The 57671-nt window shown below is 55.6% G+C and carries 43 protein-coding genes (1 of these 43 running past the window's edge); 25 read left to right on the forward strand and 18 right to left on the reverse strand.

The annotated features are described in order from the left end of the window. Positions 1-269: 269 nt before the first annotated feature. Positions 270-446, forward strand: coding sequence for a helix-turn-helix transcriptional regulator (locus B2590_RS01905; protein WP_286810739.1), 177 nt, complete (start codon positions 270-272; stop codon positions 444-446). Positions 447-706: 260 nt separating this feature from the next. Here B2590_RS01905 and B2590_RS01910 read toward each other — a convergent pair. The 7 genes from B2590_RS01910 to B2590_RS01940 form a co-directional block, all read right to left on the reverse strand. Next, positions 707-1857 (reverse strand): IS3 family transposase gene (locus tag B2590_RS01910; RefSeq protein WP_414673551.1). Its coding sequence is split into 2 segments (ribosomal slippage): positions 707-1620 and positions 1620-1857, totalling 1152 coding nucleotides; the frame shifts between segments, so codons are not numbered across the junction. A 71-nt stretch (positions 1858-1928) separates the two neighbouring features. Continuing rightward, positions 1929-5030, reverse strand: coding sequence for a type III restriction-modification system endonuclease (locus tag B2590_RS01915; protein WP_286810711.1), 3102 nt, complete (start codon positions 5028-5030; stop codon positions 1929-1931). Positions 5031-5130: 100 nt separating this feature from the next. After that, a complete protein-coding gene (locus B2590_RS01920) occupies positions 5131-6795 on the reverse strand; it encodes an RNA-binding domain-containing protein (RefSeq protein WP_286810712.1) in 1665 nt (554 codons plus the stop codon). Positions 6796-6806: 11 nt separating this feature from the next. Beyond that, positions 6807-8711: a site-specific DNA-methyltransferase gene (locus B2590_RS01925; protein WP_286810713.1), complete on the reverse strand. Its 1905-nt coding sequence runs from the start codon at positions 8709-8711 to the stop codon at positions 6807-6809. Positions 8712-8721: 10 nt separating this feature from the next. Then, entirely contained in the window at positions 8722-9504 is a 783-nt protein-coding gene (locus B2590_RS01930) for a DUF4391 domain-containing protein (RefSeq protein ID WP_286810714.1), read from the reverse strand. After that, positions 9501-12773 carry a helicase-related protein gene (locus B2590_RS01935; protein ID WP_286810715.1) on the reverse strand — a complete coding sequence of 1091 codons (3273 nt, stop codon included), beginning with the start codon at positions 12771-12773 and terminating at the stop codon, positions 9501-9503. The genes B2590_RS01930 and B2590_RS01935 overlap by 4 nt, the downstream gene beginning before the upstream one ends. 84 nt (positions 12774-12857) lie before the next feature. After that, entirely contained in the window at positions 12858-13040 is a 183-nt protein-coding gene (locus B2590_RS01940) for a FitA-like ribbon-helix-helix domain-containing protein (protein WP_286810716.1), read from the reverse strand. A gap of 934 nt (positions 13041-13974) precedes the next feature. On the opposite strand from B2590_RS01940, the gene B2590_RS01945 reads away from it, so the two are divergent. The 3 genes from B2590_RS01945 to B2590_RS01955 are packed head-to-tail and all read left to right on the forward strand — an operon-like array spanning position 13975 to position 15668. Beyond that, a complete protein-coding gene (locus B2590_RS01945; protein ID WP_286810717.1) occupies positions 13975-15003 on the forward strand; it encodes an integrase in 1029 nt (342 codons plus the stop codon). Continuing rightward, entirely contained in the window at positions 14993-15343 is a 351-nt protein-coding gene (locus tag B2590_RS01950; protein ID WP_286810718.1) for a hypothetical protein, read from the forward strand. Before B2590_RS01945 ends, B2590_RS01950 begins: the two co-directional genes overlap by 11 nt. Positions 15344-15395: 52 nt before the next feature. Next, a complete protein-coding gene (locus B2590_RS01955; protein ID WP_286810719.1) occupies positions 15396-15668 on the forward strand; it encodes an MbcA/ParS/Xre antitoxin family protein in 273 nt (90 codons plus the stop codon). Between the two features lie 70 nt (positions 15669-15738). On the opposite strand, the gene B2590_RS01960 is transcribed toward B2590_RS01955, so the two are convergent. Both B2590_RS01960 and B2590_RS01965 read right to left on the reverse strand, forming a co-directional pair. After that, positions 15739-15954: a hypothetical protein gene (locus tag B2590_RS01960; protein WP_286810720.1), complete on the reverse strand. Its 216-nt coding sequence runs from the start codon at positions 15952-15954 to the stop codon at positions 15739-15741. Between the two features lie 13 nt (positions 15955-15967). Then, complete coding sequence (locus B2590_RS01965) at positions 15968-16222, reverse strand: hypothetical protein (protein WP_286810721.1); 255 nt, start codon at positions 16220-16222, stop codon at positions 15968-15970. Between the two features lie 112 nt (positions 16223-16334). Between B2590_RS01965 and B2590_RS01970 the strand changes: the two genes are divergently transcribed. Beyond that, positions 16335-16589, forward strand: a complete 255-nt coding sequence (locus B2590_RS01970) for an MbcA/ParS/Xre antitoxin family protein (RefSeq protein WP_286810722.1) — start codon at positions 16335-16337, stop codon at positions 16587-16589. 87 nt (positions 16590-16676) lie between these two features. Here the strand turns inward: B2590_RS01970 and B2590_RS01975 are convergent, their stop codons facing one another. After that, complete coding sequence (locus B2590_RS01975) at positions 16677-18038, reverse strand: tyrosine-type recombinase/integrase (protein WP_286810723.1); 1362 nt, start codon at positions 18036-18038, stop codon at positions 16677-16679. A 396-nt stretch (positions 18039-18434) separates the two neighbouring features. On the opposite strand from B2590_RS01975, the gene B2590_RS01980 reads away from it, so the two are divergent. Then, entirely contained in the window at positions 18435-20015 is a 1581-nt protein-coding gene (locus B2590_RS01980; protein WP_036211782.1) for a hypothetical protein, read from the forward strand. Between the two features lie 99 nt (positions 20016-20114). Continuing rightward, positions 20115-21674, forward strand: a complete 1560-nt coding sequence (locus B2590_RS01985; RefSeq protein ID WP_286810724.1) for a BCCT family transporter — start codon at positions 20115-20117, stop codon at positions 21672-21674. Here B2590_RS01985 and B2590_RS01990 read toward each other — a convergent pair. Further along, positions 21659-23467, reverse strand: a complete 1809-nt coding sequence (locus B2590_RS01990; protein WP_286810725.1) for an ABCB family ABC transporter ATP-binding protein/permease — start codon at positions 23465-23467, stop codon at positions 21659-21661. The two genes, B2590_RS01985 and B2590_RS01990, sit on opposite strands and share 16 nt — an antisense overlap. 257 nt (positions 23468-23724) lie before the next feature. Between B2590_RS01990 and B2590_RS01995 the strand changes: the two genes are divergently transcribed. Next, a complete protein-coding gene (locus B2590_RS01995; RefSeq protein WP_286810740.1) occupies positions 23725-25470 on the forward strand; it encodes an ABC transporter transmembrane domain-containing protein in 1746 nt (581 codons plus the stop codon). 81 nt (positions 25471-25551) lie between these two features. Continuing rightward, entirely contained in the window at positions 25552-26826 is a 1275-nt protein-coding gene (gene gabT / locus B2590_RS02000) for a 4-aminobutyrate--2-oxoglutarate transaminase (RefSeq protein WP_007152976.1), read from the forward strand. 95 nt (positions 26827-26921) lie between these two features. On the opposite strand, the gene B2590_RS02005 is transcribed toward gabT, so the two are convergent. Further along, positions 26922-27662, reverse strand: coding sequence for a ParA family protein (locus B2590_RS02005; RefSeq protein ID WP_036211769.1), 741 nt, complete (start codon positions 27660-27662; stop codon positions 26922-26924). Positions 27663-27926: 264 nt separating this feature from the next. Between B2590_RS02005 and B2590_RS02010 the strand changes: the two genes are divergently transcribed. Continuing rightward, positions 27927-29642, forward strand: coding sequence for a carbohydrate-binding module family 20 domain-containing protein (locus B2590_RS02010; RefSeq protein WP_286810726.1), 1716 nt, complete (start codon positions 27927-27929; stop codon positions 29640-29642). A 163-nt stretch (positions 29643-29805) separates the two neighbouring features. Continuing rightward, positions 29806-30570 carry a VC0807 family protein gene (locus B2590_RS02015; RefSeq protein ID WP_228210630.1) on the forward strand — a complete coding sequence of 255 codons (765 nt, stop codon included), beginning with the start codon at positions 29806-29808 and terminating at the stop codon, positions 30568-30570. 118 nt (positions 30571-30688) lie between these two features. Here the strand turns inward: B2590_RS02015 and gyrB are convergent, their stop codons facing one another. From gyrB to dnaA, 5 genes are all read right to left on the reverse strand, one after another. Then, complete coding sequence (gene gyrB / locus B2590_RS02020) at positions 30689-33103, reverse strand: DNA topoisomerase (ATP-hydrolyzing) subunit B (RefSeq protein WP_036211765.1); 2415 nt, start codon at positions 33101-33103, stop codon at positions 30689-30691. A gap of 72 nt (positions 33104-33175) precedes the next feature. Beyond that, the gene (gene recF, locus B2590_RS02025) at positions 33176-34312 is read right to left on the reverse strand and encodes a DNA replication/repair protein RecF (protein WP_286810727.1); all 1137 of its coding nucleotides are present in this window, start codon (positions 34310-34312) and stop codon (positions 33176-33178) included. Between the two features lie 103 nt (positions 34313-34415). Next, entirely contained in the window at positions 34416-35687 is a 1272-nt protein-coding gene (locus B2590_RS02030) for an ABC1 kinase family protein (RefSeq protein ID WP_036211759.1), read from the reverse strand. Between the two features lie 57 nt (positions 35688-35744). Next, entirely contained in the window at positions 35745-36848 is a 1104-nt protein-coding gene (gene dnaN / locus B2590_RS02035) for a DNA polymerase III subunit beta (protein ID WP_036211756.1), read from the reverse strand. A gap of 56 nt (positions 36849-36904) precedes the next feature. Beyond that, entirely contained in the window at positions 36905-38356 is a 1452-nt protein-coding gene (gene dnaA / locus B2590_RS02040; protein WP_036211752.1) for a chromosomal replication initiator protein DnaA, read from the reverse strand. 643 nt (positions 38357-38999) lie between these two features. Here dnaA and rpmH point away from each other — a divergent pair. The 8 genes from rpmH to B2590_RS02080 all read left to right on the forward strand — a co-directional run bounded on the left by rpmH (position 39000) and on the right by B2590_RS02080 (position 47240). Next, complete coding sequence (gene rpmH, locus B2590_RS02045) at positions 39000-39134, forward strand: 50S ribosomal protein L34 (RefSeq protein ID WP_008172542.1); 135 nt, start codon at positions 39000-39002, stop codon at positions 39132-39134. 15 nt (positions 39135-39149) lie between these two features. Continuing rightward, entirely contained in the window at positions 39150-39557 is a 408-nt protein-coding gene (gene rnpA / locus B2590_RS02050) for a ribonuclease P protein component (RefSeq protein WP_036211748.1), read from the forward strand. Continuing rightward, positions 39557-39850, forward strand: coding sequence for a membrane protein insertion efficiency factor YidD (gene yidD, locus B2590_RS02055; RefSeq protein ID WP_036211745.1), 294 nt, complete (start codon positions 39557-39559; stop codon positions 39848-39850). The genes rnpA and yidD overlap by 1 nt, the downstream gene beginning before the upstream one ends. A 4-nt stretch (positions 39851-39854) precedes the next feature. Continuing rightward, entirely contained in the window at positions 39855-41567 is a 1713-nt protein-coding gene (gene yidC / locus B2590_RS02060; protein ID WP_036211742.1) for a membrane protein insertase YidC, read from the forward strand. 97 nt (positions 41568-41664) lie between these two features. Continuing rightward, the gene (gene mnmE / locus B2590_RS02065; RefSeq protein ID WP_273064120.1) at positions 41665-43035 is read left to right on the forward strand and encodes a tRNA uridine-5-carboxymethylaminomethyl(34) synthesis GTPase MnmE; all 1371 of its coding nucleotides are present in this window, start codon (positions 41665-41667) and stop codon (positions 43033-43035) included. Positions 43036-43192: 157 nt separating this feature from the next. Beyond that, positions 43193-43966 carry a tetratricopeptide repeat protein gene (locus B2590_RS02070; protein ID WP_273064119.1) on the forward strand — a complete coding sequence of 258 codons (774 nt, stop codon included), beginning with the start codon at positions 43193-43195 and terminating at the stop codon, positions 43964-43966. Between the two features lie 23 nt (positions 43967-43989). Further along, positions 43990-46359 (forward strand): bifunctional diguanylate cyclase/phosphodiesterase, encoded by a 2370-nt coding sequence (locus B2590_RS02075; protein ID WP_286810730.1) that lies wholly within the window; start codon positions 43990-43992, stop codon positions 46357-46359. 131 nt (positions 46360-46490) lie between these two features. Then, a complete protein-coding gene (locus tag B2590_RS02080) occupies positions 46491-47240 on the forward strand; it encodes a substrate-binding periplasmic protein (protein ID WP_286810731.1) in 750 nt (249 codons plus the stop codon). A 63-nt stretch (positions 47241-47303) separates the two neighbouring features. Here B2590_RS02080 and B2590_RS02085 read toward each other — a convergent pair whose 3' ends face one another. Beyond that, positions 47304-49124 carry an acyl-CoA dehydrogenase C-terminal domain-containing protein gene (locus tag B2590_RS02085; RefSeq protein WP_286847825.1) on the reverse strand — a complete coding sequence of 607 codons (1821 nt, stop codon included), beginning with the start codon at positions 49122-49124 and terminating at the stop codon, positions 47304-47306. Between the two features lie 219 nt (positions 49125-49343). Between B2590_RS02085 and B2590_RS02090 the strand changes: the two genes are divergently transcribed. The 6 genes from B2590_RS02090 to B2590_RS02115 all read left to right on the forward strand — a co-directional run. Continuing rightward, positions 49344-49904, forward strand: a complete 561-nt coding sequence (locus tag B2590_RS02090; protein WP_286810733.1) for a DUF3833 domain-containing protein — start codon at positions 49344-49346, stop codon at positions 49902-49904. A gap of 59 nt (positions 49905-49963) precedes the next feature. Then, a complete protein-coding gene (locus tag B2590_RS02095) occupies positions 49964-51058 on the forward strand; it encodes an efflux RND transporter periplasmic adaptor subunit (RefSeq protein ID WP_091643221.1) in 1095 nt (364 codons plus the stop codon). 3 nt (positions 51059-51061) lie between these two features. Further along, on the forward strand, positions 51062-54211 hold the full coding sequence (locus tag B2590_RS02100) for an efflux RND transporter permease subunit (protein ID WP_036211728.1): 3150 nt from the start codon (positions 51062-51064) through the stop codon (positions 54209-54211). Positions 54212-54618: 407 nt separating this feature from the next. Beyond that, the gene (gene mnmG / locus B2590_RS02105; RefSeq protein WP_041332705.1) at positions 54619-56505 is read left to right on the forward strand and encodes a tRNA uridine-5-carboxymethylaminomethyl(34) synthesis enzyme MnmG; all 1887 of its coding nucleotides are present in this window, start codon (positions 54619-54621) and stop codon (positions 56503-56505) included. An 8-nt stretch (positions 56506-56513) separates the two neighbouring features. Beyond that, positions 56514-57191: a 16S rRNA (guanine(527)-N(7))-methyltransferase RsmG gene (gene rsmG / locus B2590_RS02110; protein WP_036211723.1), complete on the forward strand. Its 678-nt coding sequence runs from the start codon at positions 56514-56516 to the stop codon at positions 57189-57191. Then, positions 57179-57671 carry the 5' portion of a ParA family protein gene (locus tag B2590_RS02115; RefSeq protein ID WP_036211720.1) on the forward strand. Its footprint extends 302 nt past the window's final position, so 493 of the gene's 795 nt are visible here — the first part of the coding sequence; the start codon lies at positions 57179-57181; its stop codon lies beyond the right edge, outside the window. Before rsmG ends, B2590_RS02115 begins: the two co-directional genes overlap by 13 nt.

A 57671-nucleotide genomic window follows, 5' to 3' on the forward strand; every position in this document is an offset into this window, starting at 1 on the left:
ACTCCCCCTCCTACTCGATTCTGGCTGGGTACAGGTTGGGTACATAAACCTGCCATCACCTTCTGCCGGATTCACATCAATCCATCGAAACTCGCTTCACCGTGCCACTTCTGCGCACGCTACCGTTTCCGTTGCGCATCATTTTACCACGCAATTCCCGCCTTATTGCAGTAATTGCTCAATTACAGCAGCCAACCCCCTCTTGCGTCCCCGTAGCATTGAATAGTGTTCAAAACTAAACGGAGATGAAAATGAAAGACACGCAGAAAATGTACTTCTCAGATACGGAGGTGGGAAACTACTACTCACTGTCCCGGTACACCATCCGGCGCTGGGTTCGCGAAGGCAAGTTTCCTCCCGGAAAGAAACTGGGTTCTAGAACCAGGCGCTGGCCAAGGAGCGACCTTCAAAAATTCGATCAGGAGGTGCGTCGCCGAAATCAGTAAGGACATTAGATAAAGCAAGAGTGGAGCGTACAGGCGCCCGGATCGTCACCATCCGAGATAGAAGTTTTAATATCCGGACGGGTCGATCCGTCGCCTGTCCTCAGCATTGCCGGGAATCTACTAAACGAGCGCGCCTACGAGCGCCACGCTTCTAGCCTTAGCGCAGACCGCTGAAGTTGGAAATGTCCAGTCACGAAACCAACCATGACAGACTGCCAACCACTAGGTACCGACGCTGCCTCTGGCAAGCCCCCGTTATCCTAGACATCTGACAGCTGCTTAAAATACTGCTTTTCGAAGTCCACGGGAGACAACCCACCATTGTTACCGTGTCGGCGAACAGGGTTATAGAACATCTCAATGTAATCGAAAATATCTCGTCGAGCTGTTTCCCGATCCTTGTAGATTTTCCGTTTCACCCGTTCGCTCTTGAGCAACGAGAAGAAGCTCTCGGCAACAGCATTGTCATGACAATTACCGCGCCGGCTCATACTGGGTTTCAGCCGATGATCTTTCAGGAAGTCTCTCCATTCCCGGCTGGTGTATTGCGATCCCTGATCGGAGTGGATCAGAACCTCCTGTTTTGGCCGCCGCTTCCAGGAAGCCATCAGCAGCGCGTCCATAACCAGGTCTGTCGACATTCTCGGCTTCATGGACCAACCAACAATTTGTCGCGAGAACAAATCCAGAACGGCGGCGAGATACAGAAAGCCCTCATGGGTGCGGATATAGGTAATATCAGTCACCCATCGCTCGTTCGGCTCCTGGGCCTCGAAATCGCGATTCAGATGATTGGGTGCAACGTGGGCAGGCTCTCCGCCGTAATAGCCCTTGTGGCGTTTATAGCCACGCTGGGCGCGGATACCTTCCGCCCTCATCAATCGGTACACCCGATTTTTGCTGCACCTCTCTCCGAGGTCTTTGAGATCCAAGGTGATGTTGCGGTAGCCGTATACACCACCGCTTTCGAGCCAGGCCTGCTTTATTAGCCCGACGAGGCGGCGATTGACCTTGGCTCGGGGGCTTTCAGGATTATGCAGCCACGCATAGAAACCACTGAAATGGACGTTCAACACGCGGCACATGACCCGGACTCGGAATTCCTTCTGGTGAGCCCTGATGAAGCGATACTTTACTCGGACTCCTTGGCAAAGAACGCTGCGGCCTTTTTTAGTATGTCGCGCTCCTCAGTCACTCGGCGCAGTTCAGCTCGGAGTTGTCGAAGCTCATCTTGCTGTTCCGAGATGTGCTGATGCTGGCTAGTGGGATCGCCATACAGTTTGATCCATTTGTAGAGACTGCCGGAGGTAACTCCCAGTCTACGGCACACGTCAGAAACCCTATAACCACGTTCCGTGACCTGCTTGACTGCCTCGATTTTGAATTCTTCGGAGTATCGCTTTCCGCTCATCATCAACACCTGTAGATTCAGCGTTTATTGTAACGCTATCAGGCGTCTACTGTATCGGGGGCTTGCCATATCTAACCCCCAGTCCCCACCACGTCCATCAGCTTCGCGTAGTCAGTCACCACGTCATACTTCACCTTATCCTGAGCGACCTTCAGATTGATCTCGTCGAAAAACTTTCTCGCACATTCAATCTTGGTCTGTTCGATTTCCCGCAGTTTCATGGACGACATCGACCCTTTGGTCTCAGCGACAAAGTAGATGTGCTTGATGTTGTCAGCCTGGAAGGAAATTGCCCAGTCCGGATTGTAATCGCCCACGGGGGTAGGAATCAGAAAGCCTCTCGGCAGCTTGGCGTAAACCACCACTTCACTGCTCGTATCCAACTCATTCACGAAGCGGCGCTCGACATCCGAATCCGTAATCGCGTAGTCGTATACGTGGTTCTTCAGCTTCTCCGTGGCGCGGGAGAAATCCTGGCCCGTCTGGTTGGCGGTGAAGATATCCACATCGTAGCGCTCATCAACTTCATTGTAGGCCAGGCGCTCAATCACCATTGCCGCTTTTTGTTCCGTGATAAGTCGTGAGGCTTCGGCAATGAAGTGTTCCGGGTTCTGGCGGAACTGGTTGAACACGGCGGCCTGAATGCCCTGCAGAATGCTGGCGGCGGTCCCGCGGGTCAGGTGGGCATTTTCTGACACCTTACCCAACAGGTCATACCGGACCCTTGAGTGGATCGAGTCGCCGTACTCGGTCGCCGTTTCTTCAACCTTGAAGCCATCGCCCTTGCGCAATTGCTCGTCAGTCAGCGCATCTTGCTGAATACCCTTCTGTACGGTGTACTGCAGGGGCGTTACGCGCAGCTCCTTGTCCAGCGTTGCAATACACTTGCGCACCAGTTCCACGGAGTCAAAGTCGACGCGATACACGGCCTTGCGGTTGATTCGCTGCCAAAGCGCCTGAAATTCTTTCCTGTCGAAGTTGGCATTGAGCGGGTTGGTCTTCGGTTTGCGGCCATCCTCGATTTTGGGTAGCTGGCCTTCACTGAACACGGTGTCGATCAGAGCGAATACCTGGTCAGAATAGGGCTTCAGATCTTCTGGGAGCTCCGCTATTGTCCCTGCCGCTTTAGCTTCATGGTACTTGTCGAGAATATTTTTTTGGCGGTCTACATATCCGTTTTGCACCAGATAAAACTCGATGCCTGCGCCCATATCTGCACTAACCTCTACCTGACCTTGCTCAGTGTTCAGCACCTTGCCAGTAAAGAAAGCAGCTGTCGCCTGTCTTGGCCGGGCACTCAGATTTTCACTGATTTCCTGTTGTAGCCCGGTAACGAAATCCTTGTAGCTCTCACTGGCGATCACCGTCAGTACGTTGATGTCATGAACGACGGCAGGGTTATCCATGCGGTCGCCGTGCCTGTCGACCGACAATCGCAGGCCGCGCCCCACCTCTTGGCGCCGGGATATCATGTTGTCGCTGTGCTTAAGCATGCACATAATAAACACGTTGGGGTTGTCCCAGCCTTCACGCAACGCCGAGTGGGAGAAGATGAACCTCGTAGGTTCCTGGAAGGAGAGCAGGCGCTCTTTGTCTTTCAGGATCAAGTCGTAGGCGTCCACATCGTCGGAGTCGACGGCCTTTTTTCCCAGAGCAGGATTCTTCAAACGATTGGTCTTCTTATCAATGGCGAAGTAGCCATTGTGAGTGCTGGCTGGGTCAATGCCCTCCAGGTACTGGCGGTAGGCCTGATTGTCTATGGCCAGTTCAGACAGGTATTCATTCTTCAGTAGCTGATACTCTTCCTCAAAGATGCGGGCGTACTCGCCATTGTCATCTTCCTGATCGTAGTCACGATACTTGGCCACCTCGTCGATAAAGAACAATGACAGTACCTTGATGCCCTGCCCGAACAGCTGTTTCTCCCGATCCAGATGCGCCCTGATGGTCTCGCGGATCTGGATACGACGGATGTCGCCTTCGGAAACGTCGCCACTGGCCTCTCCAGCCGTGAGCACCAGCCCATTAGTGAACTCCACGGTGTCGTTGGTAGCGTCAATCTGGCTGATGGTGAAGCCGTCCCGGTATTGATCCAGTTCACCCGATTCCGCAAACAGATCATCTTTGAACCGAAGTCGCCTGAGCTGACGCTTGATCTCACCGGATTTGAGTTTTACTTCCAGCTCTATGCGCGCAACCGGTGCATCCTTGGAGATGTCGATACCTTCAAGATAGAGGTAGGCGTTGGTGCCGGCCAGGCCACGTGTCTGGATGCCACGTACAGCGATCTTTTTGACCAGTTTCTGGTTGTAGGCGTCCAGGGCATCCAGGCGGTGAATGCGGTTGTGCTGGGTACGGTGAGTGGCCGAGTAGCGGAGAATCGCTAGCGGCTTAAATTGGGGTAGGGCCTCCATGGTGGCTCTACCTTCCATCTTCTGCGGCTCGTCCAGAATCAGGATGGGCCGGTTTGCAGCAATGACATCGATGGGTTTCCGTGACTGAAAGTCATCGAGCTCATCATAAATGCGCCTGTTATCGGCACCCCGGGCATTGAAGGCCTGGATGTTCATAATCATCACATTGATGCCGGCGTCGGAAGAAAAACTTTCTAGCTCATGCAGTCGCTTGGAGTTGTAGATGAAGAACCGCGCCTTTTTACCGTAACTTTCGGTGAAATGGTCAGCGGTAATCTCTAGGGACTTATAGACACCCTCGCGGATGGCGATCGAGGGCACCATGATGATGAACTTGCTCCAGCCATAGCGCTTATTCATCTCGAAGATGGTCTTGATGTAGCAATAGGTCTTGCCGGTGCCGGTCTCCATCTCCACGTCCAAGTGGATGCGTGTGGCGGCCAGAGCATCTTTTTTGTAGGCGGCCTTAGCCGGTACACGGTTGTTCTTGGAGTCGTAGGCGGTGAAGTCCGTCAATGACGATGACGTCGGGAGGTTCTGCCGACGCTGAACGGCCTGAATGTTCTCTAGCACCTGGGATTCACTTAGTGCCAGGTCAGCATTCTTGAAGCCCTCCGCGTCGAAGGCACCAGTCTGAGCCTGCTGGCCGGGGTCGATGCGGTAGGCCAGGCTGTCACGCATAGGTTGACCAGCAAAGCAGTCCACTACGGATTCGACGGCATTCGTTTGGTAAGCCTGGGTTTTGAATTTGAGCTTCATAATAAAATTTTCTCTTTGCAGGCTCTTTGCAAAATGGCGGCTCCAAAGAGCCATAAATAATTGAATAGAAACGGATATATGCGTCTCTCTTTGCAGTTCTTCATGTTCTCTTTGTCAGCCTCCAACAAGGTGCCGTGTCGGAACCGGTGTTCTCAATCACTTTCCGGCGGCGCAGCTTTGTCAAAAGCGTGCTGACCTTGGTGCTTTTTTGCTTATCGCTCAGAGCGTCACTCAGCTTATCCAGCAACAGCTGGTTGATCTCCGCTCGGCTGGCCTGCCCAAATTTCTCCAGGTAATCCGTCAACAACTTGGCATAGAACTCATCGTCTTGAGGACGGGTACGGATATAGTCGGCCTTGTCTGCCGTTACCTTGGCAACCGTCGCAGAAACGTGCAGATGGGGTTTACGACCCTCAATCAGGCCTGCGCGCCGTAGGCGGCTTATGGCCTCATCAGGAATCGGCAGCTTCTTTTGCACCCGGTCCAGGGCCAGCACATCCGCCAGTGGCAGATCAGTTTTTTGAATCAATAGACGGCTGTAAGCGGGGTCAACCACGCCACCGTATATGGTCAACCGCACACTACTCGGTTCGGCAAGGTCGTAGTCTGGCATGGGAAAGTAACGCCGGGCCTGACGGGCATACATGTCGTGAATGCCGTAGCCCATGGTATCGATCATGTTCAGCTCAGACATGGCCTGGGCAAGAAAGGGATTGCGGTAGCGATGGGGTGTGCGATTACCTTCCAGGTAATCATTCGGCGTCCCTTCATAGAAATTCCCCTCATTCTCAAAAACCAGCCTGTCGGACTGTTCGATCACCACCACCCGGCCATGGAGGGTGTAGTCCTGATGAGCAATGCAGTTATGCAAGGCTTCGAGAACCATCTTTTGGTCGTATTTGGACACCTCAATCGGCAACAATTCATCTTCTGGTAGCAGGCGCAGCTGGATATTACGGATGCATTGATAAAGCTGGGTGGTGGTCAGCAGAAACGGTGGGGCAAAGTGCTGATAGGCCCGCTCTGCGCCCTCCAGCTTCCAGGTCATCTGTGCAGGATGTGGCGACAGGTGCCAGGCTGCCTCGGGCTTGCCCAGCAACAGGAGCGCAGTTCGGGTGATCTGACCGTTTTGGGTGACCCGTGCCCGATCAAGAAAGGTTGGCAATGGCCAGGCCATGACTTCCTCGGCATTAAAGCGGTTGGCATACTTTTTTGCGAACGCCTCCCGTGCTCTTGCAAGAGCCGCCTCGTCCAGATCGGTCAGGCTGGCGGCCGGCACCAATTGCGCACTCCAGTCTTGAGCGAGAGTTTGCTGACGAATTTCGTCCAGCTTGTCCAGGCTGAGGGAGACCAGACTTTCGCCAGCCCGGGCGTGGTAGTGACCCTTCCAGGAGATTGGGATGCCCCTTGGAGCCGCGGGAATTTCAAATAACAACACCCGCCCATCTGCGTGTTGTAGTTCATGGATATCACGAAAGGTAATGCTGGGCTCGGTACTTTGTGCCACCTGCAGCTTCAGGCTATGCAGCCGCTCGGATTCGCTGCGGTAGTTTGTTCCCACCACCTCCCGGGTTTTATTGCTCACGCCAAACACCAGCCAGGCACGCTCCAGCCCCCGCAGGTTGGCTTCGTTGCTGAGGGCAGAGAAATACGCACCAATCTTGTTGGTGTCGTAGTCATTGCCCGCTTCCTTGAACTCCGCCACCTCGTTTTCCCAGCTGCGGATCAAGCCTTCAAGCAGCGCATTCAGGGCCAGTTGGTCCATGCCGTGATTCCTTAGAGGCTTCTGACTTCGGTGCTGGGTGAAAGCTGGCGGAAAATCTGCTCGACGTTGATTTTCACCGCATCAGAGACGAACCCATTGTCGCGGAAAACCACGCGCAAAGGCTCATGCTTGGCCAGCTCTTTGACCAGATCCTCCGTAACACCGCTGTCGAAACAAGCGACCAGCGCATTGTCATCGACGAAAAATACGGTCTTGTCTTGCAGGGTTTCGCGACGAATCGGCAGAGTCAGATCTACGCCCCAGTCCACCAGCACCTGGAACAAAAGATCCTCTGGAGTGCGGTCGGGCTTAACGTTATCCACCGCTTCTAGCAGGTCGCCTTGAGATAGCTCATCGGGACGGTAGTAGATGTCCTTCATGTTCGAGGTATCAACCTTGAGTACACGGAAGCCGACATCCCGGTTCCAGTTGGGATTGCAGTCGCCTTCAAGGACTTTTTGACCCGCTCGGCGGACCCTTTCCTTGGCAATTTCGGCAATTGTAGTGAAACCTAGCTTTCTGGCCTCTGTCTTCTCTGCCAATTCTTCCGCAATTTGGATAGAGATACAGCGCCGTGCTCCTCCGTCACGAGCATTCTGTACCATCACTGCATGCGCCGTAGATGCAGACCCAGCGAAAAAGTCGATTACTAGATCTTCCGTATCGGAGCTTGTAGAGAGCTGGAGTATTCTGGTGATTAAGCCGGTTGGTTTCGGATGGTCAAATACTTTGACCTTGCCAAATAGCGCACTAACTTCCTTAGTACCCATTTTGTTGCCTGGTACTCCACTCCACAAATCGGATGTTTCTCTTCCCTGGGATGAAACGTAATGTTTTTGATAAACCTGCCACCGCAGTTCTCCACCTTTCTTGACTTGGCGCCATTCAATCATTCCGTCAGCGAGCAACTTGTAATAAGTTTCTTTGCCACAGACCCATCGGCTCTCATAACCTTCTGGTGCAATGGGGAATATTTCGGTTCCATCTGGCGCTTCTACCCCGTAAAACATACTGGGACGATCCTCTCGTCGATTTTCGCCCCCTGTCCTCCTTAACGACCGTGTAAGATACCGTCCACGTTCATCAGTTTGGTCATATATCGCCATCTCGGATTCGGTCATTGGCAAACCGAAGAGTGATGCTTCATTGCGTCTTGAAAAAATAACTATGTAATCGAGTTCTCTAGCGACACCTCTGCTCCCGGAGCCCATCCTCGTACCTGTCGGTCGAGAGATTACCCCAATGAGAGAATCTTCTCCGAAGACCTCTTTGCCCATCGAAATCAAGTTCGCCAGCTCGATGATATCGATTGATATAAAGATAAAGCCGTCTTCTCTTAGCAAAAGGCGAGCAAGCCTCAAACGAGAAAACAACATGCTGAGCCAGTCCGAGTGGAAGCGACCGTTTGAAATGGGGTTAGATACCATTCGATTTCTTGAGTCATCAACCTGCTGCGACCGAATAAGGAAATCGTCAGAAAGCTCCACAAAATCATCGTCGTAAATAAAGTCTGCGCCAGTATTGTATGGGGGATCTATGTATATAGCTTTCGCACTCCCGAGATAAACGTCCTTCAATAGCTTAAGCGCCTCAAGGTTATCTCCCTCGATAAAAAGGTTACGCGAGCTATCGAAATCTAAACTTTCATTTCGTGCGGGGCGCAACGTTTTTGCGACAGGCGTATTTGAGGCTATTAAAGCTTCCCTCTTTCCTGGCCAATCCAGCCGATACCGCTCCTGCGGACCTTCTACAATAGAGTCACTCAGCTCCTGCCGTAGCTGATCAAAATCCACAGCCAATTGTGGCTTTCCCGTTACCTCATCACGAACTTCCATCACACAACCGGGAAACAGCTCCTGAATCTTTGCAATGTTCTCCTGACTCAGATCGGGGCTGTGCATTTTCAATTTTTCCATTCCATCTCTCTCAATAACTTTTGGAAGCGCCTTGCCGTTGCGTCAGCCGCTCCAGTTTCTGTTTGGCATCGCGCAGCTCGGCGTTGATGGCCACGCGCTTGTTGAATTGTTTCTCACGGGCCAGCCTTGCTTTGATCCGCTGAATCTCTTTCTGCTGTGCAGCTACGGCTTCGGCCAGTTCGATGCGCTGCTCCAGCGTCACCCTGTCCGCTTGTTCGCTTGTGGCGGTCACTGAATAAAGAGCCGCCGGTGGCTCTCTGGCTTCAGGTACTGAGCTCTGCTCTTTAACGCGTGTAATCCCACCCTGCACGAGCGGCCCCAGCAGTTGCTCATAGAGGCTGCTCATATCCAATGCTACCGGCAAGGGTTGGCGTGTTGTGTGTTCTGGCTGCCAATCGGTTTCGAAATAGTTGCCTATCCGCCAGCGGCTGCTATCGCCTTCGCTTTTCTGAGAACGCGAGCTTTGCTTGTAGGCTGCTGCGACCTTAATACGCGTGCCTTGTATCAACTCGAAAATCAGTGGGAAGGGGATTGCGCGGTCAATGGCCTTGAGCACACCCCGATCCAGCTCGGCGCCCTTGAGCCTGACACGAAACACCTGAATCTCAGTGACTGTCTTAGTGGCGGGTAGATTGACCGTCTCCGGGGCCAGTTTGTAGGCCCAGGTAATCTGCTCCACCTGCTGGACAAAACGCTCTTTCAGGGCGCTCCCAACGGCGCCGTATTCGTATATTTTGCGCTTGGGCACCACTCGGTCAAATGCAGCTGTCTTAGGCCAGGCAATTAGCGTCATGCACCTTGCCTTTCGATGACCAGGAAGGCAATGAGTTCGAAGTCATCCAGCCCTTTAATGGTATTGGTCAGAGCAGTGGTGCGGCCACCACCGAACAGGCTGTCGATGTCTTTTTCGTCTTTAACGTCGATCATGCTTCGGATGGCCTGGCTGAGCAGATCTGAGTAGCGCTTCATGTTGCGCCCGTCATCCGTGTGTGCGTTGAACTTGTGGCACAGGTCGGGAATCGGTTCTACTTTGCCTTTGCAGCTGCTACGGACCAGGTCGAGCAAGCGTTTGACTTCGGTGTGGTCTGCGACCACGTCACCGTCGTCGCCAATATACACCAGGTAATAGGGGTGCAAGCGATTCTGCTGGTTGACGTTCACACTGTCGTGGATGTTTTTCAGTGCGAAGATCACGCCCGGCTCTATGCCCAGTTCTAGTTGGGCTGGCACGAGAGCGTGCATACCAAAGGGCACATTTTCCAGCTCGCCGTGCTCTTTCACGTAATTAAGCAGGTCCATGCGGAAGTCATTGAGGCCCAGGTCGGTAATCGACACACCGGCTTTGACGTCTTCCAGTTCGATCACCTCATCCTGCATGCGCTTTAGCTGCTCTTTCCGATACGCGATTTCACTAGATTTGGCCGTGAGCACGTTGTCGTCGCCGGTAGCGGTCACGTCTGCGATCACCATACGGTTTTCCACCCGCTCCTTCAGGTTGATGTACTCGTCCAGGCTGATGTCCGGCCAATAATTGACCAGCTGTATCTGTTGGTTGGGCGAGCCGATACGGTCGATCCGGCCGAAGCGCTGGATAATGCGCACGGGGTTCCAGTGAATGTCGTAGTTGATCAGGTAATCGCAGTCCTGAAGGTTCTGGCCTTCGGAAATGCAATCGGTACCAATCAGAATATCCAGTTCAGCCGGCTCGTTCGGGAGTGCGATGGCCTTCTCCTTGGAGCGGGGCGAGAACAGGGTGAGCAGGCTCTGAAAATCGTAAGCCTTGTGCAGCGTTGACTTGGGCGCGGCCGATCCGGTTACTTTACCGACGTGAAGCCCCAATTTCCGGGCCATGGGGGCCAGGTTGTCATAGAGGTAGTCGGCGGTATCGGCAAAGGCGGTGAAGATCAGAACTTTGCGGTTGCCGGGGTTGAGTGGATTTTCGAGCTTACCATTGATCAGTTTTAGCAGGTGTTGAAGCTTGGCATCATCGGCCGGCGTCACTTTGCGCATGGCTTCCAGCAGCCCGTCGATCAGGAGCAGATCGGCATCCAGGTCATGACGCCATGAGGGCAGATCCATGTCGGCGAGGCTGATCTGTACTTTTTTTCCGACAGTGAATTCGTCCAGCCCGCTCAGATCTTCGTCATCACTATCAAAGCCGCCCGGGTTATCCAGGTAGTCACCAATTTGAATTGCCTGGCCACTGGACTCAAACCCCTCTATGGCATCCAGAGTGCGGGTGATATTGGCTCTGAGGGCTGCCAGCGTTAGACGGAAGGCTGCGACAGAGCTTTCCAACCGCTTGAGCAGGTTGGTTGTCATCAATGCCTGCAGGCTGTGTTCGCGATCAGCCTGGCGCAGCTTGCCTTTACCACCCTCGACATGGGTGTCGTACAGTTCTTCGTATTTGCGGATGCGGCTTGGCAGGATGTAGCTGATGGGCGCATACACGGCCAGTTTGAGCAGGGATAGCTCGGTGAAAATATGATTGAGGTCGGCGACATCCGTGCGCTCAGTAATCGGACAATGGAACGATAATGGCTTGCGCCGTTCTGGAAATGGCCCGATATCCGTGGTGTCGTAGAAAGTCTGGATGTGCTTGCGTGACCGGGCAATGGTTACGCTATCCAGGAGCTCGAAAAAGTCGAAATCCAGCGCGCGGAGGATTGAGGCTGCTGTGCGCTCTTCCGGCGGCAGTGCGGACCATTCGTTAAATGCCTTTTGAGCCCGACGGAAGATCTCTTCGACGCTGGTTTCGGTTTTTAGGTGTTTGCCAAGTGTTTCTGACTGTCCCTCGTAGGCCAAAGCCAGTTGATTACGCAGATCGTTGAAGCGATTGTTGACCGGGGTGGCTGACAGCATCAGCACTTTGGTTTTCACACCGGCGCGGATGACTTTGTTCATCAGCTTCTGGTATCGCGTTTCCCGGTCTTTATAAACGTCGTTATTCCGGAAGTTGTGGGACTCGTCGATGACGACCAGGTCGTAGTTGCCCCAGTTGACTCGGTTCAGGGGAATGCCAAATGATTCGCCGCCAGTACGCGACAGGTCGGTGTGGCAAAGCACATCGTAGTTGAAGCGGTCTTTGGCGAAGATGTTCGTTGTGAGATTGCTGTTGAAGTTGCGCCAGTTGTCCGCGAGCTTCTTTGGGCACAGTACCAATACCGATTTGTTGCGGAGCTCGTAGTATTTGACCACCGCCAGCGCAGTAAACGTCTTACCCAAGCCGACGCTGTCCGCCAAGATACAACCGCTATAAGTTTCCAGCTTGTTGATAATTCCGGTTGCCGCATCTTTCTGGTAGTTGAATAGTTTGTTCCAGACAAGACTTTCACGGTATCCCGTGAGGTCGTTGGGCAATACGTCTTCATCTACATCTTCCAGGAAGTCATGGAAGATATTGTAGAGCATGATGAAGTAGATACGCTCGGGGCCGTTTTCCTGGTAGACGGACTCGATGTGGTCGCAAATGGCATTAGTGACGTCTTCAACCTTATCGGGGTCGCTCCAGATTTGGTCGAACAGTTGCAGGTACATTTGAGCGTGGGCCGGCTCGTCCATGCGGGTAACGAAGTTGGAGACGGCGTTGCCTTGTTGATAACCCAAGTCTACGGCAGTAAAGCCGTTGACCGGCATGTAAGCAACACGGCTATCACCCCCGGCCACATGGACAAAGGACTGCATGGGAGCCTTCGTTTTATTAGAGCGGAACCTGGCTTTTTGGCGTATCCACTGAGCGCACTCCCGCGCCACCGCCCGCTGAGTGAGCTTATTGCGCAGCTGGATTTCAAACTCCGTGCCGTAAAGTCCGCTTTCACGCTGGGATTTTGGGATAAAGAATTCCCGACGCTCCTTTTTCAGACGGTCGGTTACCTCAGTGGGTACAAATGTAGGAGCAGTGAACACGAACTGCAGGCTTTCCACATCAGACAGCTCGGCTTTGAGCGCTTCGAAGGCATATATAGAGAAGCAAGAAGCCGCGATTTTTAGGCGGGCACCTGGTGTGATCGTTTCTTTCAGATCATCACCCAGCAGGCGGTTGATGTTGTCGATCATTTCCAAAGTCTGCCCTCCTATGGGCATGCCGGCTCGATTTACTGTTTTTCTATTTAGGTGGCCCGTCTCTTTGGACCGCCAAGGACAATGCTACTGAGCTTTGACCATTTCACTGGTGACCGCCTTCTCAGGTTGGTTCGGGTCACCGGCCAGCACAGCACTCTTCAGAATCGCTCGGGCTTCTGCCTCCATACTGCGGCCGTTGATGGCTGCTTTCACACGCAGAGCCTTATGGACTTCTTCCGGTAGATTGCGAACGGTCAGCATCGCCATTAAGTTGGCCTCCTATGCATACAATGCATGCAGTGTAGGTTGCTGTTTTTGCGCGGGCAAGTTCGCCAAGTGGCTTTCTATTGGGAAGGCTGGAACGCTGGGTGCGATTGAAAGAGTTGTTTGCTGTTGGATACATTTTCACAGCAATCCGGAGTTAACGCGGAAAATTCGTGTTTTCTCAGCTTGATACAGTCCGCCGCTGGGGTCACACTTAGGCTTAAGTCCCCTGAGTCAGAATTCTGGGTCGGGGCAGTGTAGCTGGCACTTTGAAACAGCAGAAAATCCCGGGTCTACTGGAAAATAAGTAATGATCCTCGCGATCCCCCACAAACATGATCCTCGTGATCCCCTCAAAAATCGGTGGCTACGCCTCCGAGCACTTTCTTATTGCCAGTGATTCTGCTGGCTCCTCCAAAAAACATCTCGTTTGTCCACTCTGGTGTAACGCCGTTTACATAATGAGATGAATGTCAGGAAAAGCTCTGAAAGTCAATTGATGTCAATGGCTTGCAGTTCTAATTAATGGCCAGAAAACTGCGGGAAACCCCTACGTTAACTACCCGCAGACGAGCAGCACGGAACGCTACCAGCGCTGATTATCGCTGGCTGCTCACCCAACCTGGCCATCCTACCGCCTCACGGCACACCCACCCTGTGGATATCGCGCTGATCACGCGATGCCGCTCCCCGAACGCGCCGGTCGATTATCGACGAGCAGCGTTTTACGGTCCCGCAACGGTGACGAATCGGTGCTGGTACAGCAGCACGATGGATGCTCCCACCGGCAAACCCTTCCTGGTTTGCTCTCACACTTAATGTGACCTCTGGGGCGGAGCATCAGCGCGGGAGCCGGCTTCGCCCTTGAGGTCACAAGGAGCTTCATATGGCTTGCCGCGCACATCTGTACGTCTATTTGTTTATTGCGGAGATTTTTATGAGTAACAAGCAGGTTTCGCGAGGACGGCGATCGTCCCGTAAGAAACGGCCGAGCACCAAACACAATTTTGGGAAAGGGCGGCAGCTCGGATATGCCGTAAAACAGGCGCTGGATGACCACTACAGCCGCGTGTCCCACTACAGCACCAGAGCGACGCACAAACAGCGGGCGGTTACATTCGTTCAGTTTTGCCGGCGACACTGTGTTAAAGATGCCCGGGAAATTGATCGGGAGTTCGTTCTGAGTTTCGGCCAGTACGTCCGCCAGCGGATTGAGGGAGAGTACTTGTGGCCTGATGGTGGTGTTGATGCCCAGATCAGTGTGGCCTACGGGCATAACCTGGTCAGTACCGTGAACGTGATCATGAGGGCGTTCCGTGGTGACAACGTTCTGAAAGTCTCAGGAAAGGATGTTCTTGGCGTTTGCCGAAAATCAGTGCGGACACGGGAGATCCAGGCCGATGTTGTCGATACTAAGGACGCTGCAGACAGGGCGATTGTCGCCGGATTTGAACGGGGATCCGCAGTTATTTTGCTTGCCCGAGCTTGGGGAATGAGGGTCCGAGAGGCGATTTTGGCCGACCTTGACCGAATGATGAGAGAAATCAAAAGGACAGGAGAGGCTGCGATCCTTGAGGGATGCAAAGGAGGCCGGCAGAGTCGCGACCGTCGAATCCGGGCCAACGAGTTCCGCATGGAAGCTCTCCGGTTCGCGATCGAAGTTCGACCAAAGGGCTCCACGAACCTGCTGTCTGAAACCGACACTGTGAAGAGGTTCTTGCTGCGCGAGCTCAACCCGTGCCGGTCGATCCTGAAACAGGCAGGGGTCCCGACGTTCCAGGAGCTTCGTGCCGGATTTGCCCAGGATGTGTACGAGGAAATCTTGGCTGGGCCATCACCGCTCAAGCAACCAATTCGGGATAAAGTCATGGACCGAATTGCCCGCGAGGAGGTTTCCAAGCAGCTGGGGCATAACCGCATCAGTGTTGCGAGCTCGTACATCGGAGGGACACAACATGCAGCTTGATCGTGTGCTGGACAATCTCGATTTCAAGAGGCTCCGACCGAATGAGCGGAAGCGGTATATCAACCGCATAAATACAATCGCGGTCGTTATCGAACAGCGGTTTCCGCATGTCGTGAACTCGCAACAGATCAAGTTGCATCATGCGCAATACTTTCGGAACGTGTGGTTGGCCAATCATTCTTCCTCCAAGCGCACTCGGCAAGAGTTCATGCGAGCGTTGGGATTGCTAGTCAAAGCTATGGGACATGATGAGAAATGGCTGGGGGCACTCGGTATCACTCAGCCTAAAGCAAAAGGTGGTCGTCCTACCATGGTCGGTGTAAAAAGCCAAAAACCGTAATATCCTCAGGGTAGTTGTTGCAAGTTTTGTTTGGGTTCAAGGGGAGAATTCTATGCCAGACGAGAGTGAGCCGAATGGAGTCGAGGTTCCTGCGTACAACAGCGGGAGTATTTCTCGCCAACTATGCCTGTCCGAGCTCAGAAGTGTGGTTTGGCATGAAGTTATTGATCTGTTCGAAGGCGATGAAGCAGAAGCCCGCGACTGGATGACCCGAAACAGGCCATTCCTCGGCAACGTGGCGCCGGAGGAAATGCTGGATTCACGTGAAAGTATTGACCGACTGCGATGTTTTATTCAGCAGATTCAGAGGGGCGTTTTCCCATAGCTTTCTCAGCGTATACAAAGATGCCCCGATCATAAGGGAGTGATCGGGGCGTGTCGCGGAGGCTTCGGTGTTAGTGCAGGGTTCTCGCGCTATCCACCAGGAGGTGCGAGCCGGTATCGAAATCGAGAGTCGCAAGGAGACGCTCAGGTTCATCCGAGTTCTGGTACATATCGATGTTGATCCAGCTCTCACCACGTTGCATCTGGACGTTAATGTGCAGATCACCACCGCCAAATTCGGATGCGAGTGCGGCAGCCAACCTCTTTGCTTCGGTTATTGATTTCATAGTCACTTTTCCTTCAGAACCAAGTGTTAGTTTTAATGTCGCCCAACTGATCCACCAATGATTTTTGGCGTGGCGTATGTGTGATAGACGATCCAGAGTTGTCGGTGTCATCTCCGGGGTTATCGATGGTTTCCGTCACCGCTGCGATGCTGCCGTCGGAACAGGACAGCTCCAGTGACACCGAAGCGCTCTTGAAGTGCTCAAAAGTCTCGGCAACTGCAAGTGCCTCTTTCAGCAACAAGCTGATCTGGCTAAGTGTGTATTTCATAGATAAAACTCCTGTGGAATTAGATTTTTGACCGGTCGAAATCCACAATACACGAAGTCGCGGTTTGACCAAGCAATTGGTCCGGCGAGCGTCTTGGGAAGGGATTTAGGGTGTGAGTCAAGCTAAACGATGGGTGACGGGAGTGACTGATGTGAATGAAGAGGAAGTCGTAGCTGAACTGAGGGAGCAGGTTTATCGCGAGGTTGTTGCGCTTTGGGAGGGCGATAAAGCTAATGCTGATCGATGGCTATCATCACCGATTCGCGCTCTTGGCGATCGCACACCGATTTCGATGATGGAAACTAAACCAGAGCTGCAAAAAATACGAAGCCTGATAGACAAATGGCAACGAGGCGCGGTTTCATAATAGATTGGCGTGGACCAGGCCAGATCTGAGTCCAGTCGGGTCCACGTTTTTGAAAGTCAAAAGCAGCAACCGGCAAGAAGGAAGCTATCAGCCTATCTGATGCAGATTCTCTTGCTTGGCCGCTAGAGATTGCCCCAGCAAATCCCACGCAACTCGCATCTGATCCATGCTATGACCATGTTGATATCGACGACGGACACCCAGGGGACGGTGATTCTGGCAAGCATCAATGATATCCGGTGTCACTTCGAGCATTTGCATTTGAGTTGCCGCCGTGCGCCTCAGGTCATGCACTGTCCAATGGCCATCAGGAAGGATCAAAGTTGAGTGATTTCTTGTCCGGCCTTTTTTTTGTGGTGCCTCTGGGGCACGTTGCCGCTCACATATTGCCTTACTCAATACTTTTGGGATCATATGAGGCCGTTTTTTCGATTTTCCGGGCATCATCCAGTTCGTGTGACCGGTAAGCTTGTAAAGCTCGGAGAACCATTTCTTTGAATACTCAGATAAATAGATGATGATCGGATCTTCATTTTTTGAATTTTCACCGGGAATAAGCCACATGTTGTTGTCAAAATTCAGGTGATCCCACCTTCCTTTGAATAGTTCGATACCCCGACAACCCGTTCCAAGAAGGATGTGAACAGCGCATTGCAGATTCAGTGATAGACCGGAATCTGGCAATATTCTGTATAGATCTTCCAACTCATCCGCTTTTGTCCTGGTCGCACAGAGGACTCTGCTTCTTATCTTGTCTTTCCCGCCCACGTCTGTTTTATCGAGGCAGTCTAGAACTGAATACTCAATGAACTCCCTTTTGACGGCCAACCGAAACATCGCCTTCGTGTATGACAGTACCGTGTTGGCCATTGAGTTGTGCCCAGCCGCTAAAATCGGATCAATCGCAGAAAAGAAATCTTGGCGCGTAAATTCCTGGATGGGTATCGTCCCGAAACGATCGAGCAGATGATTGTGCAAGATCGTCATAGCATGCGTCCCACCATCCTTATGACCTTTCTTTTTGTTAGCAAGCTTGGCGGCATAAACAACGGCCACATCGTTTAAAGTCCGCAATGCCTGCTTCCGTTCTATTTCCAGCAGATGCTCAGCCTTTCGCTGTTCCGCTTGCTTCTTTTTTTCCTCTTGGGGGTCTTCTCCCTGTCGAATACGGACCCGCCATGTCTCGGCTTGCTCCCGGGCAGCACGCGTTCTCAGTCCATCGCAAAAAGCACCAATGGAATGCTTTCGCCCAACCCACTGCCCCGAACCAACCTGAACCGTATACCTAAGATGCCAGATCTTTTTTCCGCGGGGAGTTACACGCAACACCAGGCCGGTAGCAGTTGAATCCTGAATGTAGGTATCCTTCTGACCGGGTGTCAGTTTCCGGATCAATTTATCCGCTGAATCGGCGCTCCTCGGAAGGAGCTCCCTGTTTTTTACTGCCATTTTCTGACTCCGTTAAAACTAATTTTAAAGAATTTTGGGTACTGGCTGGGGACAGATTCTGGCTTGGGTACATGCTGGGTACCGGTAAAACGTCTTGCCACAACCTGAACCAACTCAACACACAAAAATTCTATAAAAAACTATATAAATCATATAGTTGTTACGAATTAACGGAAACGAAATGAACCTGAATGAACCGAAATGAAACACTAGACTACTGCCTTCGGGACGAAGGGGTCGCAGGTTCGAATCCTGCCACGCCGACCATTTTCCCGCATCTCAGTCCCTTCTTTACGACGAAATACTCCCCTTTAAGCGACTCTTTTCTTTCAATTGACATAAAGCTTTCACATTGGACATGTACAACGGTGCTCTCATCCCAACGGAGCAGCAGTAATGTCCGACCAATCCTCCCTTTTGGTAGAGAAGCTCTGGCGACTCAAACGTCGCATCGACAAGGGCCAGTGCCCGAGCGTCGACTTTGTCCATCTCAACGTCTTGCTGAGAGAGCCCAACTACCGCAATGACGTTCTGATGCGTGTGGAAGCCAATGGCACGCCAGAGCTTCAGGCGCTGGCACGCGAGATCATGGCCAACGATGATGGCCGTCCGCTGATGGCCAAGTCCTCGAACCAGAAACTTCAGGCCAGTCCCGTCACGCCGCAAAAAAGACGCGGTTGGTTTGCCCGTCACGCGCTGGTACTGGTTCCCGTCATTGGCACGGTTGTCGCCACGGTCGCCGGTTTTACCGCATTTGAGAATCGCAACGTGCGTATCAGCGCCGACATTACCGCAGACACCGTCTGGGAAAGCGGTCATCGATACACCCTTGAAAACACCGTGTTTGTGGAAGGCGCGAACCTGACCATTGAACCCGGCGTAACCATAGAGGGCGAACCCGGTTCCGCCCTGGTTGTCACGTCCAGTGCCAAACTGTTTGCCCGCGGCAGCCGTAACCAACCGGTGGTCTTTACCAGTAGCAAGGAACCCGGAGCACGGGCTCGCGGTGACTGGGGTGGCGTTGTGCTTCTTGGAAAGGCACCGGTGAACGAGCCGAACGCCCGCATTGAAGGCGTACCTGAAAACGACACCCGTGGGCAATTCGGTGGCAGCGACACGCAGCATAGTTGCGGCGTGGTGCAGTACACCCGCATTGAATTTGCCGGTTTCGAGGTCTATCAGAACAACGAGCTGAACGGCTTAACCCTGGGTGGCTGTGGCTCCAACACCATCATCCAGAACGTGCAGGTTCACCGTGCTCTGGACGACGGTATCGAAATGTTCGGTGGCACCGTCGACCTGAAAAACATCCTGGTGACCGGTGCTGCCGATGACAGCATCGACTGGGACTGGGGCTGGCGAGGCAGGGTACAGTTTGCCATTATTCAGCAGTACCGGGATGTCGGCGATAACGCCTTTGAGGGCGACAACAACGGTTCCAGCCACTCGGCCGTGCCACGGTCCGAACCCACATTCTACAACGTCACCCTTTATGGCAGCGGCCGTTCCGCCAAAGAACACCGCGCTATTATGCTAAGAGAGGGATCCGGCGGCCACTTCCACAATATGATCATCGACAGTTACGCCATTGAGGCCCTGGATACCAGGGATGAGGTCACCGCGCTGGTGGGCATGAATGCCCTGACGTTCAGCCACAACCTGCTTGCCAACAACGGTAGGTTAGGCAACCTCACCATTGTTAACGAAACCGATGATGACGATTTCGGCTTCAACGAAGAGCTGTGGATACGCAGCCCCGAACTGCAGAACACCGTTCAGGTTGAAACCGGCTTGCAACCCTCTGTCACCAGCGAGTCGTCGCCGCATTTCCGCCCCAGAAGCTCAGTGCGCGCCATGACGGCCAAGCGGCCTCCGAAAGCCGAATTCTTTGATGAGTCGGCGATGTACCAGGGCGCTGTTAACCCCAGGGCCACATCGACCTGGCTGGATGACTGGACGGCATTTCCGGAATCCTGACGAGCTTACCAATGCCTGGGAGGGTGGCTACCTCCACAAAGGAATGCAGAGGTCTGAACTTTTCTGTACCCTGCGCGGCTCTTCGCGAAAGGAACAACCATGACCTCCCAGACAAACTCCCTGGCTACCGAGGAACGGCCGGGCGCTTTCTCCGATAGCGACCCGATCGTTCTGACGCTTACGATTGGCTTCATCCTGCTGTTCGTTGGCGCTTCCATTATTGACAGCAGCGCCGTCGCTACAGCGATTGGCGCCGGATTCACCTGGACGGCAAAGTACCTGGGGTCGTTCTTCCAACTACTCCTGCTGGCAACCTTTTTCATCGCACTCGGAACAGCGGTCAGCAAGGCCGGCAATGCACGGATTGGTGGCCTGGACCGGCCGGAAATCAGCCGTTTTCGCTGGCTTTCAATGATCATGTGTACATTGCTGGCCGGTGGAGGGGTGTTTTTCGCCGCTGGGGAACCGGTCTATCACTTTGTGGTAACACCACCGGCGTTTGATACCGAAGCCGGAACGGCTGCGGCCACCGCTCCCGCCATGGCGCAGGCCTTCACTCACTGGGGCTTCCTTGCCTGGGCGGTGCTCGGCTCGCTGACCGCACTGGTTCTCAGCAGGGCTCACTATGATCAGGGCAAACCGCTGCAGCCGCGAACCCTGTTGTATCCGGTGTTTGGTGAGAACGCTGTTCAAGGCAAGCTGGGTGGGGTGATTGACGCCCTTTGCGTCATTGCCGTGGTGGCGGGAACCGTCGGCCCTATCGGTTTCCTGGCAACCCAGGTGAGTTTCGGGCTGCACGAGCTGTTTGGCATCACCGATGGCTATGGCACCCAGCTCGCGGTACTGATCATTCTGGCCGGGGTGTACATGACATCCGCCATGACCGGACTGCACAAGGGTATTCAGTTGCTCAGCCGGTTCAACGTGCTCCTCGCCCTGGCCATCGCCGCAGTGATTTTCCTGTTCGGTCCCACACTGTTTCTGGCCAACACCTTTACTCAGTCATTCGGCGAGTACCTGACGTCTTTCATGGCGATGTCGACGATGACCGCTGAAACGGCGCCGGACTGGTGGATGAAATGGTGGACGGTGTTTTTCTTCGCCTGGTTTATTGGTTACACGCCTTTGATGGCGGTGTTTGTGTCGCGAATTTCCCGCGGACGCACGGTTCGTGAAATGATCCTCGCGGTTGCCGTATTGGCACCTATTGCCACCACAATCTGGTTTACGCTGCTGGGTGGCTCGGGGATCTATCACCAGCTGGCCGGCACCTTTGACCTGACCGAAGCGTTGAACAATTTCCGTTTTGACGTCGCCACACTGACCGTGGCCCAGGCGCTGCCAGGAGGCACCTGGATGGCCGCCGCGATACTGCTGCTCACCACCATTTTTGTCGCCACCACCGGCGACTCCATGAGCTATTCCATTGCCATGGTGGGTGCGGGCCATGATGAGCCAAATCCTTGGATCCGTGTATTCTGGGGCGGTGCTATGGCGCTGATGGCCGCCATTCTGCTGTATATGGGTTCAGGGCAGATTGGCGTGCTTCAGCAGTTCATTGTGATAACCGCCATACCGGTCTCCTTTGTCATACTGCCATCGCTATGGACAGGGCCGAAAGCGGCTATGGCCATGGCCCGTGATCAGGGGCTTGCCTGACCATCATCACCAGTTCGATGCTGCTGTTCCCAGAGCCTGGCGTAATGCCCCTTCTGGCCCAGCAGCTCGACGTGGTTGCCACTCTCGACAATACAGCCGCCGTCCATCACCAGAATGGTATCCGCATCGCGCGTCGTCGACAGCCGATGAGCGATAACCAGGGAGGTGCGCTGGCGGCTGACTTCCTTCAAGGCCCCCAGAATCGCCTGTTCAGACAGCGAATCCAGAGAAGATGTGGCTTCGTCCAGAATCAATAACGGTGGGTTCTTGAGAAGTACCCGGGCAATGGCGACCCGCTGTTTCTCGCCGCCGGAAAGTTTAAGCCCCCGCTCACCAACCTGTGTGTTATAGCCATCGGGCAGGCTGTGGATAAACTGTTCCAGGTGCGCCATTCGGGCTGCCCGGTACACCTCTTCCTCGCTGGCATCAGGCCGACCGTAAGCCAGGTTCCGAAAAAGCGTGTCGTTGAACAGCACCGTATCCTGGGGCACCACGCCAATGGCGGAACGCAGGCTGTCCTGGGTGACCTCACGGATATCCTGACCATCGATGGTGATACTGCCCCGGTTCACATCGTAAAACCGGAAAAGCAGGCGGGCGAGGGTCGATTTCCCCGCACCGCTGGCGCCCACGACGGCTACGGTGTGCCCAGCGGGAATTGAGAAACTTACGTTCCGGAGGATCTGACGGTTGGGGCGATAACCAAAGTGAACCTGGTCGAAACGAACCTCGCCTTTGTCCACCACCAACGCTTTGGCGTTCGGCGCGTCCTCAATGACCGGTTCGTCGCCGAGCAACCCGAACAACCGTTCCACATTCACCAGCGCCTGGCGGATCTCCCGATACACGAACCCCAGTGCATTGAGCGGTATAAACAGCTGTAACAGGTAGGCATTAATCATGGTGAAATCCCCCAGGGTGATCTCACCACTGGCGACTTCCTGCACTGCCATGGCCATGATGACGATCATCGCCACACCGATGATCAGGGCCTGGCCCGAGTTCAGGGCGGCCAGCGACAGCCGGTTTTTGAGCCGTGCCTGTTCCCAGTCATCCAGGTCCTTGTCGTAGAGCTCTGCCTCGAAGCGTTCGTTATTGAAATACTTTACGGTCTCGTAGTTGAGCAGGCTGTCGACTGCGCGGGAATTGGACTGGTTGTCCCGGGCATTGGCTTCGCGCACGTATTTCGTGCGCCACTCGGTCACCTTGATGGAAAACACCACATACACCACCACCGCCACCAGGATCGCCAGCACATAGCCCACGTTGAACACCACGAAGAGAATACCGGCCACCATCAGGATTTCGAGGAGGGTGGGGACAATGTTGAAGAGAGTGAAACGCAGCAGGAAGCTGATGCCGTTGGTCCCCCGTTCAATGTCCCGGGCCAGTCCGCCGGTTTTCCGGTCCAGGTGAAAGGACAGCTCCCGGTTGTGCAGATGTTCGAAAACCCTCAGTGACACTCGTCGCATGGCCCGTTCCGCGACTCGGGCGAACACCGCGTCCCGCAATTCGCTGAACAGGGTGCTGCCAAATCGGAGCAGGCCGTAGGCGACGACCAGTATGACCGGTATCCACAGCAGCACCTCGCCGCCCTGATTTTCGTCCAGGTAGTCGACGATGTATTTCAAGGCGACCGGTGTGGCGACCGTGGCCAGTTTGGAGAAGATCAGGAACCCCAGTGCCAGCATGACTCGACCACGGAATTCCGCCAGATAGGGCCATAGGCCGGCGATGACTTTCCAGTCGGGTTTGTGGTTGGCGGGGTACTCGTTGTCAGCGTAGGCGCGCACTCGGGTTTCCCTTCAATAACGGAGTAGTCGAGCGCACGAGATGGGACTTGTCTGCCAGTACACGCTGTAAATACGTCCCTGTACGCTCGACAAAAGCCATCCATGGCTTTTGACGGTCCTGGCAGACAAGTCCCACCCCGCACGCTCTTACGTAGCTGTATGATAGGTTCTAATACGAGTAAAAACCGTATTGTTATCGGAGTTTACAGTACCCCTTATCCTGGAGGCACACCATCAACACCCGTCATCGGAAGGCTCTGAAACTGGTTGTCGATTTTATCAGCCCTTACAAAAGGGCTGTTACCGGCGCTCTCGTGGCTCTGGTTATTACCGCCGGCATCACACTTGCCCTAGGTCAGGGCTTACGGATTCTGGTGGACCAGGGCCTTGCCACCCAGTCTCCCGCGATGTTGTCCAAAGCAGTCGGTCTGTTTTTTGTGCTGGTGATCGGACTGGCTATCGGCTCCTTTGCCCGCTTTTATCTTGTGTCCTGGATTGGCGAAAGGGTGGTGGCGGATATTCGAAAGCAGGTGTTTAACCATCTGATCGACCTTCACCCAGGTTTCTACGAGAAAAACCGAAGCCTGGAAATACAGTCGCGGTTTACCGCTGATACAACAGTGCTGCAATCCGTCATCGGCTCCACGGTCTCCATCGCGCTGCGCAACACCCTGATGCTGGTGGGCGGGCTGATCCTGCTCTTCATAACCAATGCCAAACTTGCCGGTATCATCATCCTCGGCTTCCCACTGGTGATCATTCCCATCCTGATCTATGGTCGCCGTGTGCGGCAGCTGTCCAGGCTGAGCCAGGACCGGGTCGCGGAAGTGGGCAGCTACGTGGGGGAGAACCTCACCCAGATCAAGACGGTGCAGGCGTTCAACCATCAGCCTCATGACCGCCGGTTTTTCTCACAGGTGGCGGAAAATGCCTTCGAGATTGCCCGTGTGAGGATTCGCCAGCGGGCCTGGCTGACCACCATCGCCATTACCCTGGTTATGGGTGCCATTGGCGTGGTGATCTGGATTGGCGGGCTGGATGTGATCTCAGGTCGTACCAGCCCGGGCGAGCTGGCGGCATTTGTATTCTACAGCCTGTTGGTGGGACTGGCTGCCGGCGCCATCAGTGAAGTGATTGGTGAGTTGCAGCGCGCAGCCGGGGCAGCGGCGCGGATTTTCGAGCTGCTGCAGACACCCAGTGAAATCCACAGTGAGACAAACGCCACCCAGGCTCTGCCCGACCCCCTTCGCGGCGATATCGAGATCAGCAATCTGACCTTTTCCTATCCGGCCCGTCGCGATATCGAGGTTCTGCAAAGCCTTTCACTTCACATCCAGGCAGGCGAAACCGTGGCACTGGTTGGTCCCTCTGGTGCTGGAAAGTCTACCTTGTTCGATCTGCTCTTGAGGTTCTATGACCCCGACACGGGGCGGATTCTTATCGACGGCGTTGACAGTCGTGAGTTAGCGCTTACAGACCTGCGCCAATGCTTTGCGCTGGTGCCACAGAACCCCGCGCTGTTTCACGGCACCATTGCCGATAACATCCGCTACGCCCGACCGGAGGCCAGCGACACTGCCATGGTGGAGGCCGCCAGGATTGCCCATGCCGATGAGTTTATCCGCAAACTGCCAAAAGGCTATGAAACGCCACTGGGCGATACGGGTCTCGGGCTATCGGGGGGGCAGAAGCAGCGGCTGGCGATTGCCCGCGCACTGCTTGCGGATGCACCTATACTGTTATTGGATGAGGCGACCAGCGCACTGGATGCAGAAAGCGAACACCTGATCCAGCAAGCCATGCCGGGACTGATGTCCAACCGCACGACATTGGTCATCGCACACCGGCTGGCCACCGTCAGGCACGCCGATCGTATCATTGTGATGGACGCCGGAATTATTCAGGATATCGGCAACCACGATGAACTTGTCGAACGGAATCCGCTGTACCGGAGACTTGCGGAACTTCAGTTCCGGGAGGACATTGGCGGCCGCAGTACGTAGAAACAACAGGGCCGGGTTTTCAAACCGGGCCATCATTTCGTGTATGCTGACAGTACCAAACCGAATTCGAGGAGAGGCAAAGTGACGAACAAAGAATTGCAGGCACTCAAAGAACGTTATGTCGCGGCCGGTGCTGCCAGCCCCAACGAGCAGTTTGCCGACCATGCGACCAATGCCGAGCTCTGGGATGCCGATGGCAAGCGTATGATCGACTTCGCCGGCGGCATTGGTGTACTGAATATCGGCCATCGTCACCCCAAAGTGGTTGAAGCGGTGAAGGCGCAGTTGGACAAGCTGATGCACACCTGCCAGACCGTCATGCCCTATGAGGGCTATGTGAAGCTGGCGCAGAAGCTCAGTGAAGTGGTTCCGGTAAAGGGCCACGCCAAGGTCATGCTGGCCAACTCCGGCGCAGAAGCCCTGGAAAACGCCATGAAGATCGCCCGCGCGGCAACCGGCAAAACCAATGTGATCTGCTTTGACGGCGGTTATCACGGCCGTACCTTCTACACCATGGCCATGAACGGCAAAGCCGCCCCGTACCAGACCGATTTCGGCCCGATGCCGGGCACCGTCTTCCGCGCCCCCTATCCGGTTCCCTATCACGGTGTCAGTGAGGATGAAGCGCTCCGTGGCCTGAAGATGGCCATGAAGGCCGATTCACCCGCCAGTGACACCGCCGCCATCGTGATTGAGCCGGTGTTGGGTGAAGGCGGTTTCTACGCCGCACCAGCCAGCTTCCTCAAAGAGATCCGCAAGATCTGCGATGAAAACGGCATCCTGATGATCGCGGATGAGGTTCAGAGCGGCTTTGGCCGGACTGGCAAGATGTTCGCCATCGAACACAGCGGTGTTGAGCCCGACATGATGACCATGGCCAAGAGTATGGCCGATGGCATGCCGATCTCAGCCATTGTCGGTACCGACAAGGTTATGGACTCGTCCGGCCCGAACTCCCTCGGCGGCACCTACACCGGCAGCCCGACGGCCTGTGCGGCAGCCCTGGCAGTATTTGACGTGTTCAAGGAAGAAGACATTCTGGGCAAGAGTCAGCGCCTGGGTGACACACTGCGCAAACGCTTTGATCAGTGGCAGGAACAGTTCCCCCACGTGGACAACGTGCGCAACCTCGGGCCCATGGCTGCCATTGAACTGGTCACCGACAAGACCAGCAAGGAACCGCGGGCAGACCTGGCGGCGGCCGTTACCAAGAAAGCCAAGGAAAATGGCCTGATCCTGCTGAGCTGCGGTATGTACGGCAATACCTTGCGTTTCCTGATGCCGGTCACTATCGAGGACAATATTCTTGAGGAAGGCCTGGCGATCGTTGAGCAGGCACTGAAAGAGGTGGGCTAACACCTTCTGGCAGGGTCATTAACACACCTGCCGCTGTATACCGGAACGCTGGTCAGTGTGAAGCTGACCAGCGTTTTTTATGGGCTCTATCCGTTCTAGATCAACTTCCTGATTTCCTTCCACAAGCGCCGATAGGCATCGGCGGCTGCGGATGACCGATCCATCAGTTCCACCGGCTGGCCACTCTCACCCATCTTCTCCACCACACTGGCATTGGGAATCAGCGCGTTCAGCCCATTCTCGAGGCGCTGTTTGCGATGGATCACCATCTCGCGATGCAGATTCTTGCGGCGGTCCACGATGGAGAAAAACGGGTGCAGACGACCGGGTTTGAGCTTCTTGTCCTTGGCGAAGGCCTGGAGCTGTTGCCAGCTATTCAGAGCGAGCCAGGTCGGAACCACCGGCACGAACACGCCATCGGCGGTTTTCAACACCTGCTCAGACAACCGCGACATCGAGGGCGGGCAATCCAGTACGACCAGGCTGGTTTCCTCCGATAGCGGGGCCAGCCAGTTTTTGAGGGTATTGGCGCTGTCGTCCTTATCCAGCCGGACATCAAGGTTGCGAAAACTGTTATGGGCCGGGATAAAATCGAGGTCAGGGTAGGCGCTGGCCCGAATGAATTTGCCGATGGGGGTCTTTCCATCCATCAGTGCAGCCAGTTTCCGACCCTTGATCTCGTCGGTTCCCGCCAGGTACCAGCTGGCCGCGCCCTGAGGGTCGAGATCCCATAGCAGGGTGGGAATGCCAGCCTGGCTGGCCAGGTAGGCAATGTTTACAGCCGCAGCGGTTTTACCGACACCGCCTTTAAGGCTGTAAAACGCAATGATCTTCATGCTTCCTCCTAAAGCCCCGTCAAAACACCGGCTGCAAGCTTAACCGATCCCACTGGCAGGCGTGTTTCAGTTTAGTGACACGTATTCAGAAGCTACGTAAATATTGCAACTCCTCCCCCTGACTACTCCCCGCAAACTGCCTGAAAGGATGTTTTGGCTAACGATTGAACACTTCATGTTGACGATGGACATCCACAACTGCCGTCAACAGCCAGCAGTGGCCATTGGATCGTCTCCACAACAAATACAAGACAGGAGCACACAATGATCTCCATACAACGCCTGGTAACCGGTGTCAGTCTCGGCCTGACACTTGCGTTGCCCATTAATACCGCCCACGCCGGTACCTTTGTCCATCTGTTCGAATGGAAGTGGAGCGATGTCGCCACTGAATGTGAACAGTTTCTTGGGCCCAAGGGTTACAGCGCCGTTCAGGTGTCACCGCCGCAGGAACACATTCAGGGCAGCGCCTGGTGGACGCGCTATCAACCGGTCAGCTACCAGCTCCAGAGCCGCAGTGGTAACGCCAACCAGTTCGCTAACATGGTTTCGCGCTGCAACGCGGCCGGAGTGGATGTTTACGTGGATGCAGTGATCAACCATACCGCCAATGGTACGGGAACCGGCACCGCCGGGTCCTATTACAGCAGCGATTCCCTGACCTATCCTATCTACAGTGGCAATGATTTCCACTCCGAATGCAGTATCAACGGCTCGGATTACAGTTCGGATGCCTGGCGCGTTCGCAATTGCCGACTCGTCGGCTTACCGGACCTGGATACCGGAAGCGGCTACGTGCGCGACACTCTGGCCGGCTATCTCAATCAGCTCACTTCGCTGGGTGTGAAGGGTATACGGGTGGATGCCGCCAAACATATGTCGCCCGGTGATATCGGCGCCGTCATCAATCAGGCCGGCGGCCCGCTGTACGTATTCCAGGAGGTGATCGACCTGGGTGGCGAAGCCGTCAGTGCCACTGAGTACACGGGTACGTCAGACGTCACCGAGTTCCGCTACAGCGCGTCCATCGGCAACGTCTTCAAGAACCAGCAACTGGCCAACCTCAACGCCTTTGGTGAGAGCTGGGGCTTCCTGTCCGGCGGTGATGCCGTTGTATTCACCGACAACCATGACAACCAACGTGGCCACGGTGCCGGTGGCAGCAATGTGTTGACCTACAAGGATGGTGATCTCTACAACCTGGCCAACGTGTTCATGCTGGGCTGGCCTTATGGCTACCCCAAGGTAATGTCGAGCTACGCATTTTCCAACGGTGACCAGGGCCCTCCAGCCCAAAACGTCTACCAGAACGGCACTGCTCAGTGCGGGTCCGCCTGGGTATGCGAACATCGCTGGGACTCCATTGCCAACATGGTTGCCTTCCGGGCTGAGACCGACGGCCAGGGCGTGAACAGCTGGTGGGACAATGGCAATAACCAGATTGCCTTTAGTCGGGGCAATAAGGGGTTCGTCGCCATCAACCGTGAAGGCAGCACACTGTCACGGACTTTCAGCACCGGGCTGGCCGATGGAAACTATCGCAATGTGGCTGGCAACGGTGCCTGCGTAACGGTGCAGAATGGCCAGGTGGCACTGACGGTACCGGCGATGGAGGCAGCGGCACTTCATAGCGGTGCCCCCTGTGACGGAAGCGATCCCAATCCGCCAACAGCAGAGACGGCATCCGTCACCTTCCAGTGCCAGAACGGCACTACCACCATGGGGCAAAGTGTGTACGTTACCGGCAACAACAATGCTTTGGGTAACTGGTCACCTACCGATGCGGTAAAACTGGATCCAACAGCCTACCCAACCTGGAGTGGGTCGATCAATCTACCAGCGGAGACCTCCATCGAGTGGAAATGCCTGAAGCGCAGCGAAACCGATCCCAGCGCCCAGCAGCAGTGGCAGTCAGGGGATAATAACCTGGTACAGACCGCAGGTGAGGGCACCAGCAGTTCCACTTCCGGTTCTTTCTGAAGCGCATCTGCCACTACCACACCAACTGAAACGGCCCGCATTAGCGGGCCGGTACCGCCGACCTCGGTTACTCACACTCACGGTTTCATCGTATACTGCCTGACGACTTTTTCGGTATGCTGGATTCCACCGGCATCACTTCCCCGAACGATCAGGCTGATTTATGACCGACCCGGAAATCCCATCTCCACCGACCCACAAGCCAAGGCCCTGGGTTGATCTACTCGTGAGTATCATCATTCCCTCCGTCATTCTGATGAAGTTGAGCGGGGATGAATATTTGGGCAGTGTCATGGCCCTGGTCATCGGGCTTGCGTTCCCCCTTGGATGGGGACTGTTCGAGTTGGTGCGCTATCGCAAGTACAACTTTATTGCGGTGCTCGGCATTGTCAGCGTCGGTTTGACCGGCGGTATCGGCCTGATGGAGCTGGATGCCGGCTGGCTGGCGATCAAGGAAGCGGCTGTTCCCGCCGTCATCGGTATTGCCGTGCTTGTTTCAACCCGTACACGCTATCCGCTGGTTAGAACGCTGCTGTACAACCCGTCCGTGCTGAACGTGGACAAGATTCAGGCGGTGCTGAAAGAAAACGGAAGTGAGGAAGAGTTCGAGGCCCGCCTGCTCAAGGCCAGCTATTTCTTCAGCCTGACCTTTCTGTTCTCCTCCATCATGAATTTCGTGCTGGCCAAGTGGATTGTCACCAGCCCGTCCGGAACCCAGGCGTTCAATGAAGAACTGGGCAGGATGACCCTGGTGAGTTATCCCATGATCGCTATTCCCTCGATGATCATGATGATCGCCATTTTCTACTACCTCTGGCGTTCCATTCGCCGGCTCACCGGCTACACCCTTGAGGATGTTATGGCGCCGCACCTTGCGGCCCAGCACGACAACAAGTCGTCTGACACATCCACAGGTAACGGTAGCTGACGCCAGTCAGAAATACTGAATTCCTCTAAATAACTGAATTATAAATAAAAAAGGCGACCATTAGGTCGCCTTTTTCGTATCCCCGGATAACCCGGGTCCGATCAAAAACCCGCCGTGATCACACGTCCAGGTTGGTCACTTCAAGCGCGTTACTCTGGATGAACAGGCGCCGTGGCTCGACGTCATCGCCCATCAGGGTGGTGAAGATCTGGTCCGCCGCAATGGCGTCCTCGATGGTGACCTTCATCATGCGACGAGTCTCCGGATCCATGGTGGTTTCCCACAACTGCTCCGGGTTCATCTCACCCAGCCCCTTATAGCGCTGGATGTTCAGGCCGCGTTGGGCTTCCTTCATCAGCCATTCCAGAGCGCCCTCGAATGACAGCACCGCCTGCTTGCGCTCGCCACGCTGGATATAAGCGCCGTCTTCGATCAAGCCGTCCAGTGTCTCACCCATCCTCGCGATGGCCGCGTAAGAGGACGACTCGAAGAACTCATGGCTGAACACGTGGTTATGGGGAATCCCGTGCACATAAATCACCACCTTCGGCAGGTAGAGATTGCGCTCGGTGTCCTTTTCCACCGAGAAGGTGTACTTGGTGCCGGTGCGAGTATCCAGCTGAAGGCCGTCACCCAGGCGAGCCACCCAACGAGCCACTTCTGCCTCTTCTTTGAGGTGTTCCGGCTTCAGTGTCACGTTATCCAGCATTTGTTGGAGTACCTTGGCCGGGTAGGCGCGGGACAGACGATCAATCATCGCCATCACCGCCTGGTAGTCCTTCACCATGGTTTCCAGAGCGGAATCCTTGATAGCCGGCGCTTCCGGATTGACATAGAGCTGGGCACCTTCCAGGGCGGTCTGGGTCAGGTACGCTTCCTTGGCTTTCTCGTCTTTCAGGTACTGCTCCTGCTTGCCACGCTTGACCTTGTACAGCGGCGGCATGGCAATGAACACATGGCCACGCTCAATGATTTCACGCATCTGACGGAACAGGAAGGTGAGTAGCAGCGTACGGATGTGGGAACCGTCCACGTCCGCATCGGTCATGATAATCAGGGAGTGGTAGCGGAGTTTTTCCGGATTGAATTCCTCTCGCCCGATGCCGCAGCCCAGCGCAGTAATGAGCGTACCCACTTCCGCCGAGGACAACATCTTGTCGAAGCGGGCCTTCTCCACGTTCAGAATCTTACCCTTGAGTGGCAGGATGGCCTGTGTCTTCCGATCGCGCCCCTGTTTGGCACTACCACCGGCGGAATCACCCTCCACTATGAACAGTTCGGAAAGAGCGGGGTCTTTTTCCTGACAGTCCGCCAACTTGCCCGGCAGACCGGCAATGTCCAGCGCCCCCTTGCGGCGCGTCATGTCACGGGCCTTGCGGGCCGCTTCACGGGCGCGGGCCGCTTCAATCATCTTGTTGACGATCAGCTTGGCCTCGTTGGGCTGCTCCTGCAGGAAGTCCGCAAAGGATTGATACAACTCCTGCTCAACCGCGGTTTTGACCTCGGAAGAAACCAGCTTGTCCTTGGTCTGGGACGAGAACTTGGGGTCAGGAACCTTCACGCTGATAATAGCCGTCAGACCTTCCCGAGCGTCATCACCGGACGTGCTGACCTTGGCCTTTTTGCCCAGGCCTTCGTGCTCAATATAGTTGTTGAGCGAACGGGTCAGGGCCGCACGGAACCCAGCGAGGTGGGTACCACCGTCGCGCTGCGGGATGTTGTTGGTAAACGTGTAGATATTTTCCTGGAAGGCATCGTTCCACTGCATGGCCACTTCCACCGCAATACCGTCTTCACGTTCCTTGATGAAATGAAACACGCGGTTGATCGGTGTCTTGTTGGAGTTCAGGTGCTCAACAAAGGCACGCAGGCCACCCTCGTATTCGAATACCTCTTCCTTGCCACTACGCTCATCCTGCAGGCGGATACGCACACCGCTGTTCAGGAACGCCAGCTCCCGCAGGCGTTTGGCCAAAATATCCCAGTGGAATTCAATGCTGGTAAACGTATCCGGGGATGGAATGAAGTGAACCTTCGTACCACTGGCGTCGGTGTCGCCAACCACATCGAGCGGCGCTTTTGGTACGCCGTTGTTGTAGGTTTGCTCGTAAACCTTGCCATCACGTCGAATAGTCAACGTAAGGGAGGAGGAGAGGGCGTTTACCACCGACACCCCAACACCGTGAAGCCCGCCTGAGACCTTGTAGCTGTTGTCATCAAACTTACCACCGGCATGGAGAACCGTCATGATAACTTCCGCAGCGGAGACACCTTCTTCCTTGTGAAGGTCGACCGGAATACCACGGCCGTTATCCCTGACCGTGACTGATTCGTCCGGATGGATGATCACCCCGATTTCAGAACAGTGCCCAGCCAACGCCTCGTCAATGGAGTTGTCCACCAACTCAAAGACCATGTGATGCAGGCCCGTGCCATCATCAGTGTCACCGATATACATGCCGGGCCGCTTCCGAACGGCATCCAGTCCTTTCAATACCTTGATGCTTGAGGAGTTGTAGTTCGATTCACTCATTAGGGTACTCCTGAAGGGTGATTTCCCGGCGTGAAGCCATTGCCGCTGTTATTTTAGAGCGATGAAAGTGGATCATCCGGGTTCCTGTTCTTCCGTCAATTTGCCATGTTCCACGTGGAACAATCTGTATTCCGGCATGGTGTGCCGCCATAATTCATCCGGCCTGGGCGCCTCTATCGATGTCACAAACACCTGACATCGTAATTCGTAGAGCTTTTGGGCAAGCATGGCCCTGTGGACGACATCCAGCTCTGCATTGATATCGTCCAGCAAAAAGGTAACCTGCTTTCCAAGATCGCTCAGCACCATGCCTTGTGCGATCTTCATCAAAATGACCAACGTCTTTTGCTGGCCCCGGGAGAAGGTCTCCGCCACCGGCCTTCCCTGGTATCGCAAGCGGATGTCAGCCCGATTGGGACCGTACAGGGTATGGCCCATTTTCTGTTCCTGCTCCCGGTGGGAACGTAGTACCTCGACCAGGGGTTGGCTGGCGTCCCAGCCCACGTAATAGTCCAGCTTAAGCCCATCAACCCAGGGGGCGTCTATCTCACCGAGTAAACTGTAAAAAGCCTTGGTAAAAAGCCGAAAGGTTTCGTTCCGGGCTTGCGTCAATCGCTCTGCCAACTCCGTATACTGTGAATCCCAGACCTTCATCAGAGCGTCATCTATTCTACCATTTCTCAGGATCTGATTCCGCTGTGACGTCACTCTTTGACACTGCTGCCACAACGAAGCAAACGAAGGTTCCACGTGGAACACTGCCCAATCGAGAAACTGCCGGCGTTTTCCGGGTCCGCCGGCAACAATATCAAACACCCCCGGATCGATAACCGAGACGGGCAGATGCCGGGCAAGCGATGACAGGTTACGAACTGCTTCCCCATCCACTCTAAGCGTGGTTTCTTTAGCGGTCACATCCCTGGAGATGCCCACACGATGGTTAAGCTCTCCAACCGGTGATTGTTCCCCTCCCGACATTCCCTGATCCAGGCCACCGAACACCGTCAGTTTGTGTTGGCCGTGGCTAACCACCGCCTGATGTCTACTTACCCGGAATGAGCGGCCAAGCCCCAGGTAGCCAATGGCTTCCAGAACGCTGGTTTTTCCACTGCCGTTGGCGCCATATAGCAAATTAATGGAAGGTGAGAAACTGACCGGCGCAGGCGAGAGATTGCGGAAATGTTCCGATTGAAGTTTAACAAGCGCCATAGGTCACGATAGGTTATTAACCAGCAGGAGACGGGGACAAAAAAGGCAGCGTGCCTTACCGACAACGCTGCCCCAGTGTACAAAACCTCGCGGGTGAACGCGATTAATGCAGCATGTTCAACCGCTCGTCCATGAAGACATCCATTTCCGGCGCCAGTATGTGAACGTAACGATCGAAATACAGGAACTGTTTCAACAAGAGCGCAAACTCTCTTGGAAAATGCAGCCCATGGCCCTCACCAATCCGTACCATATCCATCAGGATGTTGTTCACGTCATCCTCGGCTTGTTCAGCCTGATAGGGCACTTCATCCGGCACCATGGTGTCCATTTGCTGGTAAAGGCGCCGCAAGTCGGCTGCCAGTTCAGCCACCTGAACCTTTTGATGGGTGATACCGATACGAATCATCGCGTCGGCCATGCCTTCAAAATTGCCGACCATGACCGTTGAAATAAAATCGCTGACGGCCTGCCAGGTATCCGGACGGATGCGACCGACAATACCGAAATCAATAAAACCAACCCGGCCGTCTTTCAACACCATCAGATTGCCCGCATGAACATCGGCGTGGAAAAACTCACACTGGGTGAGGCTGGAAAACCAGGTGTTCATTGCCGTAATCAGCGTGCGCTCCGGATCCCGCGCGTAACCCCGGATGCTTTCAAGATCCGTCAGAGGTACACCGTGGAAACGCTCCATGGTAAGAATGCGACGAGTACTGCAGCTTTCGTAGACCCGTGGCACGGTAGCATCTTCATTGTGGGTGTTATGGAGAAATTCCCGGAACACCTTTAGGTTGTTCGCCTCCTTGATGAAGTCGCATTCCTCCAGCATGGTGCGCTGGATTTCCTCCACGATTCCGGACAACGAAGTCCAGGATAGTTTGGGCGCTAGTGTCTCCAGAATTTTCGCCGACAGGTACAGGAAATTGAGATCCGTCAGCAGAATGTTTTCCACACCCGGCTTTTGCACCTTGATCACCACATCCTCACCGGTAACCAGCTTTGCGGCGTGAACCTGTGCAATCGATGCCGATGCCAAAGCCACCGGGTCAATGTCAGAGTATACGTCTTCGATTGGTCGGCCCAGTTCGTCCCGGATAATTTTCCGGATCACACTGAATGGCAGGCTTGGGGTACGGTCCAGACAGTATTGGAATTCCTCCACGTATTCCTTGGGGAAAAACGTGGGGGAGCTGGCAATAAACTGGCCGAGCTTGATGTAGGTGGCACCCAGGGATTCAAACGTCTGCCTGAGCAACCTCGGCGCGGGCGGTCGATCTCCCCGCACCCAATTCACTCCAGCGCGTCCCAACACCGATACGGTCTGACCGATTCGAAAGGCACCCTTGAGGCTGTTCGTCACCGTTCCCATGACTCTCTTCCTTACTGATCCGGTAAATATCTGGCGGCCACAACCAATCCGGCGGACCTACAGCCGCATCGGCATGACGACATAGAGGCAGCGATTGTCGTTCTCCGCCTCAATCAACGCACTGCTATTGGGATTCGCCAGGGTTATCTTGACCTGATCCTCATCCAGCGCGTTCATCACATCCACCAGGTAGCCTACATTAAAGCCAATCTGAAGTGATTCGCCCTGATACTCGACCGGCAGCGCGTCTTCGGCCTGTTCCTGATCCGGGTTGTTGGCAAATACCTGCAACTCGTTGGGCGCCAGGTTCAGGCGTACGCCACGGATGTTTTCATGGGATAGAATGCCGGCGCGCTGGAGTGTGTTCTTGAGGGTAGCGCGATCCGCCAGGACAACTTTATCCCCACCGCGGGGAATGACCCGGTTATAGTCCGGGAACTTGCCTTCAATCAACTTCGAGGTAAAGGTATAAGAGCCTACCGTCGCGCGCAGATGATTGTCTCCGATCACCAGGGTCACCGGGGTTTCCACATCATCCAGCAAGCGCGCCAGTTCCAGCACACCCTTACGCGGCACAATCACCTGGCGGGGTTCCGGGCAGCCGGTGGGCAAATCAAAATGCGCCATGGCCAGGCGATGGCCATCAGTAGCCACAGTGCGAACGTGATCCTTGTCGACTTCCAGCAACAGCCCGTTCAGGTAATAGCGAACATCCTGTTGAGCCATTGCAAAAGCAGTGGCGTCGAACATTCGGCTGAGTTCTTTCTGGGGCAGTTCCAGGCCGAAACTTTCCGCATCATCCTCAACGTTGGGAAAATGCTCCGCCGGCAAGGTCGACAGCGTAAAGTGGCTGGCGCCACAACGCAGATGCAGGCGGTCGCCCTCCAACGCCAACTCGATAGGCGCCTCATCACCCAACGCCCGGCATATATCAGACAGTTTCCGCGCCGGAACTGTAATGCGGCCTGGCTGGTCAACGTGCACCGGTGACACCCGGCCCACCAGTTCCACTTCCATATTGGTACCAGTCAGCGTGAGGGTATTATCCTCGGCCACCAGCAACACGTTGGAGAGAACGGGCATTGTCTGTTTTCGCTCCACCACACCGGCAATGGACTGAAGGGGGGTGAGCAGAGATTCTCGGCTGATCGTCAGTTTCATGGCACTCAGCATTCTTTTATTGGAAGGTGAATGTGTATTGGCTGCCGCTAACCCGGTCAGGTTGTCAGTAGCCGCATAAAGTTCTGATAATCCTCTCGGATGCCAGGATCCGTTTCCTGCAGCTCTACAATCTTTTTGCAGGCATGCAATACCGTGGTGTGATCACGGCCACCAAACGCATCGCCAATTTCCGGCAGGCTGTGATTGGTCAATTCCTTGGCCAGGGACATGGCAACCTGTCTTGGCCGGGTCACAGTGCGGGTACGCCGTTTTGACAACAAATCGGCCACCTTGATCTTGTAGTACTCCGCCACCGTGCGCTGGATATTATCGATGCTGACCTGCTTTTCATGCAGCGCCAACAGATCCTTGAGGCTTTCCCGGATAAACGGCGGGGTGATCTCCGAACCAGTGAAGTGAGCATTCGCTATCACTAGGCGCAGCGCCCCTTCTAGTTCACGAACGTTCGATCGAATTTTTTGCGCGATGAAAAACGCCGCCTCGCTGCTGAGTTTGACGTTCACCTGCTCCGCCTTTTTCATCAGGATGGCGACCCTGGTCTCCAGCTCCGGTGGCTCTACCATCACGGTCAGGCCCCAGCCGAAACGGGATTTAAGGCGCTCTTCCATATCCACAATTTCTTTCGGAAAGCGGTCACAGGTCACAATAACCTGCTGTCCGCCTTCCAGTAACGCATTGAAAGTGTGGAAGAATTCTTCCTGAGAGCGCTCCTTGCGGGCGAAAAACTGAATATCGTCTATCAACAATGCGTCCACAGAGCGGTAATAGCGCTTGAACTCATTGATGGCGTTTAACTGAAGTGCCTTCACCATATCCGCCACAAAACGCTCGGAGCGAAGATAGGCCACCTTGGCTCTCGGGTTGCGCCGTACAATGTCATTACCAATGGCATGCATCAGGTGGGTCTTACCCAGACCCACACCACCATACAAAAACAGTGGGTTATAAGCTCCACCAGGGTTCTCCGCCACCTGCATCGAGGCCGCCCGGGCCAACTGGTTCGATTTACCCTCCACAAACGTGTCAAAGGTAAAGCCTTCGTTCAGGAAACTCTGGTGCTTGATGTCACCCTCAACCTGAACCGAACGTCGTTCGCTGGTGCTCTTGGCCTTCACCGAAGGCGTGGTCACTGTGGCCGCAACGCCTTTCTCTTCTTCCGTTACCCGGCTACCCGCTTCTTCCTGCTCGGCGGCCACACCACTGACCGCGTTCTCGGAACGGACCACCAGGTCAGATGACCGTGGCGCGGAACCCACCTTCATATCAATCCGAGGTGCCTGGCCACCGTGCAGATCCTTCAGGACTTCTTCAATTCTTCTGAGGTATTTTTCGTTCACCCAGTCCATGACGAACCGATTGGGTGCGAACAGCATCAACTGACCCTCGCGGTGATCCGACTGCAAGGGTCTAAGCCAGGTGTTGAATTGCTGAGCGGGAAACTCGTCCCGGAGTACTTCCAGACACTGATGCCATATGTTGTTCGGCACGACAGTCTTGCCTCCGATGCCTCAGAAATTTCTCGTCACGGATCTCCATGACCCGACGAAAGAGATGACCAAGGATTCTAACCTGAGGGCCTCCCGAGTGAAAGAGCCAAACGCATTTAATAAACAGCCTGTGGAAATTTATTTTCTTTTATTTCAATTTTTTACAGACTTACCTACAGGCTTGTGTACAGAAATATCGTGCATAAAAAGTTACCCACAGACCTGTGTGTACAAAGCGCTCTCAACCCTGTGGACGACACCCCGATGTTCGGTGGATAAATCGCGATCTGAGCAAACCTCCAACTTACCCACATTTCCTGCCTCGGATATACACAGGCCTCATCCCCACTTCTCAACCACTTTATGAACCATCCAATCCACTGTTTCCAAATCAATTCCATCGGTTTTCCACAGAAAAAGGCCTGCCTAATAACAGTAATAATAATCCTTAAAGAGAATACAAAAAGACCTAATGAATTTATTACCTGAACCGTGAATCAGCGGAGATGGAAATAACCCGACACTGGTCTCGAATAACCATTGAATTCCACCGCCACATTGCATAGAATGCCGCTCCTGTTTTGGCTGTTCATTTTCCAGCCAACGATTGAATTTCCAACATCTGTAATGTGAGACCGACACCATGAAAAGAACGTTTCAACCAAGCGTACTGAAGCGTAAGCGCGTTCACGGTTTCCGTGCCCGCATGGCAACCGCCAACGGCCGTAAGGTAATTTCCCGTCGTCGCGCCAAGGGCCGTGCCCGTCTGTCTGCATAAGACATTGACCGCCTGATGAAGGCTTTGACCTTTCCAAAATCGTCCCGGCTGCTCAAGCCATCCGATTACGGCAAAGTCTTCGATGACGTACAGTTAAGGGTTCCGCACCGACATTTCCTGATCCTGGCCACACCCAATACTCTGGGGCACGCCAGGATTGGGTTGGTGTTTTCAAAGAAGAATCTCAAACTGGCTGTACAACGAAACCGCGTTAAACGCCGGGTTCGGGAAACCTTCAGGCACGAACGGGAATACCCTGCCCTGGACATCGTGGTTCTTGGACGGCGAGGATTGACGGAGCTTGATAATGCCGCGCTCAATGCTACCTTGACGGAGCTCTGGGCACGCCTCAGGAAGAAAAACCGCCAGCTCCAGAAACCAACCACATCGGAACTTTCCGGTACCGGCAAAGGAACGGGTTAATGCGCAAACTGCTGCTCCTGCCCATCCGAGTCTACCAGTACGCGATCAGCCCGATGATGGCCAGTCATTGCCGTCACTACCCCACTTGTTCCCAATACGCTGTCGAAGCCATCACCGCCCACGGCGCCATTAGAGGCCTTTTTCTTTCGGTCAAACGTCTAATGAGGTGTCATCCATGGGCAAAAGGCGGGTATGATCCCGTTCCGGGCACTGACGTTCGCACTGAGGTAGTACCTTCCATCTGCTGCGGGCCGGCCAGCCAAACCCATAACGCTAACCAGACCAAACAGTAAGTTTATGGATATTCAACGCATTGTATTATTTGCCGGCCTTGCCATTGTCAGTTACATGATGGTGCTTGCCTGGAATGAAGACTATAACCAGCCGCAGACCCAACCCGCTACGGAACAGGCCAGTACCAGTACCCAGCCTGCCTCGACGGATGACATGACTCTCCCGAGCGAGAGCGCCAGTGGCCCGGATACCTCAAGCGAAGAATTCACCACTCCGGAAGGCGATGGCCAGACAATCTCGGCCTCGGAGACATCCTCCGTTTCTGCCAGTGATCAACTCATCACCGTGCGTACCGATGTCTACGAACTCAAGATCGACCGTGTAGGCGGTAATCTGATTGAAAGTTCTTTGTTACAGCACGACCGGTCCCTCGACAGTGAAGAATCACTGAGGCTGTTGACCAATACCAGCAAGCGCACCTACATCATGGAAAGCGGGCTGATCGGCCGCGATGGCATTGACAGCAAACGCAACGGCGGCGCTCCGGTGTACAACGCGTCGGCGTCAGAATACGAACTGCAGGAGGGTGAGAATACACTGACGGTCGATCTCACCTTCACCACGGACAACAATGTCGAAGTCACCAAACAGTATCTGTTTAGCCGTGACAGCTATGAGATTGATGTTCGTTACCAGATCAACAACCAGTCCGATAGCGTCTGGCAGGCAAACATGACGGGCAAGATTGTCCGTGATCAGGCACCGGACCCAACCGCCCAGAATAGCCTGGGCATACGTGCTTTCCTGGGCATGGTGGTCAGTTCGCCAGAAGATCCTTACGAGAAGTTCGATTTTGACGATCTCTCCGAGAACCCGATCAACCAATCAGTGACCAATGGCTGGTTGGCCTTCCTCCAGCATTACTTCCTGGCGGCCTGGGTGCCCGAACGTGATCAGCCGGCCCAGTTCCAGTCCACTCGTCGTGGCCCGCTCTATGTCATGGGCTTTGTGTATCCCGCGACCGTCGTGGAGCCGGGTCAAACCAGCGAAGTGTCCGCCAAGGCCTATGTCGGTCCCAAGATCATTGAGCGCCTTGAGAACGTTGCCCCGAACCTCGACCGGACGGTTGATTTCGGCTTCCTGTTCTTCATTGCCCTGCCATTGTTCATTATTCTCGACTGGTTCCACGGGCTGGTTGGCAACTGGGGTGTGGCTATCATCCTGCTGACAGTCCTGGTCAAGGCGGTGTTCTTCAAACTGTCGGCGACCAGTTACCGGTCCATGGCAAGAATGCGTGCGGTAGCTCCCCAGCTGACACGGTTGAAAGAACTGTATGGCGATGATCGCCAGCGCATGTCCCAGGAAATGATGGCGTTGTACAAACGGGAGAAGATAAACCCGTTGGGTGGCTGCCTGCCGATACTGGTACAGATGCCGGTCTTTATATCCCTGTACTGGGTGCTGTTTGAAAGTGTCCAGTTGAGACATGCTCCCTTCATGCTGTGGATCCAGGATCTGTCGGTCATGGACCCCTATTTCATCCTGCCTATCCTGATGGGTGCCAGCATGATGTTGCAGATGAGTCTGAACCCGACACCACCGGACCCGATGCAGGCGAAGATCATGAAGCTGATGCCGCTGATCTTTACCGTGTTCTTCCTCTGGTTCCCGGCAGGCCTGGTTCTGTACTGGTTGGTCAACAACATCCTGTCCATCAGCCAGCAGTGGTACATTACCCGCAAGATTGAAGCAGAAGTTGCGGCCAAGAAGAGCTGACCGGTCATCCAACGGTTCCAGTGATTGCGGAGGCTCCTTTTGGGAGCCTCTGTTATTTCAGGGGCCCCAATGGGCAAGGGGGAAGGGGAAAGTAACGATGTTTTATGCCACCGATACCATTGCAGCAATTGCCACGGCCCCGGGCCAGTCCGGGGTGGGTATTGTTCGGGTATCTGGCCCGCAGGCAACGGCCATTGCGCGCCAGATGCTGGGGTTCGAGCCCAGGCCGCGTTACGCACACTATGGTCCGTTCCTGGACACTCGGGGGGAACTGATCGACGAAGGTATCGGGCTGTATTTTCCCAATCCCCATTCGTTTACCGGCGAGGATGTGTTTGAGCTCCAGGGCCACGGTGGCACCGTTATTCTCGACCTGCTGTTGAGAACGGTGTGCGAACTTGGGGCTCGCCTGGCCCGGCCCGGAGAATTTTCAGAACGGGCTTTCCTGAACGACAAACTGGACCTGACCCAGGCCGAGGCTATCGCCGACCTGATTGAAAGCAGTTCGGAGCAGGCAGCGCGCTGTGCGGTGCGTTCCCTGCAAGGCGTATTCTCCCGCAGAATTGACGCCCTGGTTGAGGCTGTTACCCACCTACGGATATATGTCGAGGCTGCGATCGATTTCCCGGAAGAGGAAATCGATTTCCTGGCTGACGGCAAAGTGGCGAACGACCTGCAGCTCATTACCCAGGACCTGGATGTTATCCTTGAGGAAGCCCAGCAAGGCACTATTCTACGAGATGGTATGAAGGTGGTGATTGCCGGGCGTCCCAATGCTGGCAAGTCCAGTCTGCTCAATGCCCTGGCGGGACGGGAGGCGGCCATTGTGACCGCAGTTGAAGGCACCACCCGGGATGTGTTGCGCGAACACATCCACATTGATGGCATGCCCCTGCACATCATCGATACCGCCGGCCTGCGGGACAGCCCCGACGAAGTGGAACAGATCGGGATTGCCAGGGCCTGGGACGAGATTCGTCAGGCCGACCGTATATTATTGATGGTAGATGCCACCACCACACCGGAAACTGAACCCCATCAACTGTGGCCAGACTTTATCGACCAGTTACCACCCGGCGCGCCCCTGACCGTCATCCGCAACAAGGTGGACCTGACTGGCGAACCAGCGGGCATCGAGCAACTGGACGCCAGTGCCGCGCCGGTGGTGCGCATTGCGGCCAAGTCAGCGGACGGTCTGGAAGTGCTGCGCGATCATCTGAAGCAGTGTATGGGATTTGCCAGTACCACCGAAGGCGGCTTTATCGCCCGGCGTCGTCACCTGGATGCCCTTGAGCGGGCCCGCGTTTCCCTGCTGCAGGGCGAGGACCAGTTACAGGGCTATGGAGCCGGTGAACTGTTAGCAGAGGACCTTCGTGCTGCCCAGGATTCTCTGGGAGAAATCACTGGTGTAATGACGCCTGATGACTTACTGGGGAAAATCTTCAGCAGTTTTTGCATCGGCAAATAAGCCTCAAAAGAAACGGTTTGAACCTGCCTTCTTCCGTGTAAAACTAGTCGCTTCATCGACTGCTGAAAACGGCTAGTGAGTGTAGATGTATCGTCCGTATTCCTGTCTTCTGATTTTGCTCTTTCTAAGCGGATGCGCAAGCGTCGACGGTGATCGCTTGTCCAAGGCGTCGTCGGATTTGCTGGAACGAACCGGGCAGGTGATGAAGAAGATCGTTAACCCGCAAACGCCGAATTCCTACCAAGGGGAACAGCGGGCGTTGTTTGACCAGCCGTATATCGACCCGCTGACGGAATACCTTGCGGAGCACCGCGACGATCCATCCCGCGCTTCCGTACTACATAACGTGGAACGGGAAAGGGATCTGCGTTGTGAAGCCATTGCAGACGAGTACGCCAATGAGCCGGCGACCAACGCGATGCTTCAGCGCTATCAAGCCGGCTACCGTTACTCATGCCCGGGCGAGGTTGCCGCCTTTGCGGAGCGGGTGAAGCGGCAGCCTTCGACACCGGAACCCGAACCTCGTGCTGAGCCGGAGTCAGCCACGGTAGACGTTGCCGATGAAAGCGGCGTTTCCGACCAGGCCCTGAGTGACTGCTACCTGTTGATGGCCATTCGCAATTACAGTGAAGCCAGAGAGGCCTGCCAGGGTCCGGCTGACAACGGCGACGTGCGCGCGCAGTCCAATATGGCCATTATTTTCCATGCCTTTGAAGACTACGCCAGTGCACGGGTATGGGCCGAAAAGGCGGCGCCTGCCTCTGGCGAAGCCGCGTTTCTGTTGGGCCAGATGTACGCCACCGGACGTGGTGTCGGGCAGGATATGGATCAGGCCGTTTATTGGTACACTGAGGCTGCCAAGCGGGGCCACAAGCAAGCACAGGCAGCGCTGGACCGGCATCTGGAAGACCTCCCTGCCGGAGACACCTGACTCACTGCCCGAGGATATCCGTAATGCCGGGGATACTTCCCAGCCGCCTGACTCGTCGGAAAACCCCGTCTTCACGCCAATCCATCATGTGGATGCTGGGTTTGTTATTGCTGGTGTTTGTTGTCGGAATGCTTCTGTTATCCAGCCTGAATCTCAGTTACTCACGGGATGCCCTCTCCGAGCTTCGGAGGCAACAGATCAATGAGGTGGTGGGTGCAGGACTGTCGCGCATCAATGCCCGTCAATCCGCTTTGGCAAGCTACACCATTACCCTCGCCAACGTTGGTGAGAGTTTCCACGAGATGGTCGAGAGTGGGATGTCCGGTCGTGCTCTGTCTATAGTGCGTGGGAGCCTGGAGCACACCTTGAACGCCCATTTGCAGGATTTCGAGGGAGCGGCGGGTGCCGGGCTCTGGTTTGAGCCGGGCGTGTTGTCAGAAACAGGCACCAGCTATATGCCCTACTTTTTGCAGGGTAGCGACGACAACACACTGACAAGGCTGGATACTGAATCCCGTTTTGACCACTATCGCAACGCTCCCTGGTTCGGTCGCACATTGGAACAGGAGTGGACGGCCGATCCCGACAATTCCGGACACGTGTACTGGTCGCCGGTGTATTTCGATCTCAATACTGAACGCGCGGTGCTGACGCTCGCCAGTCCTATGTACGATCGTGACGGCAACCTGCTGGGCATGGCTACAACTGCTTGGGGCGCGGACCAGATCATTGATGTTGTCAGTCGCATCACCGTCACCCAACACAGTTTCGCGTTCCTGAATGACCGCAACAATCGCAATCTCTCGAGCCTCAGTCAGGGGAAAGACACCCGCAGTGAGCAGGCCCTGATTGATGCCATCCTGGCGCTGGATCTTGGTGCTGATGTTGACTCAGCACGGTCCTTGGGCGAGGTCGGGGAACTGACCACTCGAGGCCTCTCAGCGGGCAATGAAGACTATGAGCTTTACTATGCCGCCACCGCTGGGGGCATGGTGTACGGGGCCGGCGTTCCGCGAAATGAGATCAATGCAGTGCTGCTGCCGATGGAGCGCACCAATTACCGGATTCTGGTCGGTACCGTCTCGGCGATGCTGATCCTGAGCCTGTATCTGTTGTACCGGATTATCCAGCTGATTCGTGAATTGCAGGCGTCCTATACCGACGACCTTACCGGTCTCCCGAACCGTGTCCGTTTGTTGCGGGATCTCCAGAACCGCCAGGCAGCCGCGTTGCTGATCATCAATCTGGACCGCTTCAACCAGATCAACAGCTTGTTCGGTAATGTCTGTGGCGACCATGTGCTTTTGGCGGTTGCCACACGATTGACCGCGTTCAGCCGCGATCATAACCGCGAAATTTTTCGGGTATACCGTCTTCCCGGTGACGAATTTGCTGTCCTGGCACCTGCAATGGCGCCGGAAGTGGCTCACCAGCTTGCTGTCCAGGTCCGGCATCTGGTTACTGGCGACCGGGTGTATTGGCAGGAACAGCGCCTGACGGTGGATGTCAGTATCGGCATCGCGCTTCGCAATAACCGGAAGCCGGAAGATGCCGCCGATCAGTTGGTCAGCCAGGCAAAAGTGGCGGTATTACAGGCCCGGGAAACAGGACGCCATCATCTGTTGTATGACCCGGCCGTAGGGGTTGAGGAAAACTACGAAAACAATCTGTACTGGGCCAATCGCCTGAAAGAAGCCATTGACCATGATCGCCTGGTGCCGTGGTTTCAGCCGATCCACGATAACCAGAGTGGCCGTATCTCCAAGTACGAGTGCCTGGTGAGAATGGTAGAACCGGATGGTAGCGTGATCAGTGCTGGCCGTTTTATGGACATCGCCAATAAACTGCGGCTGAACCGGCGTATTACCGAACTGATGATCGAGAAGTGTTTCGCCTGTTTTACCGGGCGCGACGAGGAATTTTCGATCAACCTCTCCTACGGCGACATCACCGAGCCGGAGACCGTCGCTCGAATTCTCTCCGCCATCGAAACTTCAGGTATTGGTGATCGCGTTATCTTCGAGATCCTGGAATCCGATGGTATTACCAATTACGACGATATCCGTGTGTTCATCGAACAGGTCAAACCCTATGGATGCCGTATTGCCATCGACGATTTCGGTACCGGCTACTCCAATTTTTCCCACCTGCTGAGCCTGAACGTGGACTTCATCAAGATTGATGGCAGCCTGATCCGTAATCTCCATCAGGATCACACCGCGTTTCTGGTGACCAGTGGCATTGTCCAGTTCGCCCGCAGTCTGAACATTCAAACGGTGGCGGAGTTTGTCCACAATGAGCCGGTTCAGGAAAGGGTACGGGAATTAGGGATAAACTTTTCCCAGGGCGAACACTTCAGCATGCCGATTCCGGCTCCCGGGTCTGCAGACTAGGCAGACACGCGTTCATTTCCTTACGAAAACACACACTTTTATTGTCAAACACCGCTAAAGCCTGGGTTAGGCTCTAATAGGCAAGTAATAACGCCATGTTGTGGCGATCATGAATGTTAAGGAGGTAAACCGTGCGGAATCTGCTATCCCTGCTGCTGGCTGCTCTGGTCGCAATGGTGAGTGTTTCTACAGCTCAGGCTTATGACAAGCTCTACCTGTATACGGAGAATTTTCCCCCTTACAACATGAGTGCTACTGGCCGCGCTTTTGAACACAAAGGCAACGCCATTGACGGTATCTGCACGGAAATGGTCAAGGCCATTCTGAACAACACCGATCTTGAATATGTGATCAAGCTTAGAAACTGGGACTATGGTTACAATCGGGCGCTGAACAAGAGCAACCACGGCATCTTCTGTACAACCTATACCGAAGAGCGTGCACCCCGATTCAAGTGGATTGGCCCGTTGTCCCGTAATCTGTGGACCGTTTTCGCTCCCCCGGGCACCGATCTGCAGATTGACCGGCTGGAAGACACCAAAGGCATGCTTTTCGGCGGCTACCGCAACGACGTAAAGACCGAGTATCTGATTGAGCATGGATATGAGGTGTCAGCACTGGACAGTGATGACCTCAATCCCAAGCGCCTGGAACTCGGCCAGATTGACCTCTGGCTCGCCGACCGCCTGGGCGGGCCTTATGTGGCGTCGCAGCAGAATGTGGATGGAATCGAGCCCGTTTTCTCTTTCAATGACACCGAGCTGTTTCTCGCCATCAACCCCGAAACCCCCGAAGCCACCATTGAAGCACTTAACGCCGGGCTCAAAAAGGTGCACGAATCCGGCATGTTTGAGGCCATTGAAACCAAATACGGGCTGTAAGCCAGCGTTGGTGGTGTATGAGCGAGGTCTGTGTTTCCAACCTCGCCATACCATCAGCCGCAATCAGTCAGTGAAGGCCATGTGCTCAGGGGCCAGTTGCATCAGATTCCGGCTCGGGCTCAGCATTCCGGTGGCGTGAGCCTGTGCCCGTGGCAACAGGCGTTCGTAGTAGAATTCCGCCGTCGCCAGTTTGGCGCGATAGAAGTCCTCGGAGTCGGCGCCTCCCTTGTCCAGTTTGTCAGAGGCAACAGTAGCCATTCGTGCCCACATATAGGCCATGGTGACGTAGCCGCTGTACATCAGGAAATCATGGGCTGCTGAACTCACGACGTCACGGTCCTTGCGGGCGGCCAGCATCAGGCGAACCGTCAGCACATTCCATTGCGCGGTCAGTTTGAGCAGCTCCACCGAGAAAGGTCGAACCCGCTTGTCGGCCAGGCTCTTGCGGGCAAAGTTCGCCACTTTCAGAGTGAATTCCCTGACCGCGCCACCGCGGGTCATCAGCAACACCTTGCGGCCCAGCAGATCCAGCGCCTGGATACCCGTGGTGCCCTCATAGAGCGTGGCAATCCGGGTATCGCGCACGATCTGTTCCATACCGTGCTCGCGGATGTACCCATGCCCCCCGAATACCTGAACTCCATGGTTCGCGGCTTCGTTACCCAGTTCCGTCAGGAAACCTTTGAGGATGGGCGTCAGGAACCCCAGCTTGTCGTCGTAGGCATCGGCTTTTTTCTGATCGCCGGTGGTGTGGCCTTCCACCATATGGTCAGCGAGCCGCGCGGCGTAATACAGCATCGCCCGCCCGCCTTCGGCGATGGCTTTCTGGGTCAGCAGCATGCGGCGGACATCGGCATGGTGAATCAGGCTGTCGGCCTCCTGTTCCGGTTCCTTCTTTCCTGACAGGGCGCGCATGGAGCGGCGTTCTTTGGCATACTCCAGCGCCCACTGATAGGACAGTTCCGCCGGGCCGACACCCTGGATGGCGGTGCCGATCCGCGCGGTGTTCATGAAGGTGAACATACAGTTCAATCCCTCGTTCTCCGGGCCGATCAGGAAACCGATGGCATCATCGAAGTTCATCACGCAGGTGGCTGAGGCCTTGATCCCCATTTTCTTTTCCAGGCTGCCACAGGTCACACCATTGGCTTCGCCGACACCACCGTTCCCGTCGGGCAGGAACTTGGGCACGATGAACAGACTGATGCCCCGGGTGCCTTTCGGGGCATCCGGCAAGCGGGCCAGCACAATGTGAACGATGTTCTCGGTCAGGTCATGGTCACCGGAGGAAATGAAGATCTTGGTACCGGAGAGCTTGAAGCTGCCGTCTTCCTGCGGGGCCGCTTTGGTTTTCACCTGTCCCAGATCGGTCCCGCACTGGGGTTCGGTCAGGCACATGGTGCCACCCCAGCGGCCTTCGGTCAGTGGTACCAGGTAAGTTCGCTTCTGGTCTTGGCTGCCGTGCAGAAAGATGGTGTTCATGGCGCCCATCGACAGGCCCGGGTACATGGAGAAGGACCAGTTGGCAGTACCCATCATCTCCTGCTTGAACAGGCCCATGGAGGCCGGCAGTCCCTGCCCGCCATACTCCTCCGGTGCAGACAGGCCCTGCCACCCGCCCTGCGCATACTTTTGATAGGCTTCACGGTAGCCTTTGGGAGTGATGACTTCGCCGTTATCCAGTCTGCAGCCTTCCTCGTCGCCGCTCTGGTAGAGCGGGCTCAAGACTTCTTCGCAGAATTTGCCGCATTCGTTGAGTACCGCATCGACGATATCCGGAGTGGCATTCTCACCGGTTTTCAAACGAGTGTAGTGTCCCGGGTAGTCGAAAACCTCGTTGAGCAGGAACTTCATGTCGCGTAGGGGTGCCTTGTACACCGGCATAGCAAATACCTCTGTGGTTCTGTTTCCATTGCCCGATGTTTTACGGCATTGCCGGCGACCTGCCATTGACGGAAACCGCCATGCCCCCTGTCAGAAAGGACAATTGGCTGAAATGACGCGAGCATGGATGTCGACGTTGCCTAATGATCGATAACAACGCTATAGGCGTATTTGAAGGGCCGATCATCCGTTCTGAATCGCCAGGGGAGTGTAAATATCATGCAAATATCGATTGGGACCAACAGGATCACTGGTCTGCCCCGCTGTCTCTGGTTATTGTTGGCGACAGTGTTGCTTGCGGGCTGTGCCGGGCCGTCGCTCGAGGATTACAGTGACCGCGGGCCGGTGTTGACGCCCCAGGAATTTTTTACCGGCGAACTTTCTGCCCGGGGTGTGGTCAAGAATTTCTCGGGCGAAGTGATTCGCACTTTCGATGCGGACATTTCCGCCAGTTGGGACAGCAACGGCATCGGCACCCTGGATGAGGAGTTCCGCTTCGACGACGGCGAAGTCCAGACCCGGGTATGGACGCTGACACCCGACAACGGCGCATTGCACGCCGATGCCGGTGATGTGGTGGAGCCGGGCACCATGCGTTGGCAAGGCAATGCCATTAACATGAATTATGTTCTGCGGGTGTCCTATGGCGACGGCACCATTGATGTCCGCATGGATGACTGGATGTACCTGATTACACCGGACACCCTGATTAACCAGACCACCATGACGAAATGGGGGATAGAAGTCGGGGAGATCGTGCTGGTGATCAGCAAACGATAGCCCATGTCGAACCTTCAGCCGGTTGTTGGGGCACAATCAAGCAGACGGATAATGCAATTATGGTTAAGCAATGGTTGATCGCTCTGGTACTCGTGGCTTTGGCCGCCGGGGGGGCATTCTCCTGGCAGCATCTGACCGGCGAGCAGGCGGCGGACGCCCAGCGGGAACGCCCTGCCAGCAAGGTGAATACGGTCACCCCCGAAATGGAGCTGGTCAGTGACACCGTCAGGGCGGTGGGTAGCCTTCAGGCCCGGGATCAGGTGGAACTGACCACCGAAGTCAGCGGTCGTGTCGTTGAAATGAACCTTGATGCGGGAAAGCGGGTCCAGTCCGGTGACCTGTTGCTGCGGCTCGATGATCGTCAGGCCAGCGCCGATCTGCAGGTGGCGGAAGCCACCCTCTCCGACGCCCGCCGCCAGTTTGATCGCGCCCGGAAACTCCAGGCCAACAACAGCATATCCCAGTCCCAGGTGGATGAATTGCGCACCGCTGTCGATGTGGCGGAAGCTCAGCGCGAGGCCGCCCGCACCCGGCTCGACAACCACCGTATTGAAGCGCCGTTTGCCGGGGTTATTGGCCTTTCCGATATCAGCCTGGGAACTTATCTCGGTGCAGGCACGTCGGTGGCCACCCTGGATTCCACCACCAAGATGGAATTGGGCTTCGCAATCCCCGAGCGCTTCCTCGGCCAGATTCACATTGGCCAGACTGTGCGGGGCACGTCGCCGGCCTATACCGGGGAAACCTTTGGCGGTGAATTGGTGGAGTTGGGCACGCGAATTGATGAACTGAGCCGAACACTGCCGGTCAGGGCGCTGATCGACAATCCCGATGGCAAGCTTCGGCCTGGGCAGTTCATGTCGGCCACGCTGACACTCCGCGAACGAGAATCCCTGGTCATTCCCGAGCAGGCAGTAATGATTCGCGGTGACGAGAAGTATGTGTTCGTGGCCGAAGACGGTATCGCCCGACGGGTTTCGGTGACCCTGGGGTCCCGGATGCCTGGCCTGGTGGAAATCGTTGACGGACTGTCGCTGGATGAGCAGGTGATTGTAACCGGCCAGGACAGATTGAGCAGTGGCGACAGGATCAGTGTGGTGGAAGGGGAAAACGTGATTCCCGACAACCGCTTTGCCAACTCCCTGGAGTCCTGAACCGTGATCCTGTCTGATGTCTCCATCAAACGCCCTGTCTTTGCGACGGTTCTCAGTCTTCTTATTGTAGTTTTCGGGTTGGCGGCGTTGCTGGGGCTTCCTGTGCGGGAGTATCCGGACATTGACCCACCCGTGGTGTCCATTTCCACGGATTACATCGGCGCCGCCGCCGAAGTGGTGGACACCCAGATCACTCAGGTGGTTGAAGGGGCTATCAGCGGGATTGAAGGTATTCGCTCTATTGAGTCCTCCACCGAACAGGGCGAATCCCGAACCAGTATCGAATTTACCATTTCCCGCAACGTCGACATCGCCGCCAACGATGTGCGCGATGCCGTGTCCCGCATTGCCGATCAGCTGCCCGAAGAGGCTGAGGCGCCGGTCGTCCAGAAGGCCGACTCGGACGCCCGCCCGATGATGTGGGTGACCTTGCGCAGTGACATCTGGGACAGTGCGGAATTGAGCGATTTTGCCGAACGGGTGCTTGCCGACCGACTGTCCGTGCTGGATGGCGTTGCCGACGTACGCATTGGTGGTGAGCGGCGCTACGCCATCCGGGTCTGGCTGGACCGTGAACGGTTGGCCGCGCGGGATATCACCGTGGCCGAGGTCGAGCGCTCACTGAGGGCCAATAACGTTGAACTGCCCGCCGGCTCGGTGGACTCTTCCACCCGTAACTTCACGGTGCGTGCGGAAGGCCGGCTCACCAATGTGGAGCAGTTCCGTGATCTGGTGATTCGTCGCGACGGTAATGATCTTCTGCGTCTGGGCGAGGTGGCCAATGTCCAGATGGGGGTTGAGTCCGATGTCAGCCGACTGCGGGCCAACGGCAAGACTGCAATCGGCATGGGCATCATTCGTCAATCCAAGGCCAACACGGTGGCGGTGTCCGATGCCGTGCGTGCGGAGCTGGAGAAGATACGCGAGACCCTGCCCCCGGAAGTGACTATTGCCGAAAGCTACGACGAGTCGATATTCATCCGCGCGTCGATCAAGGAAGTGGTGTTTACGCTCGCCATTGCGGTGTCCCTGGTCATTCTGGTGATCTTCCTGTTCCTGCGGTCCTGGCGGGCTACCTTGATACCGGCGGTGACCATCCCGGTGGCGGTTATCGGCGCCTTTATCGGGCTGGGCTTCCTCGGTTTCTCCATCAACGTACTGACCCTGCTTGCAGTCATTCTGGCCATTGGTCTGGTGGTGGACGACGCCATCGTCATGTTGGAAAACATCCAGCGCCGGATCGATGAGGGCGAACCGCCACTGCTGGCGTCCTATCGCGGCGCCAAGCAGGTGGCCTTTGCCGTTATTGCCACCACGCTCACCCTGGTGGCGGTGTTTGTGCCGATTTCGTTTATGGGCGGCAACATCGGGCGACTGTTTGCCGAGTTTGGCTTCACCCTGGCGGCGGCGGTGGTGGTGTCCAGCCTGGTGGCGCTCACCCTGGCGCCCATGCTGTGTTCAAAATGGTTGCGACACAGCCCGGAATCGGCGGAAGGACATCGCTTGTGGGCGGCCAGTGAAAAAGTGCTCAATGGCCTGACCCATGGTTACGAACGCATGCTCCGATTCGCCCTCAACCAGCCCGGATTGTTGCTGGGACTTGGGCTTGTCGGGCTTATCGTTGCCATCGTGATTTTCCCAAGATTGCCGCAGGAGTTGGCACCCACAGAAGACCGGGGCGTCATCATCATGCCGACCAGCGCCCCACGGGGTTCGACGGTCGAGTTCACCGATCATTACGTGCGTCAGGCGGAGCAGGAACTGTTGCCTTACCTGGAAGAGGGGGTCTCCAATCGGTTGCTATCAATCGTTGGCTTCCGCGACGAAGAGGACAACGCGTTCATGATCATGGGCCTGGTGCCCTGGGAAGACCGTGAGATCAAACAACAACAGATCACCAGCGAGCTGCGAGGCAAGCTTAGCCAGGTCACAGGTATTCGCGCGATTGCGGTGAACCCACCGGGGCTTGGGCAGCGCGGCTTTGATCAACCAGTGGAATTCGTGGTGGCCGGGCCGGATTACGAAAGTGTGCAGGCCTGGAGCGAGGAAATCGTCGAGCGGGCGAAGGACAACCCGAACCTGCTGAACCTGGACACTGATTTCGAACTGACCCGCCCCGAACTGCGTGTGTCCATCGACCGGGAGCGCGCCGCGGACCTGGATGTCACCATCGAAGATGTGGGCCTGACACTGCAGACCATGCTGGCATCACGGCAAGTCACCACCTACCTGGACCGCGGACGCGAATACGATGTCATCCTCCAGGCCGCGGACGCTGACCGGGCAACGCCGTCGGACCTGGGGCAGATTTTCCTGCGCCCCCGTGAGGGAGGCACCCTGATCCCTCTCCAGGCGCTGGTGTCGGTGGAGGAGATCGGCGCCAATCCCGACCTGAGACGCATCGACCGCTTGCCGGCGGTTGTCATCAGTGCCTCCCTGGCCGATGGCTATGATCTTGGGGCGGCACTGACGTATCTGAACAACCTGGCTGTGGATAACCTGCCGCCGGAGGCAAGGGTAAGCTACAAAGGGCTATCGCGGGAATTCCAGGAATCGTCGTCGGCGATCTACGTCACTTTTGGCCTGGCATTCGTGATTGTCTTCCTGGTGCTGGCTGCCCAGTTCGAAAGCTGGATTCACCCGCTGATCATCATGCTGTCGGTCCCATTGGCGGTTACCGGAGCCCTGCTGGGCCTGTGGTGGGCCGGCATCAGCCTGAACATCTACAGCCAGATCGGCATCATCATGTTGCTGGGGTTGATGGCGAAGAACGGCATATTGATTGTCGAGTTTGCCAACCAGCTACGGGATAAGGGCTATGAAGTGAGGGACGCGATTCTGGAAGGTGCCAGCCTGCGCTTCCGGCCGGTGTTGATGACCACCATATCCACGGTCTTCGGTGCCGTGCCTTTGGTGCTCGCAACGGGCGCGGGGGCGGAAAGCCGGGCGTCGATCGGTATCGTGATCCTCGGCGGGCTGGTGTTCGCCACCACCCTGACCCTGTTTATTATTCCGGTGCTATACAACCTGTTGGCACGGTTTGCCAAATCCACCAACGCGATTGCACTGGAGCTTGAACAACAGGCCAGCCAGTCTCCTGGTGGTCGCGGCATGACGGCCGCCCCGCAATCAAAAGAGATGGATCAGTTCTGACGACCGCAGGCAGCACCAAACTGTGGATAATTTATTGGATAACCTTCGGATAAGCTTTGGTTAGAACAAAAATAAGTTATTAAAAACAAATAGTTAGGTTGAATAATAAGGCGTTATAGGGCACATCTGATATGTGGATAACTTTCTTGAAAAGTTTTCTGAGAAGGTGTCTACAAGCCGCTGATATCTGTCAGATTTCGGTTATCCACTATTCGTGAAACCCTGCGTGAAACCGCGTGTATCGGGTAGGTAGCGCTCGGGGTCTTTCGATAACCCGCCTGTCTGGTTAAAATTTGCACATTCTGACTGCAATTTACCGGGTGAGGCGTTATACTCCCCGCCCTGATTTTCAGGCAGTTTCCTGATACCGAGAATTTTTCTGAGTCCCCGTTTGCCGAGGTGATGTTGTGGATTATCCGACCCGTTTCGATGTCATAGTCATTGGTGGTGGCCATGCCGGCACTGAAGCCGCTCTGGCGGCTGCACGCATGGGCTCCCAGACCCTGCTGCTGACCCACAACATCGAGACCCTGGGTCAGATGTCCTGCAACCCCGCCATTGGCGGCATCGGCAAGAGTCATCTGGTCAAGGAAATCGATGCTCTCGGTGGCGCCATGGCGATGGCGACTGACAAGGCGGGCATCCAGTTCCGCGTGCTCAACTCGCGCAAGGGACCGGCAGTACGAGCCACCCGCGCCCAGGCAGACCGGGTGCTGTACAAGGCGGCGATCCGCGAGATCCTCGAGAACCAGCCCAACCTGACGCTGTTCCAGCAGGCTGCTGACGACCTGATTGTGGATGGCGAGCGCATCACCGGCGTGGTGACCCAGTCGGGCATCCGTTTTCGCGCGCCCACGGTGGTGCTGACCACCGGAACCTTCCTTGGCGGTGTTATCCACATCGGCATGCAGCAGCATTCCGGTGGCCGTGCCGGTGACGCACCGGCCAACGCGCTGGCACAGCGTCTGCGGGAACTGCCGTTCAACGTCGGGCGCCTGAAAACCGGCACCCCACCCCGTATCGATGCCCGCAGCGTGGATTTCTCCGTGATGCAGGAGCAATGGGGTGATGACCCGGCGCCGGTGATGTCCTTCCTGGGTTCCCGCAACCAGCATCCTGAACAGGTCTGTTGCTACGTTACCCGCACCACCGAACAAACCCACGACATCATTCGCAGTGGCTTTGACCGGTCGCCCATGTTTGCCGGTAACATCGAAGGCATCGGGCCTCGCTATTGCCCGTCCATCGAGGACAAGGTCAACCGGTTTGCCGACAAGGACTCGCACCAGATTTTCGTGGAGCCGGAAGGGCTGACGACGAATGAGCTATACCCCAACGGCATCTCCACCAGTCTGCCGTTCGATATTCAGTTGGCGGCTGTGCGCACCATTCCCGGCTTCGAGAATGCCCACATTACGCGGCCCGGCTACGCCATCGAGTACGACTTCCTGAACCCACAGGATCTGCGCCACACCCTGGAAACCAAGTTTATCCAGGGCCTGTACTTTGCGGGCCAGATCAATGGCACTACCGGTTATGAAGAAGCCGGTGCCCAGGGCCTTCTCGCAGGTATCAACGCGGCATTGCGTGCTCAGGACAAGGACGAATGGTACCCCCGCCGTGACGAAGCCTACCTCGGCGTTCTGGTGGACGACCTGATCACCATGGGTACCTCCGAGCCGTACCGTATGTTTACCAGCCGTGCTGAATACCGGCTGATCCTGCGGGAGGACAACGCCGACCTTCGCCTGACGGAAACCGGCCACAAGCTCGGGTTGGTGGATGACCAGCGTTGGCAGGCCTTTAACAGCAAGCGTGAAGCCATCGCCGCAGAACGTCAGCGCCTGGAAACCACGCGCATTCATCCGGGAACATCTGGCGGCGACGCCGCCAACAGCCACCTGCGTCAGCCCATGAACCGAGACCAGACACTCGCAGAGCTGCTGCGGCGCCCGGAAATCAACTATCGCCACATTGCTGACATGGCCGAAGGCCAAGCAGACGACCCGGCGGTGGCGGATCAGGTGGAAATCGAGATCAAGTACGAGGGTTATATCTCCCGCCAGGCGGACGAAATCGAGCGTCTGCGCCGGAATGAAAATACCCGTTTACCGGATGATATTGATTTTGATGCCATTGGTGGCCTGTCCAACGAGATCAAGCAGAAGCTCAAGGAAGTACGGCCGGAAACCGTGGCCCAGGCCTCACGCATCCAGGGCGTGACCCCGGCCGCCATTTCCCAGGTGCTGGTGCATCTCAAGAAGCGCGACCTGCTGCGCAAGCAATCCGCCTGAGTGCGCCCATGAGCGACGCACTCTGGCAACGCCAGCTCACCCAGGGCCTGGCTGACCTCAACCTGGAACTGGACAGCGCCAGCCAGCAACAGTTGCTGGCGTTTCTGGCCCTGCTGAATAAGTGGAACCGGGCCTATAACCTGACGGCTGTACGGGAGCCACGACAGATGGTGTCGCGCCAGTTGTTGGACAGCCTCAGTATCCTGCCATTTGTTACCGCGGACCATCTGCTGGATGTTGGCGCCGGAGGTGGGTTGCCTGGCATCCCCCTCGCAATCACCTTGCCCGAAAGGCGTTTTACCCTACTGGACAGCAACAGCAAGAAAACCCGCTTCCTGACCCAGTGTGTGCTGGAACTCGGCCTGAAGAATGTGGAGATCATTCACGGCCGGGCTGAAAGCTGTGATCCCGCGATCCGATACCAGCAGATCAGCAGTCGAGCGTTTACGGCACTGGATAACCTCGTCAACTGGTGTGGGCATCTGCTTGCGGATGAGGGTGAGTTCCTTGCCATGAAAGGCCAGTTTCCGGATGATGAGGTGGCTGCCCTGCCAGTGGGTTGGCAGGTAACATCCCGACAGTCATTATCGGTACCTGGCTCGGACGGCGACCGGCACCTGCTGGTGATCGGTCGGGATTCCAGCCATCAGAATTTCACGACAGGAGGCGAGTCATGGCGCGTGTGATTGCAGTGACCAATCAAAAAGGCGGTGTGGGTAAAACCACCACCTGCGTCAACCTGGCTGCGTCATTGGCCGCAACCAAGCGCCGCGTGTTACTGGTGGATATGGACCCCCAGGGCAACGCCACCATGGGCAGTGGTGTGGATAAGAATGCCCTGGAGCTCTCCGGCTACGACATGCTCACCAAACGGGCAACGGCAGCCGAGGTGATTTTCCGGGCCGAAGTCTCTGGGTTTGACATACTGCCGGCTAACGGCGACCTGACCGCCGCCGAAGTGGAGCTGATGAACGAAATCGGCCGCGAGCATCGCCTGCGCCTGGCCCTGAACAAGGTGCGGGAGAACTACGACTACATCCTGATCGACTGCCCGCCGTCCCTCAGCCTGCTGACCGTCAATGCGCTGTCAGCGGCGGATACGGTGCTGATTCCCATGCAGTGCGAATACTATGCCCTGGAAGGTCTGGCGGCCTTGATGAACACGG

This window comes from Marinobacter sp. UBA3604 (assembly GCF_002375325.1).
In the GTDB taxonomy this organism is placed as follows: Bacteria; Pseudomonadota; Gammaproteobacteria; order Pseudomonadales; family Oleiphilaceae; genus Marinobacter; species Marinobacter salarius.

Excerpts from the sequence above, each read along its gene's own strand:
- B2590_RS01905 (WP_286810739.1), top strand. The coding sequence starts at position 270 with ATGTACTTCTCAGATACGGAGGTGGGAAACTACTACTCACTGTCCCGG.
- B2590_RS01915 (WP_286810711.1), bottom strand. The coding sequence starts at position 5,030 with ATGAAGCTCAAATTCAAAACCCAGGCTTACCAAACGAATGCCGTCGAA.
- B2590_RS01920 (WP_286810712.1), bottom strand. The coding sequence starts at position 6,795 with ATGGACCAACTGGCCCTGAATGCGCTGCTTGAAGGCTTGATCCGCAGC.
- B2590_RS01925 (WP_286810713.1), bottom strand. The coding sequence starts at position 8,711 with ATGGAAAAATTGAAAATGCACAGCCCCGATCTGAGTCAGGAGAACATT.
- B2590_RS01930 (WP_286810714.1), bottom strand. The coding sequence starts at position 9,504 with ATGACGCTAATTGCCTGGCCTAAGACAGCTGCATTTGACCGAGTGGTG.
- B2590_RS01940 (WP_286810716.1), bottom strand. The coding sequence starts at position 13,040 with ATGGCGATGCTGACCGTTCGCAATCTACCGGAAGAAGTCCATAAGGCT.
- B2590_RS01945 (WP_286810717.1), top strand. The coding sequence starts at position 13,975 with ATGAGTAACAAGCAGGTTTCGCGAGGACGGCGATCGTCCCGTAAGAAA.
- B2590_RS01950 (WP_286810718.1), top strand. The coding sequence starts at position 14,993 with ATGCAGCTTGATCGTGTGCTGGACAATCTCGATTTCAAGAGGCTCCGA.
- B2590_RS01955 (WP_286810719.1), top strand. The coding sequence starts at position 15,396 with ATGCCAGACGAGAGTGAGCCGAATGGAGTCGAGGTTCCTGCGTACAAC.
- B2590_RS01960 (WP_286810720.1), bottom strand. The coding sequence starts at position 15,954 with ATGAAATCAATAACCGAAGCAAAGAGGTTGGCTGCCGCACTCGCATCC.
- B2590_RS01965 (WP_286810721.1), bottom strand. The coding sequence starts at position 16,222 with ATGAAATACACACTTAGCCAGATCAGCTTGTTGCTGAAAGAGGCACTT.
- B2590_RS01975 (WP_286810723.1), bottom strand. The coding sequence starts at position 18,038 with ATGGCAGTAAAAAACAGGGAGCTCCTTCCGAGGAGCGCCGATTCAGCG.
- B2590_RS01980 (WP_036211782.1), top strand. The coding sequence starts at position 18,435 with ATGTCCGACCAATCCTCCCTTTTGGTAGAGAAGCTCTGGCGACTCAAA.
- B2590_RS01985 (WP_286810724.1), top strand. The coding sequence starts at position 20,115 with ATGACCTCCCAGACAAACTCCCTGGCTACCGAGGAACGGCCGGGCGCT.
- B2590_RS02005 (WP_036211769.1), bottom strand. The coding sequence starts at position 27,662 with ATGAAGATCATTGCGTTTTACAGCCTTAAAGGCGGTGTCGGTAAAACC.
- B2590_RS02010 (WP_286810726.1), top strand. The coding sequence starts at position 27,927 with ATGATCTCCATACAACGCCTGGTAACCGGTGTCAGTCTCGGCCTGACA.
- B2590_RS02015 (WP_228210630.1), top strand. The coding sequence starts at position 29,806 with ATGACCGACCCGGAAATCCCATCTCCACCGACCCACAAGCCAAGGCCC.
- gyrB (WP_036211765.1), bottom strand. The coding sequence starts at position 33,103 with ATGAGTGAATCGAACTACAACTCCTCAAGCATCAAGGTATTGAAAGGA.
- recF (WP_286810727.1), bottom strand. The coding sequence starts at position 34,312 with ATGGCGCTTGTTAAACTTCAATCGGAACATTTCCGCAATCTCTCGCCT.
- B2590_RS02030 (WP_036211759.1), bottom strand. The coding sequence starts at position 35,687 with ATGGGAACGGTGACGAACAGCCTCAAGGGTGCCTTTCGAATCGGTCAG.
- dnaN (WP_036211756.1), bottom strand. The coding sequence starts at position 36,848 with ATGAAACTGACGATCAGCCGAGAATCTCTGCTCACCCCCCTTCAGTCC.
- rpmH (WP_008172542.1), top strand. The coding sequence starts at position 39,000 with ATGAAAAGAACGTTTCAACCAAGCGTACTGAAGCGTAAGCGCGTTCAC.
- rnpA (WP_036211748.1), top strand. The coding sequence starts at position 39,150 with ATGAAGGCTTTGACCTTTCCAAAATCGTCCCGGCTGCTCAAGCCATCC.
- yidD (WP_036211745.1), top strand. The coding sequence starts at position 39,557 with ATGCGCAAACTGCTGCTCCTGCCCATCCGAGTCTACCAGTACGCGATC.
- yidC (WP_036211742.1), top strand. The coding sequence starts at position 39,855 with ATGGATATTCAACGCATTGTATTATTTGCCGGCCTTGCCATTGTCAGT.
- mnmE (WP_273064120.1), top strand. The coding sequence starts at position 41,665 with ATGTTTTATGCCACCGATACCATTGCAGCAATTGCCACGGCCCCGGGC.
- B2590_RS02075 (WP_286810730.1), top strand. The coding sequence starts at position 43,990 with ATGCCGGGGATACTTCCCAGCCGCCTGACTCGTCGGAAAACCCCGTCT.
- B2590_RS02085 (WP_286847825.1), bottom strand. The coding sequence starts at position 49,124 with ATGCCGGTGTACAAGGCACCCCTACGCGACATGAAGTTCCTGCTCAAC.
- B2590_RS02090 (WP_286810733.1), top strand. The coding sequence starts at position 49,344 with ATGCAAATATCGATTGGGACCAACAGGATCACTGGTCTGCCCCGCTGT.
- B2590_RS02095 (WP_091643221.1), top strand. The coding sequence starts at position 49,964 with ATGGTTAAGCAATGGTTGATCGCTCTGGTACTCGTGGCTTTGGCCGCC.
- rsmG (WP_036211723.1), top strand. The coding sequence starts at position 56,514 with ATGAGCGACGCACTCTGGCAACGCCAGCTCACCCAGGGCCTGGCTGAC.